The organism is Streptomyces sp. WI03-4A, assembly GCF_033792105.1.
GTDB classification, from domain to species: Bacteria; Actinomycetota; Actinomycetes; order Streptomycetales; family Streptomycetaceae; genus Streptomyces; species Streptomyces collinus_A.
In genome coordinates this window covers 54,879-112,159 of the sequence record NZ_JARAUO010000027.1, presented here as the reverse complement: position 1 = coordinate 112,159, position 57,281 = coordinate 54,879, and the positions used below count along the sequence as shown (strand labels likewise).

49 protein-coding genes and 3 pseudogenes (2 of these 52 cut by a window edge) are annotated in these 57,281 nt (G+C 72.8%); 15 read left to right on the top strand and 37 right to left on the bottom strand.

Translation table 11 applies throughout. The features are described from left to right. Positions 1–758 carry the 3' portion of a 3-oxoacyl-ACP synthase III family protein gene (locus PV343_RS25365; protein WP_319149262.1) on the top strand. It extends 262 nt beyond the left edge of the window, so only the last 758 of its 1,020 coding nucleotides appear in the window; its start codon lies beyond the left edge, outside the window; the stop codon is at positions 756–758. Positions 759–761: 3 nt separating this feature from the next. After that, positions 762–1,781 carry a histidinol-phosphate transaminase gene (locus tag PV343_RS25360; RefSeq protein WP_319149261.1) on the top strand — a complete coding sequence of 340 codons (1,020 nt, stop codon included), beginning with the start codon at positions 762–764 and terminating at the stop codon, positions 1,779–1,781. 72 nt (positions 1,782–1,853) lie between these two features. Here the strand turns inward: PV343_RS25360 and PV343_RS25355 are convergent, their stop codons facing one another. Genes PV343_RS25355 through PV343_RS25335 form a run of 5 tightly spaced genes read right to left on the bottom strand, consistent with a single transcriptional unit; the run spans position 1,854 to position 4,705 of the window. Next, positions 1,854–2,186 carry a DUF3140 domain-containing protein gene (locus tag PV343_RS25355; RefSeq protein WP_319149260.1) on the bottom strand — a complete coding sequence of 111 codons (333 nt, stop codon included), beginning with the start codon at positions 2,184–2,186 and terminating at the stop codon, positions 1,854–1,856. Between the two features lie 9 nt (positions 2,187–2,195). Next, the gene (locus PV343_RS25350; RefSeq protein WP_319149259.1) at positions 2,196–2,429 is read right to left on the bottom strand and encodes a DUF2945 domain-containing protein; all 234 of its coding nucleotides are present in this window, start codon (positions 2,427–2,429) and stop codon (positions 2,196–2,198) included. Between the two features lie 54 nt (positions 2,430–2,483). After that, on the bottom strand, positions 2,484–3,155 hold the full coding sequence (locus PV343_RS25345) for a lysoplasmalogenase family protein (protein ID WP_319149258.1): 672 nt from the start codon (positions 3,153–3,155) through the stop codon (positions 2,484–2,486). Position 3,156: 1 nt separating this feature from the next. Next, a complete protein-coding gene (locus PV343_RS25340; protein WP_319149257.1) occupies positions 3,157–3,990 on the bottom strand; it encodes a sterol desaturase family protein in 834 nt (277 codons plus the stop codon). 1 nt (position 3,991) lies between these two features. Next, positions 3,992–4,705, bottom strand: coding sequence for a FadR/GntR family transcriptional regulator (locus tag PV343_RS25335; protein ID WP_319149256.1), 714 nt, complete (start codon positions 4,703–4,705; stop codon positions 3,992–3,994). A gap of 151 nt (positions 4,706–4,856) precedes the next feature. Here PV343_RS25335 and PV343_RS25330 point away from each other — a divergent pair, with 151 nt between their 5' ends. Next, positions 4,857–7,037, top strand: coding sequence for a SpoIIE family protein phosphatase (locus PV343_RS25330; protein ID WP_319149255.1), 2,181 nt, complete (start codon positions 4,857–4,859; stop codon positions 7,035–7,037). A gap of 99 nt (positions 7,038–7,136) precedes the next feature. Here the strand turns inward: PV343_RS25330 and PV343_RS25325 are convergent, their stop codons facing one another. From PV343_RS25325 to PV343_RS25310, 4 genes are all read right to left on the bottom strand, one after another. Continuing rightward, on the bottom strand, positions 7,137–8,942 hold the full coding sequence (locus PV343_RS25325; RefSeq protein ID WP_319149254.1) for an asparagine synthase-related protein: 1,806 nt from the start codon (positions 8,940–8,942) through the stop codon (positions 7,137–7,139). A 1-nt stretch (position 8,943) separates the two neighbouring features. Next, positions 8,944–9,567 carry a lasso peptide biosynthesis B2 protein gene (locus PV343_RS25320; protein WP_319149253.1) on the bottom strand — a complete coding sequence of 208 codons (624 nt, stop codon included), beginning with the start codon at positions 9,565–9,567 and terminating at the stop codon, positions 8,944–8,946. Between the two features lie 284 nt (positions 9,568–9,851). Next, positions 9,852–11,384: a glycerol kinase GlpK gene (gene glpK / locus PV343_RS25315; protein ID WP_319149252.1), complete on the bottom strand. Its 1,533-nt coding sequence runs from the start codon at positions 11,382–11,384 to the stop codon at positions 9,852–9,854. A 48-nt stretch (positions 11,385–11,432) separates the two neighbouring features. Further along, on the bottom strand, positions 11,433–12,200 hold the full coding sequence (locus PV343_RS25310; RefSeq protein WP_319149251.1) for an IclR family transcriptional regulator: 768 nt from the start codon (positions 12,198–12,200) through the stop codon (positions 11,433–11,435). A gap of 201 nt (positions 12,201–12,401) precedes the next feature. On the opposite strand from PV343_RS25310, the gene PV343_RS25305 reads away from it, so the two are divergent. Further along, positions 12,402–12,827, top strand: a complete 426-nt coding sequence (locus PV343_RS25305; RefSeq protein ID WP_319149250.1) for an ATP-binding protein — start codon at positions 12,402–12,404, stop codon at positions 12,825–12,827. Between the two features lie 1,191 nt (positions 12,828–14,018). Here PV343_RS25305 and PV343_RS25300 read toward each other — a convergent pair. From PV343_RS25300 to PV343_RS25225, 16 genes and pseudogenes are all read right to left on the bottom strand, one after another. Then, positions 14,019–15,317: a PP2C family protein-serine/threonine phosphatase gene (locus PV343_RS25300; RefSeq protein WP_415923513.1), complete on the bottom strand. Its 1,299-nt coding sequence runs from the start codon at positions 15,315–15,317 to the stop codon at positions 14,019–14,021. Positions 15,318–15,415: 98 nt separating this feature from the next. Further along, a complete protein-coding gene (locus tag PV343_RS25295) occupies positions 15,416–16,174 on the bottom strand; it encodes an IclR family transcriptional regulator (RefSeq protein ID WP_319149249.1) in 759 nt (252 codons plus the stop codon). Positions 16,175–16,250: 76 nt separating this feature from the next. Further along, the gene (locus PV343_RS25290) at positions 16,251–16,565 is read right to left on the bottom strand and encodes a hypothetical protein (RefSeq protein WP_319149248.1); all 315 of its coding nucleotides are present in this window, start codon (positions 16,563–16,565) and stop codon (positions 16,251–16,253) included. A 76-nt stretch (positions 16,566–16,641) separates the two neighbouring features. Beyond that, positions 16,642–17,220: a DUF6817 domain-containing protein gene (locus tag PV343_RS25285; protein WP_319149247.1), complete on the bottom strand. Its 579-nt coding sequence runs from the start codon at positions 17,218–17,220 to the stop codon at positions 16,642–16,644. A gap of 19 nt (positions 17,221–17,239) precedes the next feature. Next, on the bottom strand, positions 17,240–18,433 hold the full coding sequence (locus tag PV343_RS25280) for a sensor histidine kinase (RefSeq protein WP_319149246.1): 1,194 nt from the start codon (positions 18,431–18,433) through the stop codon (positions 17,240–17,242). Next, on the bottom strand, positions 18,430–20,346 hold the full coding sequence (locus tag PV343_RS25275; protein ID WP_319149245.1) for a cation acetate symporter: 1,917 nt from the start codon (positions 20,344–20,346) through the stop codon (positions 18,430–18,432). The genes PV343_RS25280 and PV343_RS25275 overlap by 4 nt, the downstream gene beginning before the upstream one ends. After that, the gene (locus tag PV343_RS25270) at positions 20,343–20,714 is read right to left on the bottom strand and encodes a hypothetical protein (RefSeq protein ID WP_319149244.1); all 372 of its coding nucleotides are present in this window, start codon (positions 20,712–20,714) and stop codon (positions 20,343–20,345) included. Before PV343_RS25270 ends, PV343_RS25275 begins: the two co-directional genes overlap by 4 nt. A 120-nt stretch (positions 20,715–20,834) precedes the next feature. Beyond that, a complete protein-coding gene (locus tag PV343_RS25265) occupies positions 20,835–21,593 on the bottom strand; it encodes a LytR/AlgR family response regulator transcription factor (RefSeq protein WP_319149243.1) in 759 nt (252 codons plus the stop codon). A 93-nt stretch (positions 21,594–21,686) separates the two neighbouring features. Then, positions 21,687–24,065, bottom strand: a complete 2,379-nt coding sequence (locus PV343_RS25260) for a glycoside hydrolase family 65 protein (RefSeq protein WP_319149242.1) — start codon at positions 24,063–24,065, stop codon at positions 21,687–21,689. 43 nt (positions 24,066–24,108) lie between these two features. Beyond that, positions 24,109–26,493 (bottom strand): xanthine dehydrogenase family protein molybdopterin-binding subunit, encoded by a 2,385-nt coding sequence (locus PV343_RS25255; RefSeq protein WP_319149241.1) that lies wholly within the window; start codon positions 26,491–26,493, stop codon positions 24,109–24,111. Positions 26,494–26,555: 62 nt separating this feature from the next. Further along, the gene (locus PV343_RS25250; protein WP_319149240.1) at positions 26,556–27,551 is read right to left on the bottom strand and encodes an FAD binding domain-containing protein; all 996 of its coding nucleotides are present in this window, start codon (positions 27,549–27,551) and stop codon (positions 26,556–26,558) included. Then, positions 27,548–28,087 (bottom strand): (2Fe-2S)-binding protein, encoded by a 540-nt coding sequence (locus PV343_RS25245; RefSeq protein WP_319149239.1) that lies wholly within the window; start codon positions 28,085–28,087, stop codon positions 27,548–27,550. The genes PV343_RS25250 and PV343_RS25245 overlap by 4 nt, the downstream gene beginning before the upstream one ends. 73 nt (positions 28,088–28,160) lie before the next feature. Next, a complete protein-coding gene (locus PV343_RS25240) occupies positions 28,161–29,021 on the bottom strand; it encodes a hypothetical protein (protein WP_319149238.1) in 861 nt (286 codons plus the stop codon). A gap of 142 nt (positions 29,022–29,163) precedes the next feature. Beyond that, positions 29,164–29,460 (bottom strand): annotated as a pseudogene (locus PV343_RS25235) (coagulation factor 5/8 type domain-containing protein); the annotation flags it as partial. A gap of 27 nt (positions 29,461–29,487) precedes the next feature. Next, on the bottom strand, positions 29,488–29,778 hold the full coding sequence (locus PV343_RS25230; RefSeq protein WP_319149237.1) for an RICIN domain-containing protein: 291 nt from the start codon (positions 29,776–29,778) through the stop codon (positions 29,488–29,490). A 195-nt stretch (positions 29,779–29,973) separates the two neighbouring features. Next, the gene (locus PV343_RS25225) at positions 29,974–31,857 is read right to left on the bottom strand and encodes an ABC transporter ATP-binding protein (RefSeq protein ID WP_319149236.1); all 1,884 of its coding nucleotides are present in this window, start codon (positions 31,855–31,857) and stop codon (positions 29,974–29,976) included. Positions 31,858–32,103: 246 nt separating this feature from the next. Here PV343_RS25225 and PV343_RS25220 point away from each other — a divergent pair, with 246 nt between their 5' ends. The 4 genes from PV343_RS25220 to PV343_RS25205 all read left to right on the top strand — a co-directional run bounded on the left by PV343_RS25220 (position 32,104) and on the right by PV343_RS25205 (position 35,714). Further along, on the top strand, positions 32,104–33,069 hold the full coding sequence (locus PV343_RS25220) for a lysylphosphatidylglycerol synthase transmembrane domain-containing protein (RefSeq protein ID WP_319149270.1): 966 nt from the start codon (positions 32,104–32,106) through the stop codon (positions 33,067–33,069). A gap of 45 nt (positions 33,070–33,114) precedes the next feature. Continuing rightward, complete coding sequence (locus PV343_RS25215) at positions 33,115–33,879, top strand: crotonase/enoyl-CoA hydratase family protein (protein WP_319149235.1); 765 nt, start codon at positions 33,115–33,117, stop codon at positions 33,877–33,879. A 188-nt stretch (positions 33,880–34,067) separates the two neighbouring features. Beyond that, entirely contained in the window at positions 34,068–35,138 is a 1,071-nt protein-coding gene (locus PV343_RS25210; RefSeq protein WP_319149234.1) for a mechanosensitive ion channel family protein, read from the top strand. 147 nt (positions 35,139–35,285) lie between these two features. After that, positions 35,286–35,714 (top strand): DUF4186 domain-containing protein, encoded by a 429-nt coding sequence (locus tag PV343_RS25205; RefSeq protein WP_319149232.1) that lies wholly within the window; start codon positions 35,286–35,288, stop codon positions 35,712–35,714. Here PV343_RS25205 and PV343_RS25200 read toward each other — a convergent pair whose 3' ends face one another. Then, a complete protein-coding gene (locus tag PV343_RS25200) occupies positions 35,715–37,280 on the bottom strand; it encodes a M1 family metallopeptidase (protein ID WP_319149231.1) in 1,566 nt (521 codons plus the stop codon). Positions 37,281–37,478: 198 nt separating this feature from the next. Between PV343_RS25200 and PV343_RS25195 the strand changes: the two genes are divergently transcribed. The 3 genes and pseudogenes from PV343_RS25195 to PV343_RS25185 form a co-directional block, all read left to right on the top strand. Then, positions 37,479–39,698 carry an NADP-dependent isocitrate dehydrogenase gene (locus PV343_RS25195; RefSeq protein WP_319149230.1) on the top strand — a complete coding sequence of 740 codons (2,220 nt, stop codon included), beginning with the start codon at positions 37,479–37,481 and terminating at the stop codon, positions 39,696–39,698. A 217-nt stretch (positions 39,699–39,915) separates the two neighbouring features. Further along, complete coding sequence (locus PV343_RS25190; RefSeq protein ID WP_319149229.1) at positions 39,916–40,707, top strand: N-formylglutamate amidohydrolase; 792 nt, start codon at positions 39,916–39,918, stop codon at positions 40,705–40,707. Between the two features lie 13 nt (positions 40,708–40,720). Beyond that, positions 40,721–41,122: pseudogene (locus PV343_RS25185) on the top strand (IS30 family transposase); the annotation flags it as partial. A 232-nt stretch (positions 41,123–41,354) separates the two neighbouring features. On the opposite strand, the gene PV343_RS25180 reads toward PV343_RS25185, so the two are convergent. The 3 genes from PV343_RS25180 to PV343_RS25170 form a co-directional block, all read right to left on the bottom strand. Continuing rightward, complete coding sequence (locus tag PV343_RS25180) at positions 41,355–43,313, bottom strand: glycoside hydrolase family 15 protein (RefSeq protein ID WP_319149228.1); 1,959 nt, start codon at positions 43,311–43,313, stop codon at positions 41,355–41,357. Positions 43,314–43,472: 159 nt separating this feature from the next. Beyond that, positions 43,473–44,426 carry an alpha/beta hydrolase gene (locus PV343_RS25175; protein WP_319149227.1) on the bottom strand — a complete coding sequence of 318 codons (954 nt, stop codon included), beginning with the start codon at positions 44,424–44,426 and terminating at the stop codon, positions 43,473–43,475. A gap of 577 nt (positions 44,427–45,003) precedes the next feature. Continuing rightward, positions 45,004–46,341 carry a PLP-dependent aminotransferase family protein gene (locus PV343_RS25170; RefSeq protein WP_319149226.1) on the bottom strand — a complete coding sequence of 446 codons (1,338 nt, stop codon included), beginning with the start codon at positions 46,339–46,341 and terminating at the stop codon, positions 45,004–45,006. 89 nt (positions 46,342–46,430) lie between these two features. Between PV343_RS25170 and PV343_RS25165 the strand changes: the two genes are divergently transcribed. Together PV343_RS25165 and PV343_RS40445 are read left to right on the top strand one after the other, a co-directional pair. Next, a complete protein-coding gene (locus PV343_RS25165) occupies positions 46,431–47,054 on the top strand; it encodes a DJ-1/PfpI family protein (protein WP_319149225.1) in 624 nt (207 codons plus the stop codon). Between the two features lie 103 nt (positions 47,055–47,157). Then, positions 47,158–47,529 carry a hypothetical protein gene (locus tag PV343_RS40445; protein ID WP_401697035.1) on the top strand — a complete coding sequence of 124 codons (372 nt, stop codon included), beginning with the start codon at positions 47,158–47,160 and terminating at the stop codon, positions 47,527–47,529. 40 nt (positions 47,530–47,569) lie between these two features. On the opposite strand, the gene PV343_RS25160 is transcribed toward PV343_RS40445, so the two are convergent. The 4 genes from PV343_RS25160 to PV343_RS25145 all read right to left on the bottom strand — a co-directional run bounded on the left by PV343_RS25160 (position 47,570) and on the right by PV343_RS25145 (position 52,241). Further along, positions 47,570–48,793: a cytochrome P450 gene (locus PV343_RS25160; RefSeq protein ID WP_093475986.1), complete on the bottom strand. Its 1,224-nt coding sequence runs from the start codon at positions 48,791–48,793 to the stop codon at positions 47,570–47,572. A 39-nt stretch (positions 48,794–48,832) separates the two neighbouring features. Next, on the bottom strand, positions 48,833–50,227 hold the full coding sequence (locus PV343_RS25155; RefSeq protein WP_319149224.1) for an NAD(P)/FAD-dependent oxidoreductase: 1,395 nt from the start codon (positions 50,225–50,227) through the stop codon (positions 48,833–48,835). After that, on the bottom strand, positions 50,217–50,444 hold the full coding sequence (locus PV343_RS25150; RefSeq protein ID WP_319149223.1) for a ferredoxin: 228 nt from the start codon (positions 50,442–50,444) through the stop codon (positions 50,217–50,219). The genes PV343_RS25155 and PV343_RS25150 overlap by 11 nt, the downstream gene beginning before the upstream one ends. A gap of 960 nt (positions 50,445–51,404) precedes the next feature. Then, positions 51,405–52,241 (bottom strand): enoyl-CoA hydratase/isomerase family protein, encoded by an 837-nt coding sequence (locus tag PV343_RS25145; RefSeq protein ID WP_319149222.1) that lies wholly within the window; start codon positions 52,239–52,241, stop codon positions 51,405–51,407. Positions 52,242–52,877: 636 nt separating this feature from the next. Between PV343_RS25145 and PV343_RS25140 the strand changes: the two are divergent. Further along, positions 52,878–53,219 (top strand): annotated as a pseudogene (locus PV343_RS25140) (transposase); the annotation flags it as partial. A gap of 7 nt (positions 53,220–53,226) precedes the next feature. Here the strand turns inward: PV343_RS25140 and PV343_RS25135 are convergent. Then, positions 53,227–54,026 (bottom strand): IS5 family transposase gene (locus tag PV343_RS25135; RefSeq protein ID WP_319149269.1). Its coding sequence is split into 2 segments (ribosomal slippage): positions 53,227–53,678 and positions 53,678–54,026, totalling 801 coding nucleotides; the frame shifts between segments, so codons are not numbered across the junction. Between the two features lie 321 nt (positions 54,027–54,347). On the opposite strand from PV343_RS25135, the gene PV343_RS25130 reads away from it, so the two are divergent. Beyond that, on the top strand, positions 54,348–55,628 hold the full coding sequence (locus tag PV343_RS25130) for a cytochrome P450 (protein ID WP_319149221.1): 1,281 nt from the start codon (positions 54,348–54,350) through the stop codon (positions 55,626–55,628). 7 nt (positions 55,629–55,635) lie between these two features. On the opposite strand, the gene PV343_RS25125 is transcribed toward PV343_RS25130, so the two are convergent. From PV343_RS25125 to PV343_RS25115, 3 genes are all read right to left on the bottom strand, one after another. Continuing rightward, entirely contained in the window at positions 55,636–56,055 is a 420-nt protein-coding gene (locus PV343_RS25125; protein ID WP_106960723.1) for a hypothetical protein, read from the bottom strand. A gap of 194 nt (positions 56,056–56,249) precedes the next feature. Further along, a complete protein-coding gene (locus tag PV343_RS25120) occupies positions 56,250–56,888 on the bottom strand; it encodes an RNA polymerase sigma factor (RefSeq protein WP_193384517.1) in 639 nt (212 codons plus the stop codon). Continuing rightward, positions 56,885–57,281: the end of a S8/S53 family peptidase gene (locus PV343_RS25115; protein WP_319149220.1), read on the bottom strand. The gene runs 1,031 nt beyond the window's last position; only the last 397 of its 1,428 coding nucleotides appear in the window; its start codon lies off the right edge, out of view; it ends in the stop codon at positions 56,885–56,887. Before PV343_RS25115 ends, PV343_RS25120 begins: the two co-directional genes overlap by 4 nt.

The window sequence follows — 57,281 nt, the reverse complement described above, 5'->3', positions numbered from 1 at the left end:
ACCTGCCGTTCGTGGGCGCCGGGACCGAGGTGGCGCGCCGGCTGGGCCTGAATCCGGAGTGGCTCGTCGACGTGGCCAACGCGGGTTGCGCGTCGTTCGTCCACATGCTGAAGCTGGCCCGGCAGATCCTCACCACCACCGACGCGCGAACCGCGCTGATCTGCAACGCGCAGAGCGCCGCAGGGCAGTGGTTCACCCAGTCCGAGGTGCGCAGGCTGGCGCAGGCCGCGATCCCGGGCGACGGGTGCGGTGTCGGGTACGTGACGACGTCGGCCGGGTCGCCGGTGCTGGACGTGGAGACCCGGCACATCGGGGCGTACGCGGGCGACATGACCGTGGCGGTCGACGACGGCCGCAAGTACTGGGAGCCGGGAGAGTCCCAGCTGCGGATCGGGTTCACCGACGCGAGCGTCGCCAAGGTCCTGGCGCGGGGGAACCGCCTGGTCCCCGAGGTGGTCACGGACCTGTGCGGGCGGCTCGGCGTGCCGACCTCCGACATCGACGTCCTCATCACCAACCAGCCCAACCGCACCTTCCTGCGGAACTGGCGGGAGGCGCTGCAACTGCCGCCGGAACGGCACCTGAACACCTTCGACGCGTACGGGAACCTGTTCGGCGCGGCGATACCGATCACCCTGGAGCGCGCCCTCGCCTCCGGGCGGGTGGCGGACGGCGACCTGGTGGTGCTGGGCGGCTTCGCGCACGCGGGCGACTTCGCCGGTGCCGTCGCCGTGCGCTGGCACGGCGGACGGGGCTGAGGCATGGAGGTCCCGGTGCCGCACCGGCTCGCCCTGAACGAGAGTCCGTATCCCCCGCTGCCGTCGGTGCGGGAGGCGATGCGACGGGCCGTCGACCGGGCCCACCGCTACCCGCCGTTCCACCCCGACGAGCTCACCGAGCGGATCGCCGCGTGGTGCGGGGTGGCTCCCGACCGTGTCGCGGTCGGCAGCGGATCGGTCGGCGTGGCCCTGCAGTTGCTCCAGGCGGTGGTCCGGCCGGGCGACACGGTGGTGTACGGCTGGCGCTCGTTCGACGCCTACCCGCTCCTGGCCGGCATGGCAGGTGCCCGGCCGGTCCCCGTTCCCCTGACAGCGGACGGGCACCAGGACCTCCGGGCCCTGCTCGCGGCGCTCGGCCCCCGCACCCGGGTCGTTGTGCTGTGCAATCCGCACAACCCCACCGGCAGCCTGGTCACCGCCGGCGCGCTGTCGGCGTTCCTGCGCCGCGTCCCGCCGCACGTCACGGTGCTCCTCGACGAGGCGTACGTGGAGTTCGCCCGCCACCCCGACCTGCCGGACTCGCTCGCGCTCCTGGACACGCACCCCAACCTGCTGGTGCTGCGCACCTTTTCGAAGGCCTACGGTCTCGCCGCGCTGCGGGTCGGCTACGGACTCGGCGCGGCCGGATTGGTGGCGCGGGTCCGGGGGCGCCAACTGCCGTTCGGGGTCAACGCGGTGGCGACGGCCGCGGTGCTGGCCTCGCTGCGGGCCGAGGACGAGCTGCGCCTGCGCGTGGACGCGGTCGTGGCCGAACGCGAACGGCTCCTGCGCGAACTCGCCTCGCTCGGCTGGGACATCGGCCCCAGCCACGCCAACTCCGTCTGGCTGGCGGCGCCCGACCCGGTCGACGAGGCCGCCGCGGCCCTCACCGGAGCGGGTGTCCAGGTGCGCCACTACCCCGGCGAGGGCCTGCGGCTCACCGTCGGCGACCGCGAGGCCAACGACGCGGTGCTGGGCGCGCTGGCGGGAGCGCGGGCACGGCTGAGCGGGGCGCGCCCGTGAGGCGGGCCGCCGTCGGGACGGGCGGTTCGAGGCGGACCCCCGTCGGGGCGGAAGGATCGGGGCCGGTACCGGTCAGGACAGCGGGTCGTGACCCCAGTTCATCAGGGAGTACCGCCAGCGGGTGTCCCGTACGTCGCCGGACGGGCGCTGGGCGAGGTGGCGGTGGATGTAGCCGACCACCTTGCGCATGTGCCGGTAGTCGTCGTCGGAGAGGTCGCTCTTCCTCGCCCGGAGGATCTGTGTGATCCGGCGGCCGGAGGCGTGTCCCGTGGACTCGCCTCCGGCCTTGTGGTCCCCGGCGTCGCGGGAGTCGTCGGACTCCAGCCACTTGTCTAGTTCGGCCGGTGTCATGTTCACCAGCTCACGGAACTCGTCCCAGGTCTCCTCGCGTTCGGTGTCGTCCACGCCGCCGGCTCACTTCTTCTTCTTCTTGAGCGCGGACGGCTTGTGCACCGCGGAGCCGCCGGACTTGTCGCTGCGGACCTGGTACTGCGGGTCCTCGGGCGAGGCGTCCACCGTGCGGCCCGCCGCCTCGGTGCGCTTGGTGATCTTCTTCTCCACCGTGCCCTCGGCCTGACCGCCGTGACTCCTCCAGGTCACGTCGTCGCCCTTCCTGAGCTTCTTGTCCTCACCACGGTCCTTGGCCATGCGGACGCTCCTTCGCCGGGAAGCGGGCTGTCTCTCCAGCGTGCGGGCGTCCGGTCAGGTTCGCAGCTCAAGGGCGGACGGCACCGGTGCGGCGCCGTCCGCCGGGCCCGGCTCCGCCGCGGCGACGGCGGTGGTGATCAGGGCGAGGGCCAGGGTGTACGTGACCATGACCAGCACGCCCTGCCCGGGGAAGTCGATGCCCGCGGCTCCCAGTCCGACGAGCAGGTCGGAGCCGAGGAAGACGAGGCCGCCCCAGGCCGCCCGCGGCCCCCGCACGCGTGCGGTGAGCGCCATGGTGACCAGGGCCAGCGCGTACCCGGCCACCGCGACGCCGAGGAACAGCCCGAGCGCGGGCGCGAGGACGGCGACCGCCGCGGCCCAGCCGACGCCGTGGACGGCGCACAGCAGGCGGCGGGAGCGCAGATGCCGGAGGGCGCCCGCCCGCACGAACGCCGCCGTCCAGCACAGCTGCGCGCCCAGGAAGAACCCGAGCCCGACGGCGAAGGCCGCCCGGCCCGGCAGCATCAGGGCCACGTCACCGGCGGCGGCGAGACCGAGGCCGGCCAGGACCCGGGCGTGCCGGGTGCCGGTCAGCCGCCACAGGTGGACGGCGAGCACGGGCGCGAGGAGGGGTTTGGCGACCCACTCCAGGGCCGGCAGGCCGGCCGCGACCCCGGCGATGTCGAGGGCGGCGAGCGCGGCGAAGGCCAGGATCAGCCGCGGCATCTCACGCCTCCGTCCGGGGTGCCCAGCCGGGCGGCCCGAAGAGGTAGCCGGCCCGGTCGCGCCAGCGCGTCGCCGCGCGGACGTCGCGCCAGGCGGCCGCGAACTCGTGGAAGGCCACCCGCACCGGGTTGTAGGTGTCGATGTTCTTCGTCAGGCCGTACACCACACGCTCGCCCTCCGGTTCGAACGTGCCGAACAGCCGGTCCCAGACGATGAGGATCCCGCCGTAGTTGCGGTCCAGGTACGCGTTGTTCGAGCCGTGGTGGACGCGGTGGTGGGAGGGCGTGTTGAAGAACCACTCCACCGGCCGCCACAGCCGCTCCACCCGCTCGGTGTGCAGGAAGAACTGGTAGACGAGGCTGAACGCCTGCTGGAGCAGGATCATCCAGGGCGGCAGGCCGAGCAGCGCCAGGGGCAGCCAGAACGGCAGGCCCGTCATCGGGGTCCAGCTCTGGCGCAGGGCGGTCGAGAGGTTGAAGCGGACGCTGGAGTGGTGGACCACGTGGCTGGCCCACAGCACCCGTACCCGGTGGTGGGCCCGGTGGAAGGCGTAGTACGCCAGGTCGTCGCCGAAGAACAGCAGGACCCAGGTCCAGGCGGAGGACGGCGACAGGTGCCAGGGGGCGACGGTGTAGAGGGCCGCGTACAGGAGGATCGTCACCGCCTTCCACGGCACGGCGACGACCTGGCTGCCCGCTCCCATGGACATGCTGGTGACGGTGTCGCGCAGTTCGTATCCGCGTTCGTCGTCGTCCGGCAGGAAGCGGTAGGACAGCGCCTCCACGACGACGAGGAGCACGAACGCGGGTATCGCGTAGACTACGGCCGGGATCATGTCAGCGCACCGCCTTCCGGCGCGTGGCGGGCACGCTGCGGGACAGCAGCTCGCGGGCCAGCCGCTCGGCCGCCGCGGCCTCGCGGGCCGCGATGTGCGCCGCGAGCCGCTGGTGGGCGGCGACGTCGAGGAGTTCCGCGGTCCGCAGGTCGTCCGGCACGTCGGCGACCGGGAGCGTGCCGCCCACCAGGCTGTTGAAGGCCAGCAGGTAGGCGATGTTCCCGGAGCCCTCCACGATCAGCCGCCACCAGGCGACGTCCGCCTCGCCCAGCTCGGTCAGGTCCGGGCCGGTACGGGCGTAGCGGCCCGCGGCCTCGACGATCTCGCCCGCGGCCGCCTCGGAGCAGCGCAGCGCGCACAGCCGGGCCGCGTCGGCCCCGATGCAGGCGCGCATCTCCAGGGCGTCCCGGGCGAGGTCCGCCACCGAGGGCCCGGCGTCGGCCGCGGCGATCCCCACGGCGAGGTCGAGCCCGGCGGTGTGCCGCCAGTCCAGGACGAGGGTGCGGCCGCCGTGGCTGACCTCCACCAGCCGCGCCTGCTGGAGCCGTTTGACGGCCTCCCGGACGGCGTGCCGGTTCACCCCGAACCCGGCCGCCAGGTCCCGCTCGGCGGTAAGGGCGGCGCCGGCCGGCAGCTCCCCGCCCAGGATCCTGTCGCGCAGCACGGCGAAGAGCTGGTCGGAGACCGCCTCCCGCCGGATGTGTCCCTGAGTCATGGCGATCAGGGTGGCGGCGCCGTGCGCACTGGTCAACTGGTTGGACCAGCTTTTCTCGACGGCGTCTCCCCCGGATTCTCCGCGCGGCGCCGACCGTCACCGCGTAGGGCACGGACGACGATTCCGGCACAGTGCCCCGTAAACTCCACATATGGACACCGACACCGATGTGTTCCTCCGGCGCCTGGCTCACGAGCTGCGGCCGCGGGCGGACCAGTCGGTCGAGGTGATGCTGCGGAGCATGCGGGACGAGCTCCCCGAGCTGTGGCAGTGCGAGGACATCGCCGCCCTGGCGGCGCGGGAGACCGCCGGGCACGTGGCCACCTTCCTGGACGTCCTCGAACACGGCCTGGACGCGTGCCCCGTCCGGGCGCCGTCCGAGGCCCTGGAGATCGGTCGCCGGTTCGCGCGCAGAGGGGTGCCCGTCACCAAGCTGCTGCGCGCCTTCCGGCTGGGCCACCTGAGCCTGCTCCGGCTGATCCAGTCCGCAGCGGGCCGGCTCACCGGCGATCCGGAGCTCGTCAACGAGGCGACGCTCAGGCTCCTGGAGACCGGCTTCGCCTACGTCGACCGCGGTTCGGAGGAGGTCGTCGCCGCCTACCAGGAAGAACGCGACCACCGGCTGCAACGGCGGCTCCTGGTGACCCACGAGGCGAGCAGGCGGATCGGGACCACCCTGGACACCGCCCGCACCGCGGAGGAGCTGGCGGAGGTCGGCACCGACGAGTTCGCCGACCTCGTGGTGGTCGACCTCCTGGAGGCCGTGCTGCACGAGAACGGCGCGTCTCCCCCGGCCGACGCACCGCTGCTGCGCCGGATCGCCCAGCGGTCCGTCCTCGACGACTCCGCCGTCCCGGCGTCCGCCACGGGCCACACGCACACCTACCCCGAGGGCACGGATCCGGCGCGCGTCCTGGCCACCGGGCGGCCCCTGCTCGGCAGCGCCGCCTCCACCGACGGGCACGCGGGTCCGGCGCCGTCCCGGAACGGGGCACACGGCCCGGACGCCGCCAGCCTCCACTCGATGCTGCTGGTGCCGCTGCGGGCCCGCGGGCGCCCGCTCGGTCTCGCCCAGTTCTTCCGCCGGCGGACCGGTGTCCCCTTCGACGACGACGACCTCATGCTCGCCCAGGAGATCGCGTCCACGGCGGCGGTGTACATCGACAACGCCCGCCGCTACAGCCAGGAGCGGTTCACCGCGCTCACCCTCCAGCGCAGCCTGCTGCCGCAGCGGGCGGTGGACCACTCGGCCGTGGAGACCGCCTCCCGCTACCTGCCCTCGGGGTCCCGCGCGGGCGTGGGCGGCGACTGGTACGACGTGGTGCCGCTGTCCGGCGCCCGGGTCGCGCTGGTCGTGGGCGACGTCGTCGGGCGCGGCCTGCACGCCTCCGCCACGATGGGCCGGCTGCGCACCGCCGTCCGCGCCTTCGCGGACATCGATCTGATGCCCGACGAGCTGCTGACGCACCTGGACGACGTGATCATCCGCCTCCAGCGCGAGGAGGAGCTGGACGGGGTGGAGACGGCCACGTGCCTGTACGCGGTCTACGACCCGGTCTCCCGGACCTGCTCCCTGGCCAGCGCCGGACACGTGTCGCCCGCCGTGGTCACCCCCGCGGCCGCGGACGGTGACTCCCCGGCCCGCCGGTCGGTGCATTTCCCGGACATCCCCATCGGCCCGCCCCTGGGCCTGGGCGGGCTCCCCTTCGAGACCTGCCAGCTCGAACTGCCCGAGGGCAGCCTGCTGGCCCTGCACACCGACGGCCTCATCGAGAGCCGCACCCGTGACGTGGACGCCGCGCGCGACCTGCTGGGCGCCGTCCTGGCCCGGGCCCCGGAGTCACTGGACGAGACCTGCGACCGGCTGCTGTCCGCACTGCTGCCGAGCCGCCCGTCCGACGACGTCGCCCTGCTGGTCGCCCGCACCCGGGCACTCGACCCCTGTCACGTCTCGACGCTGGACCTGCCGTGCGACCCGGCGGCCGTCGCGGGGGCCCGCGTCCACGCGTCGGAGCGACTGGCCGCCTGGGGCCTGGAGGAGCCGGCGTTCGCCACGGAACTCATGGTCAGCGAACTGGTGACGAACGCGGTCCGTTACGGCCGCGACCCCATCCAGCTGCGCATGATCCTTCAGGACACCCTGACCCTTGAGGTCTCCGACGGCAGCAGCACCGCTCCGCACCTGCGCCGGGCCCGGACCACCGACGAGGGCGGCCGCGGCCTGTTCCTGATCGCCCAGCTCGCCGAACGCTGGGGCACCCGGCACACCCGCGAGGGAAAGGTCATCTGGGCGGAACAGTCCCTGCCCGCCACGGCGGCCGCGGCCCGCTGAGCCGTTCTCCCCCGTACGGCCGCCCGTCGGACGGCGGCGTCAGGCCGGCGGCCGAGCGGGTCGACTGTGGCATTCGTCGTCCTCGTGCGCCGTGGGACCTCAGGGCAACCCTGCGGTGACCGGCAAGGATCCGGTGAACGTGGCCGGGTTCCGGTCCAGTTGCTCCAGCCACACCACCAGCGCGAGCGCCCTGTTCATACGGTCCCAGGCGTACGAGTCCCCGATGCCGAGCCCGGCCTCCCGCAGGGCGCGGCACAGGGCGGAGGTGTCGAACATCTCCTCGATCAGTGGATGCCGGGCGTGGTGGCAGAGGTCGAGGAGTGTGTCGCCGTGTCGGCGCAGGCCGCGGGCGTAGAGCTGGTTGAAGGGGATCTTGGCCGTGCGGGCCTGGATGCCGGGTGGGAGGAGGTCCGCCATGGCCTCGCGGAGCACCGCCTTCGGGCGGCCCGGCCGGAACGTGGCTGCCGGGGGGAGGTGGCGCATCGTGGCGACGACCTCCGGGTCGAGGAAGGGGTGGGAGAGGAAGAATCCGTCCTCCGGTGCCCGGTGCCAGGACAGCAGGTCGGGTGCGGCGGCGTAGTTGGCCGCGTCGTAGAGCGACTCTTCCGGCCTGCGCCCGAACACGAAGCGGCTCTCCGCGAGGCGGGCCCGGCCGTAGCCGTGGGTCCGCGCGAACACGGGCCGCAGCCAGCGGGGACGGCCGAAGTCGCCGAGGCCGCCGAGCACCGTCCCGCCGCGGCCGAGGGCCGAGAGCCGTTCGGCCGTCAGCGGCAGCGTGGGCCGTACGACGTAGGCGTGGACGATGTCCCGGACGCCCCGCTCGCCGCCGGCGGCCCAGGCACGTGCCTCTCGCGCCAGCAGCGGGAACCGTCCCGTGCGGGCCAGCCGGTGCAGGCGGAAGGGGTTGGCGTCGGCGATCGGATCGGCGCCGCACCCGGTCAGCAGGGCGTCGCAGCCCAGTTCCGCCGCGGCGGTGTGCAGCCTGGTCCAGAACGGGGCGCGGAAGGCGTGTGGTTGAGGCTCGTCGGAGTCACCCGCGTGGTGCCGGAAGTCGTCGAAGTCCGCCACGTCGTCGGCATCCACGATCAGCGGGCGGGCGTCCGGGGCGTGCCGGCGGATCTCGGTCAGCGCCTCGTCGAGGTAGGGCCCCTCCCCGGCCAGCTCGCCGCCGGCGAAACGGCCGGCGAGCAGCACCAGTTGCCCGGCGGCCGGCCGGCGGGCCGCGAGCAGCGCGACGCTGGTCGAGTCGGTGCCGCCGGAGACGTGGCACGCCGTCGTCGTCCCCATGCGGCGGTCGACGGCGTTCTCCAGCGCGAGACGCAGTTCCTTCGCGGCCCCGGCGGCGTCGGGGCCGTCCGCCGCCGGGGGCGTCCGCGCGGGGGCCGGCCGGCCGTGCGGCCGTGTCCGGCCGATCAGGTGCCCGGTGATCGCCAGCTCCACGACCTCACCGCCGAGGACCCGGTACACGTCGGTGAACGGGGTGAGGTCCGTGTGCGGTTGGGCCAGATTCCCGGTCAGGTACCGGCACACGTAGCGGCGTTCGAGCTCCGTGCCGCCGCCGAGGCCGCGTGCCGAGGTACCGACCGCGCTCACCCGGCCCCCGGACTCCCTGAAGAACAGGGGGATCCGCGCCTGTTCGTCGCGCAGCAGCACGACGCGGTCGCGGTACAGCAGGACGGCGGCGTAGTCACCGATCGGCGGCCGGGGAGCAGCCCGGTGCCGGCCGAAGTCCTCCAGGAGTCGCCGTGCACCGGCCACGCGGTCACGGTGCGAGCCGGCCCAGCCGACGACCACCGCCGCGCCCGCAGGGGCGGTGAGCGCCGTCACGAGTCCCTGCCGTGCCATGTCCGCCGCGGCCCGCAACCGCGGTGCGCCTCCGGCCCAGTCAAGGCGGAGCGCTTCCATGTCACCGTCCTCCGCTGCCGATCGAGAGCACGGGCGTGAAGGCGTGCCCGCGCGGGGCAGCGTCGGGGATGCTCAGGCCGCCGGAGGAGGTCCAGGCGTGCAGGGCGAACGGGTGCTCACGCACACCGACATGGAGCACGGCCCGCAGTCCGCGCCGCCGCAGCAGGATGAACGCCGTGACGGCCTCGGCCTTGCAGTCGTCGTCGACGAGCCAGCTCCGCCGACTGTGCGAGCGCACCGCGCGCTCGAGCCGGGCGACGTCCTGTTCGGTGGGAGGGTCCGTGCGGGCGTAGGCCGGGGCCGCCAGGGACAGGAGCCGCAGGACGCGGCCGAATCCCAGGGTGCGGATCAGCAGATGCGTGGCCCGCAGCCAGAGGCCGACCTCGGCGTACGAGTGCTCGGACCGACGGCCCGGCGCGCAGCCCGCGCGCCGGAGACCGGTGACGAGTTCGGCACGTTCGGCGGAGCTCTCGTCGGCGAACTTCCGCAGGTCAGCGGTGGTCAGGGCGAGAAACCTCGTCCGTCTCCAGTCCGCGATGAGGGCTCCGCCGGACATCCGGGTGACACGGCAGTGGGGTGACAGGATCCGCGTCATGGCTTCCAGGGCATCGTGGTCCTCGGCCACCGCGCGTCCTCCAGGTTCTGCCGATACAGGGTCAGGACTGGTATCCGTGCCCGTCGTAGTGGCTTCCGCTGAAGCCCCGGATCAGGCGGCCGTTGCCGAGAAGGACAAGACCGAGCGGCATACGGCGCCGCAGTAGTCGGAGAAACATCGCCCACCTCCTGTGAGCAGGCCGGGGGGATCAAGACCAGGCTACTCCGCGGCCCGTGACCCGCAACCGGACCCGCGACCGGATCGGCGGCCGTTCCGTGGCGGCTGCCCTGCGGCGCACCGCGGGTGACCGGCCGTCAGGCGTCCGGTGGCGGGTCGGCCGGGTGGGGTTGTCTCACCCAGCCGAGGGAGCGTTCCACGGCGCGCTGCCAGTTCTCGTACTCCGCCGCGCGGTGTGCGGGGTCCATGTCGGGCAGCCACTGGCCGGCACGGTGCCAGTTGCGGCGCAGGACCTCCAGATCGGGCCAGTAGCCCGCGGCGAGCCCGGCCGCGTAGGCGGCGCCCAGGGAGACCGTCTCGGCGACCATGGGGCGCACGACGGGCACGTCGAGCACGTCGGCGACGAATTGCATGAGCAGGTTGTCCGCCGTCATGCCGCCGTCCACCTTGAGTTCCCTGAGCGGCACGGAGGAGTCGGCGTTCATGGCGTCCACCACCTCGCGGGTCTGCCAGCCGGTGGCCTCCAGCACGGCTCGCGCCAGGTGCCCCTTGGTGATGTACGAGGTGAGGCCGACGATGACGCCGCGGGCGTCGCTGCGCCACCGGGGCGCGAACAGGCCCGAGAAGGCGGGGACGATGTAGCAGCCGCCGTTGTCCTCGACCGTCCGCGCCAGGGTCTCGATCTCCGGGGCGCTGCTGATCAGGCCCAGGCGGTCGCGGAACCACTGAACGAGCGCGCCGGTGACGGCGATGGAGCCCTCCAGCGCGTAGAACGGTTCCTGGTCCCCGATCCGGTACGCGACGGTGGTGAGCAGTCCGTGCCGGGAGCGTACGGGCTCGGTGCCGGTGTTGAGGAGCAGGAAGCTGCCGGTCCCGTAGGTGCACTTGGCCTCCCCCGGGGAGAAGCAGGTCTGGCCGAACAGGGCCGCCTGCTGGTCGCCGAGGGCTGCCGTGATGCCGACGCCGGGCAGCAGCGCGCGGGCGTCGCCGTACACCTCGGCGGACGACCTGATCTCGGGCAGCATGATCCGGGGCACGCCGAAGAAGGCCAGCAGGTCCTCGTCCCAGGTGAGCGTGCGGATGTTCATCAGCATGGTCCGGCCGGCGTTGGTGACGTCGGTGATGTGCAGGCCGCCGTCGGCGCCGCCGGTGAGGTTCCAGACCAGCCAGGTCTCCATCGTGCCGAACAGCACCTCGCCGTCCCTGGCCCGCTGTTCCAGGCCCTTGACGTGGTCGAAGAGCCAGCGGACGCGCAGTGCGGAGAAGTACGTCGACGGCGGCAGGCCGCACCGGTCCAGGAAGAAGTCCTCCCCCGGCCGCCGCGCCAGCTCCTCCACGAGCGGGGCCGTGCGGGTGTCCTGCCAGACGATCGCCCGGCCCAGCGGGGCCCCCGTCCGCCGGTCCCAGAGCACCGTCGTCTCCCGCTGGTTGGCGAGGCCGATGGCGGCGACCTGGCCCGGGTCGATGCCGGCGGCGGCCAGCGACTCGGGCACGACGCGCCTCAGGTTCTGCCAGATCTCCACGGCGTCGTGCTCGACCCAGCCGGGCCGGGGGAAGTGCTGCTGGTGCTCCCGCTGCGCGACCGACACCAGCCGCCCACGGTGGTCGAACAGGATGCAGCGGGTGGAATTGGTGCCCTGATCGATGGACATCACATGACGTTCGACCATGATCGGGTCTGCCTTCCGACGGATCGGGGCGGGTCGGGGTGCGGCCGTCTACCAGCGAGCGGCCCCCAGGTCTCTGGAGATCGCCCGCGCGGCCTCCCGGAGCAGGGTGATCAGGCCGGCGCGCGGGTGTCCCTGGCTGTCGCAGATCCGCTCGACGGGGCCGGACAGCCCGATGGCCCCCACGACGAGGCCGCCGTGCCCCCGGATCGGCGCGGCGAGGCCGGCCTCGCCCATGCTCATCTCCTGGATCTCGGCGGCCCAGCCGAGCTCCCGGACCTCGCCGAGCGCCCGGGTGAGCTGCTCGGGGGCGTCCAGGGTGTGCCGGGTGTACGGCTCGAGGCCCGCCTGCTGGGCCGACTCCAGGGTGGCGGTCCCGTAGGCCAGCAGCACCTTGCCCAGCGAGGAGGCGTGCAGCGGCAGCAGCGAGCCGACGTCCAAAGTCTGGAGCGTGTCGTCCGGCCGGAACACGTGGTGGACGACGAGCACCCGGTCCTCCAGCGGAGTCCCGAGGCGGACCGCTTCGCCGCTGCGGGCGGCCAGGGCGTCGGCCCAGTTCAGCGAGCGCGAGCGCAGTTCGTTGACGTCCAGGTAGCTGGTGCCCAGGTGCAGCAGGGCGGCTCCGAGCTGGTACTTGCCGGTGGCCGCGTCCTGCTCCACGAAGTCCACGTGCTGGAGGGTGCGCAGGATGCCGTGGGCGGTGCCCTTCGCCAGCCCGAGCGAGGCGGCCACCTCGCCGAGCCCGAGTCGGCGGGGTCCGCCGGCGAGCAGACGCAGGATCGCCGCCGCCCGCTCGATCGACTGGACTGGGCCGGCCATGATGCGAGCGTATTACCGCCGCGGACGATCCGCTCCGCGGGCAGGTCGGGGCCGCTTTAGCGGCGGGACGGCCCGGGGCGTTCGGTAATGCCGACCCACGTTCATTGACCCGCCCGGTTTGTCTCCCTACGGTTCATCGAGGCCGGGCACACGCGCTGCGGCACGAGCGCCGGGCCAACCGAGCACACCCGAGGAGTGAACATGGCGGCACAGCTGGACACGCTGCTTCCCGAGACCTGCGAGCAGGTGTGGATGACGCCTCCCGTTCCCGGCGCCGTCTCCGACGTACGCCGGGGTGTGGGCGCGGCACTCGCCGAGTGGGACGTGTCCCCGGAGATCGTCGAGGACTCCCTGCTCGTGGTGTCGGAACTGCTCACCAACGCGGTGATCCACGCCCTGCCGCCGGCCGTGCTGCGGCTGTCCTGGGTCCGGGGCGCGGGTGTCCGCACCCTGCACGTCGAGGTCACCGACGCCGGCCCCACCCTGCCCGCGGGCCACTCCCGTGTCGGCATCGACCCGGACGAGCACGGCCGGGGCGAGGAGATCGTCCACGCCCTGGCGACCCGCCACGGCATACGCGTCCACGCGGGCGGCTACACCCGCTGGGCGGACCTCGTGGCCGTCTGAGACACCCACCCCCGACCTACCGGTCCCCGCCGGCTACCGGTCCCCACCCGGCCCACCTGTCCCGCCGGACCTACTGCCGCCCCGGTCTCCGAGCCACGCCACGCGGCCCTGAGCGCTCGCGCCGGTCCCCGCATCCGGCTCACCAGCGCCACGGGCCGCGCCCCCGCGGCCCGGCTTGCGCGGCCCAGCACCCGGCTCACCACCGCCACACGGCCCGCGACCCCGCCACACGGCGTCGGCAGCCCAGCGCCGCCTCCCCGCCCCCACACGGCCCCGACCCCGACCTCCGGCTTCCACAGCCCAGCGGCCGGCCCACCACCGCCACACCGCCCGCCCCCCCGCCGCCAGCAGCCCAACGCCGGCCTGGCCACCCCCCACACGGCCCCCGGCCACGCCGCCCGGCTCCCGCGGCCCAGCGGCAGGCTTACCGACGCCACGCGGCCCACGCCCCCACGGCGCCAGCGGGCCCAGCGCCCGCCTCGCCACCCGCACACGGCCCCCGGCCACGCCCTCCGGCTTCCACAGCCCAGCGGCCGGCCCACCACCGTCACGCGGCCCGCGCCCCGCCGCACGGCGCCAGCAGCCCAACGCCGTCCTGGCCACCCCCACGCCGCCCGGCTCCCGCGGCCCAGCGGCCGGCCCACCACCGCGCCACGCGGCCCACGCCCCACGTCAGCAGCCCGGCGCCCGCCTCGCCGCCCCCACGCGGCCCCCGACCCGCCCTCCGACTTCCACAGCCCAGCGGCTGGCCCACCACCGTCACGCGGCCCGCGCCCCGCCGCACGGCGCCAGCAGCCCAGCGCCCGCCTCGCCGCCCCCACGCGGCCCCCGACCCGCCCTCCGGCTTCCACTGCCCAGCGGTCGGCTTTCCCCCATCACCCGGCCTTCAGAGCCTGGCTCGCTCCCCGTAGGGCTCGGCTCGCGCCCCCCGACGCCCAGTTTCCGCAGCCCCAGCGTCCGGCTGTCCCACCATCACCGGCCCTCGGAGCGCGGCTCACACCCCCGACGCCCGGCCGCGCCCAGTCTTCTGGCCCTCCCGCCTCCGGGCCCCCGGGGCCCGGCTTCCCGATGCTCGACGCGACCCGGCCTGCAATGCCGCCCGCACGCCCACCCTCCCCGCCCTCCGCCGTCGCTCGCACCGGCCACCAGTGCACGCCGCTGCGGGGCCAGCACGCCAGCCCCCAGCCCCCCTCATGCCGCGTCCGTGACCGGCTCGGGGGTCGTCGGCGTGGGCGGGGGGTCGGTCGGAGGTGGGACCTGGGTCGTTCCTCTGCGGAGCAGGAGGAGGGCCGCGTCGTCGTGGAGGCGGCCGCCGACGTGGGTCAGCAGTTCGTCGTGCAGGGCGGTGAGGGTGCGGGCCGGTTCCTCGCAGACATGGCGGGCCACGCCCTCCGCGAGCGGGTAGAACGCGCGGGAGTGATCGCGGGCCTCGGTGACGCCGTCCGTGTAGAGCAGCAGTTGGTCGCCGTCGGCGAAGGGCAGGCACTGCAGGCGGGGCGACTCGCCGGAGAGGGCGCGCAGGCCGAGCGGCGGCGCGGGGTGGGTGGGCTCCACCGGCGCGACCTCCCGGGACGCGGATATCAGCAGCGGCGGCGCGTGTCCGCAGTTGACGACCTCGAGACGGCCAGGACGCGGGTAACCGGCGACCACGGCGGTGACGAAGTCGTCGGGGCCGAGGTTGCGCGCGAGGCTCCGCTCGATGCGGCCGACCACCTCCAGGAGGTCGGGCTCGTCGTAGGCGGCCTCGCGGAAGACGCCGAGCACGAGGGCGGCGGTGCCGACGGCGGGCAGCCCCTTGCCGCGTACGTCGCCGACGATCAGCCGCACCCCGTACGGGGTGGACACCAGGGCGTAGAGGTCCCCGCCGATCCGCGCCTCCGCCGCCGCGGCGCTGTAGCGCACGGCCACCTGGAACGGGCCGACCGTCTCCGGGACGGGCTTGAGCAGGGCGTGCTGGGCGGCCTCCGCGACCGAGCGGACCGCGGCGAGGACTCGTTCCCGGCGCCCGCGCAGCCCGCTGGCCAGACCGCTGGCCGCGGTGACGGCCAGCAGGGCGGCCAGCACGGCGGCCAGCTCATGGCCGGGCACCTCGTCCCGCAGGCCCTGCGCCGCGCCCAGCACCCCGGCCAGCAGTCCGACGCAGAGCACCCCGCGCGGCCCGTTGGTGGTCGCCGCCAGCGCGGGTCCGGCCGCCAGCAGCGGCAGCCAGACCACCCCGGCACCTCCGACGACGCCGACGAGCACGACGACGGCCACGACCAGGACCGGGAGGACCGGCAGACCGGGCAGGACCGGCGCGACGGCGGCGAACTGCTCGGCGGCGCGGCGGCGCGCCGTCGCCCGGCGGGCCGACGCCCCGTGGATCGTCGCCCGGCGGGCCGCCGCCCGGTGGATCGCCGCCCGGCGGGCCGCCGGCAGGGGGCCGGTCCACCGGTGTCCGGACGACCGTGCCGGCCCGTGCTCGCTGCGATGGTGTCGGGCCTGGATCATCTCTCGTCCGCAGTCCTCACCTGTACGGGGCGCATGCCCGGAATGACCGTTTCACCTAGGAAACGGGCTGGGCCGGGCGCCCCACAAGGCGCGGAATTTCAGATAGTGAGCGACAGGCCCCTCGTCACCCGGTCCGCGGCCGGGAGCAGCCGGGCCCGGATGTCCTGGAGCCGGGCGTGGCGCTCCACCGGCAGCGAGACGCCGAGCGAGCCGATCATGTCCCCGCTGTACACGGGCACGGCGACGCACACCGTGCCGAGCGTGTACTCCTCGAGGTCGGTCACCGCCGGCGCCAGCGGGGAGTCCTCCAGCCTGCGGAGCAGTTCCGTGGCGCTGGTGACGGTCCGCGGGGTGAGGTCGGCCAGGTGATGCCGGGAGAGGTAGTCCCGGCGGGACTCCCGGTCCATCTCCCGCAGCACGCACTTGCCGAGCGCGGTGGCGTGTCCGGCGTCCTCGAAACCCACCCAGAGGTCGACCCTCGGCGTCCGGGGGCCGTCGACGATCTCGGCGACCCTGATCTCGCCCTCCTCGTAGAAGGTCAGGTAGGTGGCGGTGGCCAGTTCGTCCCTGAGGGCGGCGAGGGCCGGACGGATCCGGCTGAGCAGCGTCTGCGCCCGGCCGGAGGCGTGCAGCGACTTGAGCCGGTCGCCGAGGACGAAGCCGCCGTCGTCCAGCTTGCGGACGTATCCGTCGTGGACCAGGGTGCGCAGCAGGTGGTAGGCGGTGGCCAGGGGCAGGTTCGTCTCCCGTGCCAGCTGCTTCGCGGGCGCGCCGTTCTCGTGCGCGCTCACCGCCTCCAGCAGGCGGAAGGCCCGCTGCACGGAGGTGATCAGCGTGGGTCCGCCGTCCGCGCTCATACGAACAGCGTCCTCCGGGCACCCGGCACCGGCAAGGCAGGGGCCGTGCGCCTCCCTGTCAGACCCGGTGGCCCGGTCAGACCGGGTGGCCCCCGGCGGCCGGCCGGCGCTGGACGCTCGCCTCGTCCGCCGGGGTGATGCGGGCCGGGCCGTCGACGTCGGGGCCCTCGTCCTCGTTGAACCCGGTGTCCGTGATCCGGGCGGTCACCCACAGGGCCAGGTCCTGCGCGGCCTGCCCGGACAGCCCTCCGTGCTCCCACCCTTCGCGGGCCCGGCGGGCCGCGTCCGCGTCATGGCGCTCGGTCTCCCGCAGCCAGACGGGCACGAGCCGCTCGACCACCCGCCGGTCGGCCGGGGACGCGTCCCGCTGTGGCCGGTGTGCGGTGCTCATGGGGGCCGGGTTCCCGAGGGACGGCGGGTCGTACCGTCCCGCCCGCCCCTTCCCGCTACGGGCCCGGTCGGCCCGGTCATGGCGTGGAGGGCGCCAGGACCGTACGGCAGTCCTGCCACGCCTCGGCGCTCAGCAGGTGCCGGACGCGGGTGAACACGGTGAGGAGTCCGGGTCCCCACTGCTCGCGGAAGGCGGGGCCGAGGCGGGCGAGGTCGAGTTCGTTCGCGGCCGACAGCTCGGCGAAGTCACGCCGTGCCCGGGGCTCCGGGAGGTGGGGGGCGCCGGTGAAGCGGTCGTGGAAGGCGCCGTCGGGCCGGCCCAGGTCCGGGTAGGTGGCCCCACGGTCGCAGGAGGCGTACAGGTGGACGATCGCCTCGGCCTCGGGGCCGATCACCGCCACGAGGTCGGCACGGCGGTCCAGGGGCAGCAGTGCGGTGGGAAATCCGTCGGTGCCGTAGAACGCGTGGCAGAGACCGGCGAGCCGGAGGGCGGGCCGCGCGCCCCACGTCCCGAGCAGCTCCCGCACGCGCAGCAGGTGGGCGAGCAGCGTGCCGCCGGGGTGCGGGACGTCCTCGGCGCCGAGTTCGCGCAGCAGGGCGACGGCGCGGTCGGCGGCGGTGGCCTCGGTCTGCGGTGGCGGCGGGTGCGGGTTCACGGCTCGCGGGTCCTTCCTGTCACGGGACGATGCCGGGGCGGAACTTGGGAATCTGGACGGTGATCTTCGTGCCGGCGCCGACCCCGGTCTCGATGACGAGGCCATGATCGTCGCCGTACACCTGGCGCAGGCGCATGTCCACGTTGCTCAGGCCGATCCCCGCGGAGGGGTCGCCCCGGCCGCGCAGGAGGTCGCGCAGCCGCTGCGGCTCCATGCCGACGCCGTTGTCCTCGATGACGACCCGGGCCTCCGTCCCCTCGTCCTCCGCGACGATCGTGATGCGGCCACGGTCCACGGACTCCTCGAGGCCGTGCTTGAGGGCGTTCTCGACGAGGGGCTGCAGGCAGAGGAACGGGAGGGTGACCGGCAGTACCTCGGGGGCGATGCGCAGGGTGACCTCGAGGCGGCGGCCGAAGCGGGCGCGGGCGAGTTCGAGGTACTGCTCGATCGAGCGCAGCTCGTCGGCCAGGGTGGTGAAGTCGCCGCCCCGGCGGAAGGAGTAGCGGGTGAAGTCGGCGAATTCCAGGAGCAGTTCGCGGGCGCGCTCGGGGTCGGTGCGGACGAACGAGGCGATGCTCGCGAGCGAGTTGTAGACGAAGTGCGGGGAGATCTGGGCGCGCAGGGCACGTATCTCGGCCTCGATGACGCCGGAGCGGGCCCGGTCGAGTTCGGCGAGTTCCAGCTGTACGGAGACCCAGCGGGCCACCTCGGCGGCGGCGCGGACCATGACGGCGGACTCCTCGTCGCCGAACGCGGCGAGGGCGCCCGGGGCGCGGCCGTCGACGCCGAGTGGTGCGAGGACGCCCCAGCGGACCGGGCAGGTGTCGTTGCCGCAGGACAGCGCGAAGGTCTGGGCACGTCCGGTGCGCAGCACGTGGGCGAGGTGTGCCTCGGTCTCGGCGCGGTGGTGGTCGCCGACGCCGTCCCAGGCGAGCACGGACTCCTCGTCGGTCAGGGCGAGGGCGACCGTGCCGAGCAGGGGGCGCAGCCGCCGGGCCGCCTTGCGGGCGGTCTCGGGGGTGAGGCCGGCGCGCAGCGGCGGTGCGGCGAGCGAGGCGGTGTGCAGGGTGTGGAAGGTGGCCCGTTCGACCGGGGTGCCGGGACCCGCCGGGTTCTCGTGCTGCCGGCGGGCGCCCGCGTGACCGAGTGCGGCGCCGAGGGCGAACAGCGCGAGCGCGGCGAGCGCCAGCACGACGCACCCGAGCGCGCTCATGCGGCGGGCTCCGGGCCGGGATCGCGCGGGTCGGGGGCGTGCGGGCCGGGGTCGTCCGGGTCGGGGTCGGGGACGCCCCGTTCGGTTCCGTGCGGTTCGGGATCGTAGGGGTGCCGCGTGACCGCCCTCCTCCCGGAATCGCGCCGTTCGGTCTGCCGCCCCTCCTGCCTCCCCGCCTGCCTCCCCGCCTGCCTCCCGCCTCCCCCGCCCGTCGCCTCCGGCAGGTGCAGGCGGGCCATCGTGGCGGACGCGCTCGCGGGGGTGCGGACGCGGGTGGCCAGGGAGGTCAGGACCATCGCCGCGAAGCCGACCGGGACGGACCAGACGGCGGGCCAGGCCAGCAGGGTGTGCAGCAGGCCGGAGCGGGCGCCGCCGGCGATGGTCACCGTGACGGCGGTGAGCGCCGTGCCGCCGCCGAGGAGCAGCCCGGCGATCGCGCCGGGCGGGGTGAGTCCGCGCCACCAGATGCCGAGGACGAGCAGCGGGCAGAACGAGGAGGCGGACACGGCGAAGGCGAGGCCGACCGCGTCGGCCACGGGCAGGTGGCTGACGACGGTGTTGGCGGCGGTGGGCACCGCGATCGCCGGCAGGGTCGCGAGCCGGTGGTGCCGGATGCCGAGGGCCGGCAGCACGTCCTGGGCGAGCACGCCGGCCACCGACATGGTGAGCCCGGAGACGGTGGACAGGAACGCCGCGCAGGCGCCGCCGGCGACGAGCGCGCCGAGCAGGTCGCCGCCGACACCGCCGATCAGCCGCTGCGGCAGGACCAGGACCGCCGCGTCGGCGTCGCCGGTCAGCAGCAGGTCGGGCGCGTACAGCCGGCCGAGCACGCCGTAGAGCGGGATGAGCAGGTAGAAGGCGCCGAGCAGGCCGAGCACGGCGACGGTGGTGCGGCGGGCGGCGCGGCCGTCGGGGTTGGTGTAGAAGCGGACGACGACGTGCGGGAGGCCCATGGTGCCGAGGAAGGTGGCGAGGATCAGGCCGTAGGTGGCGTAGAGGCTGTGCTGTTCGCGGCCGGCCGCCAGCGGGTTCGCCCAGCCGGACGCGGCGGCCCGGCCGTCCCCGGCGGCGGGCAGCGGGACGCGGGCGCCGGGCGGGAAGCGCAGGGTGGTGGCGGGGCCGATCCGGTGCGGGCCCGGGTCGAGGGTGAGCGGGCCGCCGTGCAGGGCGCGTCCGTCGACGGTGCCGGTCGCCGTGATCCGCACCGGCTCCTGGACGGTGAGGCGCAGCGTGGCGTCGGTGCGCACCTCGGTGGAGCGCTGGAAGACGGGGCGTTCGTCCCAGGCCGGGGCCGGGGCGTGGTCCGCACGCCAGGCGAGCAGCAGGAACACGGCGGGCACCAGCAGCGCGGTGAGCTTCAGCCAGTACTGGAAGGCCTGGACGAAGGTGATGCTGCGCATGCCGCCGGAGGCCACGGCCACCGTCACCACGGCGGCCACGACCAGGCCGCCGAACCAGCCGGGCGCACCGGTGAGCAGCCTCAACGTCAGTCCGGCGCCGCGCAGTTGGGGCAGCAGGTAGAGCCAGCCGACGCCGACCACGAGGACGCTCGCGATCCGGCGGACGGCCCGGGACTCCAGGCGCGCCTCGGCGAAGTCCGGGAGGGTGTAGGCGCCGGAGCGGCGCAGCGGGGCGGCGACGAAGGCGAGGAGGACCAGGAAGCCGGCGGTGTAGCCGATGGGGAACCACAGCATGTCGGCGCCGTGCGCGAGGACGAGTCCGGCGACGCCGAGGAAGGACGCGGCGGAGAGGTACTCGCCGCTGACGGCGAACGCGTTGAGGCGGGGCGGGACACTGCGGGAGGCGACGTAGAAGTCGGTGGTGGTGCGCGAGACGCGCAGGCCCAGCGCGCCGACGAGCACCGTGGCCAGGACCACGGCCGACACACCGGCGACTGCGTACGTCTGGTTCAACGCCCGGTCACGTCGCCCTCGTTGCGCTCGGCGCGGCGGACGTACCAGATTCCGGCGGCCAGCAGGGCCGGGTAGGGGGCGACGCCCAGCACGAGCCAGACGGCGAGCGGGGCGTCCGGGCGGGTGCCGGTCCGGCCGAGCACCCGCAGGGTCAGGGGCAGCAGGCCGAGGGAAGCCGCGAGCAGGGCGGTCGCCGTGAGGGCCGCGCGCATCTGACGGCGCATCAGCCGCGCTACGGCGGAGTCGGAGGCCGGTGCGTGGCCGGTCCGCTCGGGCGGCCCCGCCGGGCGGGGCCGGGGGCGGGCGGCGCGGTCGGTGCGGGGCCGCGCGGTGACCACCTCTCTGCGTGGGACGGATTCCGCACCCATGACGCACTCCCCGACGCCGCGGTGATCACCTGTGTTGCCGCGAGTGTACGCAGCGTGCCTTCGGTGAGGTAGCCGAAGGACGAGGTTCGGCACCCGCCCGGCCCGGCGTGCGGGGCGGGTTCAGCGCGCGCCCTGGGCGTGGCGGGCCAGCAGGTCGCGCAGTTCCCGGGCGTTGCGCCGGCTGACGGCGAGGACCCGGTCGCCGATCCTGACGCTCAGGTTGCCGCCCTCCAGGCGGAGTTCCTCGATACGGCCGAGGGCCACCAGGCGGCTGCGGTGGATGCGCACGAAGCCGCGGGAGCGCCACTGCTCCTCCAGCGTGGACAGCGCGACCCGCACCAGGTGGCTGCCGCGCGGGGTGTGCAGCCGGGCGTAGTCGCCCTGGGCCTCGACGTAGCTGATGTCGGCGATGGGCACGAACCGGGTCACCCCGCCGAGTTCCACGGGTACCTGGTCGACGAGGCCGCCGGCCGGCCCCTGTCCGGCCCGGCTCAGTTCGGCGACGCGCCGTACGGCCTCCGCGAAGCGCTCCTTGCGCAGGGGCTTGAGGAGGTAGTCCACGGCCTTGAGGTCGAACGCGCGCAGGGCGAAGTCCTCGTGGGCGGTGACGAAGACGATCAGCGGCGGGACGGCGAACCCGCCCAGCAGGCCCGCCAGTTCGAGGCCGCTGAGGCCGGGCATGTTGATGTCGAGGAAGACGACGTCGACGGCCTCGGGCGCGTCCGGGCCGGCCCGCAGGGCCCGGTCGAGCAGGTGCAGCGCCTCGCGGGCGTCCAGGGCGGGCAGGACGGTGCCGATCCGCGGGTCCTCGCCCAGGAGGTACAGCAGTTCCTCCAGCGCGGGTTCCTCGTCGTCCACCGCGAGTGCGCGCAGCGCCACCGGGACCTCCTCGTCCTCGCCTCCGTACGGACACCGGCAGGCCGTGCCCGGCAGCATCCTCGGCCCCCGGGCCGCCGCCGTCGAGTCCCCGGCTCAGTCCGGCAGTCGCATCCGTACCCGCTCCCCCGGTCCGACGCGCACCACCCGGTCCGGGAGCCGGAAGTCGATGGGGGCGCGGCCGGAGCAGGGCGGCATGGTGGCCTCCAGAAGGCCGGACCCGAGGCGCAGTGCGACGCCCCAGTTGCCCCGGTAGCGCAACGAGAAGCCGTAGGAGGAGAGTTCCGGGAGGTGGACCGGGTCGAGCCAGAGCTTGCCGTCCCGGGTCTCCAGGCCGGTCAGGCAGCGCTGGACGAGGTCCAGGGTGCCGGCCATGGCGCCGAGGTGGATGCCCTCGCCGGTGGTGCCGCCCTGCACGTCGGCGATGTCGCCGCGCAGGGCCTCCTGGACGAAGCCCCAGGCGTCGGTGCGGCGGGCGCGGGCCAGGATCCAGCCGTGGACCAGGCCGCTGAGGGTGGAGCCGTGCGAGGTGCGGTGCAGGTAGTGGTCGACCGTCGCGGACCAGATGTCGTCGTCGAGTCGGTGCCCCAACCGGGTGAACAGGGAGCGCAGTTCGTCGGGTGCGAACAGGTAGCCGAGCATCAGCACGTCGGCCTGTTTGGAGGCCTTGTAGCGGTTGACGGTGTCGCCCTCCGCCTCCAGGATCCGGTCGAGGCGCCGGATGTCGCCGTACCGGGCGCGGTAGCCGTGCCAGTCCAGTTCGGCGAGGTCGCCGTAACCCTCGAACTGGCTGATCACCCCGTCGTGGAAGGGCACGTGCAGGGTGCGGGAGACCTCCTCCCAGCGGGCGGTCTCGTCGTCGTCCAGGCCGATGCCCTCGGTGAGTTCGCGGCGGCGCGGCTCGGGCAGGACGCGCAGCAGGTCCAGGGCGCGGGCGAGCACCCAGGCGGCGGTGACGTTGGTGTACGCGTTGTCGTCCAGGCCGGGCCGGTCCGCGTCGGGGTAGGCGTCGTGGTACTCGTCGGGGCCGACGACGCCGCGGATGCGGTGCCGGCCCAGGTGCTCGTCGTAGACGGTCGAGTCGGCCCAGAGACGGGCGATCAGCAGCAGCATCTCGGCGCCCTCGGTGTGCAGGAAGCCGGTGTCGCCGGTGGCCTCGCAGTACTGCCACACGTTGTAGGCGACCGCCGAGCCGACGTGCCGCTGCAGCCGCGTGTGATCGGGCAGCCAGCGCCCCGAGCGGGGGTTGAGGTGCAGGCGCTGGGTCTCCTCGCGGCCGTCGCTGCCGCTCTGCCACGGGTACAGGGCGCCGCGCAGGCCGGCCTCGCGGGCGGCGTGGCGGGCCGCGTCCAGCCGGCGGTAGCGGTAGTGGAGCAGGGCGCGCGAGACCTCGGGCAGATGGAGGTTGAGGTAGGGCAGCACGAACAGCTCGTCCCAGAAGACGTGTCCGCGGTACGCCTCACCGTGCAGTCCGCGCGCGGGCACGCCGACATCGAGGTCGGCGGTGTGCGGGGAGAGGGTCTGCAGCACGTGGAACCGGTGCAGGCGCAGGATGCGGCCCGGGTCGCCGGGGACGTCGAGTTCGGCCCGGCGCCAGAGCTGTTCCCAGGCCGTGGCGTGCGAGGCGAGCAGGTCGTCGAAACCGGGCGCGGAGGCGGCCCGGTCGACGGCGGCACGCAGCGGGTCGCTGAGGGCGGGGTCGTGGGAGGTGTGCAGGGCGACGGTCTTGTCGACGGTGACCGTGCGGCCCGGTGCCAGGGACAGCCGCAGGTGCTGGACGGCCCGGCGGGCCTCGTGGGCGTCGGTCACCGGGGCGCCGCCGGCGCAGAGCCGGGCGGCGACGCCGACGACGATGCCGGAGGTGCGGGTGCGGCAGCGCAGCCACATGGTGCCGCCGGGTGGGTCGCTGCCCGTCTCCACGTGGGTGAGGTGCCGGCCGTCCAGGTCCTGGTAGCGGGCCACGCCGGAGTTGGTGACGCCGCCGTCGAGCGCGGTCTCGACGGCGAGTTCGACGGTGCCGCCCTCGGCGGTGAGGTCGGTGCGCAGGGCGGCGAGGCAGGGGTCGGCCATGTGGACGAGGCGGAGCTGGCGGACGAGGAGGCTGACGCCGTCGCCGAGCGGGTAGCGGGTCCGGCGTTCCAGGACGCCCGGGTCCAGGTGGAGGGCGAGGTGGTGCTCGGCGGGCGGGACGGTGTCCGGGGTGAGCCAGTCCCCGGCGACGGGGCGCAAGCGCAGCGGCAGCCAGTTCGGGAGGTTGACCATGTCCTCGTTCTCGACCAGGCGCCCGGCGACCTCGGAGGTGAGCCGGTTGTAGCAGCCGGCCGCGTAGGTGCCGGGGTAGTGCACGGCGTCCGCGGCGCACTCGGGCAGCGCGCCGCGGGTGGCGAAACGGCCGTTGCCGACGGTGCACAGGGACTCGCGCAGGCGTTCCTCGGCGGGGTCGTAGCCGTCGTACTCCCACAGCAGTCCGGTCACCGCGCCGGTCCCCCTTCCCGCCTCTCGGGGCCTCGTGGGTGCGTCACCGCTCGGACAGCAGGCCGGTGAGGATCCGGTCCGGGGTGAGCGGCAGCTCGCGGAAGCGGATCCCGGTGGCGTGGTGGACGGCGTTGCCGAGGGCGGCCGCGGTGCCGACGATGCCGATCTCGCCGATGCCCTTGCTGCCCATGGGGTTGAGGTGGGGGTCGTCCTCCTCGATCCAGGCGGCCTCGATGTCGGGCACGTCGGCGTTGGCGGGCACGTGGTAGGAGGCGAGGTCGGCCTCCGGGAAGTCGCCGAAGGCGGTGTCCATGGTGCTGCCCTCGGTGAGCGCCATGCCCAGGCCCATGGTCATGGCGCCGACGAACTGGGAGCGCGCGGTGCGGGCGTTGAGGATGCGTCCGGCCGCGTAGACGCCGAGCAGCCGGCGGACCCGGATCTCACCGGTGACGGTGTCGACGGTCACCTCGGCGAAGTGGGCGCCGAAGGCGTGCCGGGAGTAGGGGCTGTCGGCGTCGGCCCGGCCCGCGGTGTCGGCGCGGGCCGTCAGGCCCTTGGCGGGCAGCGGGCCGCTGTGGCCGGCGAGGCGGGACGCGAGCCGGGTGCACGCCTCGTGCACGGCCCAGCCCCAGGAGGCGGTGCCGGAGGAGCCGCCCGCCAGCGGGGCCGGGGGCAGGTCGCTGCGGCCCACCTCGGTACGCACCCGGTCCAGCGGCGCGCCGAGCGCGTCGGCGGCGATCTGGGCCAGCACGGTACGGGCACCGGTGCCGATGTCGGCCGCGTTCAGCCGGACGACGAAGGTGCCGTCCGGAAGGGCCTGCGCGCTGGCGGTGGAGGCGCCGATCTGGAACGGGTAGGTCGCCGCGGCCACACCGGTGCCGAGGAGCAGCGGGCCCTCGGCACGGGCGGCCGGGCGCGGGTCGCGGGTCTCCCAGCCGAAGCGGCGGGCGCCCTCGCGCAGGCAGGCGACGACGTTCCGGCTGCTGAACGGCTGTCCGCCGGCGGGCTCGTGGTCCGGTTCGTTGCGGATCCGCAGCTCCACCGGGTCGATGCCGAGCGCGCCGGCGAGTTCGTCCATGGCGGATTCCAGCGCGTACATGCCGGGCGCCTCACCGGGGGCGCGCATCCAGGACGGGGTGGGCACGTCCAGCGGCACCACGCGGTGGGAGCTGCGCAGGTGCTCGGTGGCGTACATGACACGCGCGGGCAGCCCGGCGTACTCCACGTACTCCTTGACGCGGGAGGTCTGGGTGGTCACCTCGTGCAGCAGGGTGGTGAGGTGGCCGTCCGCCGTGGCGCCGAGCCGCAGCCGGTTCAGGGTGGGGGCGCGGTGGCCGACGACGGTCGGCATCTGGTGGCGGGGGTAGGCCAGGGTGACGGGCCGGCCGGTGCGGCGCGCGGCCATGGCGGCGAGGACGACGTCGGGCCGCGGGGTGCCCTTGGCGCCGAAGCCGCCGCCGACGTGCTCGCCGACGACCGTGATCCGGTCCTCGGGCAGTGCGAACAGCTCGGCGAGTACGGAGCGGACGGTCGTGCCGCCCTGGGTGGAGGTGTACACCGTGAGCCGGTCGCCGTCCCAGACGGCGGTGGTCGCGTGCGGCTCCATGGGGTGGTTGTGCAGGGGCGGGACCCGGTAGTCGACGTCCACGCGGACACCGGCCGCCGCGAACGCGCCCTCCGGGTCGCCGAGTTCGAACCGGCCCGGCTCTCCGCCGGCCTTCTCCGGCTCGTAGGCGTCCGGGTGGTCGGGGCGGAGCCGGACGTCGTGGTCCTCGGTGGCGTAGGTGACGCGGACCGCCCGGGCGGCGGCGCGGGCCGTCTCCAGGGTCTCGGCGACGACCAGGGCGACGCACCAGCCGCGGTGTGGCACCCGCGGGTTCTGCAGCACGGCGAGGGTGCCGTCGTCCGACGGGCCGAGGCGGGGCGCGTCACTCGGGGTGAGGACGGCGAGGACACCGGGCAGGACGAGGGCGGCCGTGGTGTCCACGCCGGTGACCCGGCCCCGGGCCACGGCGGCGGGCACCGGCCAGGCGTGGGCCCGGCCGGGCAGCGGGTACTCGGCCGCGTAGCGGGCGGCGCCGGTCACCTTCAGCAGCCCTTCGCGCCGTGCGGCGGGAGCGCCCAGCGCTCCGCTCGGGCCGCCGCCCGAGCCGGCAGCGGCGGTGCGGTCGTCGCCCGGGGGCGTGTCCGGGTGTGTGTCCGGGGGCGCGTCCCGTCGTACGCCCGGCTGTGTGTCAGCAGGCGTGCCCCGCCCGGCCGGACCTTCGGGGTCGTCCCGGGACGGCTCGGTGTACGACAGGCCGTCACCCTCGCCGGGGACGTCGGCCGGCAGCCCGGTGCGCGCCATCGGGTCGTCCCGCGGGTCCCTGGGGTGGTCCCCGGGCAGGCGGTGGCGGGGGTTCTCCTGGGGCGGGCCGATGGGGGGCATGGGGGCCTCCTTGGGCGGGCCGGACCCGGTCGACCGGGCCGGTGCGGTGCCGGGGCCTGGGGTCAGGCCGGTGCGGGTGCCGGGGCGAGGCGGTTGAGGACGTCCAGGGCGAGGTTGTGCGCGAGGGGCACCTTGTAGGCGTTGTCGCGCAGGGGTTCGGCGCGGTCGAGTTCGAGGTCGACGGCGCCCTCGAAGGCGGCCGGGGTGGCCGCGGCGCCCAGCAGGGCCGTCTCGGCGTGCCGGGCCCGCCACGGTTTGTGGGCGAGGCCGCCGAAGGCGAGCCCCACCCGGTCCACGACCCCGTCGACGACCCGGAGCACGACGGCCACGGAGGCCAGCGCGAAGGCGTACGACGCCCGGTCGCGGGCCTTGCGGTAGGCGGAGGGCACACCGGCGGCGGCCGCCGGGAGCAGCACCCCGGTGATCAGCTCGCCGGGGCGGATCTCGGTGTCGCGCTCGGGGTGCACGCCGGGCAGCCGGTGGAAGTCGGCGACCGGCATGGTGCGTCCGCCGTCGGGGCCGTAGAGCTCGACCCGGGCGTCGAGGGCGGTCAGTGCCACGGCCATGTCGGAGGGGTTGGTCGCGATGCAGTCCGGGGAGTGGCCGAGGACGGCGTGGTCGCGGTGGACGCCGTCGCGGGCGCCGCAGCCGCTGCCCGGCTCGCGTTTGTTGCAGGGCTTGTCCACGTCCTGGAAGTAGGCGCAGCGGGTGCGCTGGAGCAGGTTGCCGCCGGTCGTGGCCGCGTTGCGGAGCTGTCCCGAGGCGCCCGCGAGGAGTGCCTGGGAGAGCACGGGGTAGCGGTCGCGCACCAGGGGGTGGGCGGCGAGGTCGCTGTTGCGGACGGTGGCGCCTACGCGCAGGGCGCCGTCGGGCAGTTCCTCGACGGTGTCGAGGGGCAGCCGGCCGACGTCGACGAGGACGGTGGGCCGTTCCACGCCGAGTTTCATCAGGTCGACCAGGTTGGTGCCGCCGGCGAGGTAGCGGGCGCCCGGGTGGGCGGCGAACGCCTCGACGGCCTCCTGGACACTGCCGGGCCTGAGGTAGCCGAAGTCCTTCACCGGATCACGTCCTCCACTGCCTCGACGATGCGCGGGTAGGCGCCGCACCGGCACAGGTTGCCGCTGAGCCGCTCGCGGATCTCGGCCCGGTCGAGCGGCACGGGCCGGCCGGAGGGGGCGGCGGGGTCGGTGACGTGCGAGGGGTGGCCGGCCGCCGCCTCGGCGAGCATGCCGACGGCGGAGCAGATCTGGCCGGGGGTGCAGTAGCCGCACTGGAAGGCGTCCCGGTCGAGGAAGGCCCGTTGCAGCGGGTGCGGCTGCTCGCCGTCACCGGCGAGGCCCTCGACGGTGGTGACCTCGCTGCCGTCGAGGGTGACGGCGAGCAGCAGGCAGCTGTTGAGACGGCGTCCGTCGACCAGGACGGTGCAGGCACCGCACTGGCCGTGGTCGCAGCCCTTCTTGGACCCGGTGAGGTCGAGGTCCTCGCGGAGCAGGTCCAGCAGGACCCGCCGGTGGTCGACGAGCAGGGTGTGGGGTTTGCCGTTGACCCGGAGGGTGATCTCCGAGCGCGGGCCGGGCCGGTTGTCGCTGGTCATGGCAGTGAGGGCCTTCCGGACGGGCCTGGACGCCTGCAGTACCGCGTATCCAGACTGCCGCACCTCACACGTTTCAGCCCGCCTGGGTGGTCCCCGCGGACCCGGTCATCCGGCCGGTGACGTCCGCGGTGTCGCCGGCGGGCGGGGCGGTGACCTTCACGTCGGTGCCGAAGTCCGTCAGACGCACCTCGGTCGTGCTGGTGACCCGGGTGTTCCCGTGTCCCGGGGTGCGCTGCTTCAGGGGGTGCAGGGTCAGCCGGACGCGCTCCTGGCGCAGCCGGCCCTGTCCGTCCAGCCACACGTCGACCGGCAGCGGGCCGGTCCCGAGCTGCCGGCGCAGTTCCTGTTCCCGTCCGGCGTCGCCGCGGGCCAGGACGGAGACGGGGACCGCCACCCGGTAGTGGGTGGTGCGGGTGCCGTCGAGGGTCTGGTCGGCGACGCGGGTGACCTTCGCGCGGCCCGTGTCCTTGAGGTAGCGCACGGGCTCCATGGGGTCGGTGGGACGGCTGCGCCCGGCCGGGCCGGTGCGGCCGAGCCGGGCGAGGTCGATCTTCATCCAGGTCTTGCCGCCGGGTACGGCGCCACGCTGAGCCCCGGTGGGCTTCTGGTACACGGCGCCGTCGACGACCCGTTGCTCGACCGTGGTGCCCTGCGAGGTCAGGTCGAAGCGGCTGGCGCCGTCCTTGAGGTCGGCGACGCCGCTGCCGTGCCCGGTGAGTGCCTGTCCCTCGGCGACGACCTTGCTGGTGACCGTCATCCTTGCGGTGCCGGCGGCCAGGGTGGCGCGGTAGGCGTTCTGGACGGCGCGGGCGGGCGGGGTCGCCGCGCCCCGCACGTCCCCGGCCGGTCCGGAACCGTCCTCGCTGCCGCAGCCGGTGAGTGCGGCGGCGAGGACGAGCGCGGTGACGGCGCTCGCGGCTTGCGTCTTCGGCACGGTGGGGCTCCTCCCGGGTCGGGTCGCGGCTCGCGCGCGCGACCCGACCCGGTTTCCCCGCCCGCGGCCGGTCACGCCTCAGGTCGTGTCCGCAAGGTCCCGTCGTCCGCCCGTGGGGCAGGCGGGACTTCGCGGACACGGCCTAGGGGTAGCGGGCCGGATTCGCCACGTTGGTGGCCGAGTTGGAGGGTCCTCCGGTGTTGTTGACGACGTGGCCGATGATGCCGGTGCCACCCAGCGAGACGGTGACCATGCTGGTGAAGCGGACACCGGGGGTGTTCGGGGCCTCGATGGCGTGGGCGGCGGTGACGGCGGGGTTGACGTGGAAGTAGCAGTAGCTGCCCAGGCCGTAGGCCTCGTGCGTGGTGACGGAGTCGGCGACCTTGTAGGCGGCCCGGCCCTGGGTGGAGCCGTTGGTCCAGGCGGCCTGGTTCGGCGGCGCGCCAGATCCACAGGTGGTCGCCGATCACGTGGTCGCTGTTGACGACGATGCGACGACGTTCGGGCCGAGGTCGGGGTTGGCGGCGGACTGGGTCACCGGGACCACCTGGAAGCGCTGGGCGGCGGTGCCGTTGCAGTCGTAGAGCTGGACGGGGGTGCCGTCGGCGGAGTTCGCCCCGGCGACGTCGAGGCACTTGCCGGCGAGGCCGGTGCCGGTGGCGGCCTGGGCCGGGGAGGCGGTGAGCAGGCCGGTGGCGAGGGACGCGGTGAGCGACAGCGCGGCGAGCGAGGCGGCCGCGGGCAGGGGTCGGGCCATGTGCGGGGGTGGCCTTCCGTGTGGGGGGTGGCCGGACGCGGGTGCGCCCAACACCTGGGTGGGGCACGGGCGTCGAGTGCGTCCGGAGTCTTTGATTAAGGCGTGAAGTTAAAGGTACGGACCACTGGCGTCAAGGGGGTGGGCAGCCCCGCGCCGCCCACCCCCCGGTGTCCCGAACCGCCGTGCGGCCGCCCGTCAGACCGCCGGCACCTCGCCGTCCCGCTCGGCGAACTGCGTTCGGTGCAGCTCCGCGTACCGGCCGCCCGCCGCGAGGAGTTCCTCGTGCGTGCCCCGCTCCACGATCCGGCCGGCCTCCACGACGAGTATCTTGTCGGCGGCCCGGACGGTGGACAGCCGGTGCGCGATCACCACGGCGGTGCGGCCTTCCAGGGCCTCGGTCAGCGCCTCCTGCACCGCCGCCTCCGAGGTGTTGTCCAGGTGCGCGGTGGCCTCGTCGAGGATGACCACGCGCTGGCGGGCCAGCAGCAGCCGGGCGATGGTCATGCGCTGGCGTTCGCCGCCGGAGAGCCGGTAGCCGCGCTCGCCGACCACGGTGTCCAGACCGTCCGGCAGGGACCGTACGACCTCGGCGAGGCGGGCGCGGCCGAGCGCGTCCCACAGCTCCTCGTCGCCGGCCGCCGGGCGGGCCAGCAGCAGGTTGGCGCGGACGGTGTCGTGGAAGAGGTGGCCGTCCTGGGTGACCATGCCGAGGGTGGCGCGCAGCGAGACGGCGGTCAGGTCGCGGACGTCGACGCCGCCGATGCGGACGGCGCCCGCGTCGGCGTCGTACAGGCGCGGCAGGAGCTGGGCGATGGTGGACTTGCCGGCGCCCGAGGAGCCGACGAGGGCGACGGTCTCGCCGGGTTCGGCGCGGAAGGAGATGCCGTGCAGGACCTCGGCGCCACCCCGGCTGTCGAGGGTGGCGACCTCCTCCAGGGAGGCGAGGGAGACCTGGTCGGCCGACGGGTAGGCGAAGCGTACGTCGTCGAACTCGACCGCGACCGGGCCCTCGGGGACCGCCACGGCGTCCGGCTTCTCCTCGATCAGCGGCTTGAGGTCGAGCACCTCGAAGACCCGCTCGAAGCTGACCAGCGCGCTCATCACCTCGACCCGGGCCCCGGCGAGCGCGGTGAGCGGGGCGTAGAGCCGGGTCAGCAGCAGGGCGAGGGAGACCACGGCGCCCGCCTCAAGGGTGCCGTGCAGCGCGAACCAGCCGCCGAGGCCGTAGACGAGGGCCAGCGCGAGGGCCGAGACCAGGGTGAGGGAGGTGATGAACACCGACTGGGCGGTCGCGGTGCGCACCCCGATGTCACGGACCCGGCGGGCCCGGGCGGCGAACTCGGCCGACTCCTCCTCGGGGCGGCCGAACAGCTTGACCAGGGTGGCGCCGGGCGCGGAGAAGCGTTCGGTCATGCGGGTGCCCATGGCCGCGTTCAGCGCGGCCGCCTCCCGCTGCATGCGGGCCATCCGGCTGCCCATGCGCCGGGCGGGCAGCACGAACACCGGCAGCAGCACCAGCGCGAGCAGGGTGATCTGCCAGGACAGGGTGAGCATCACGGCGAGCGTGAGCAGCAGCGTGACCAGGTTGGTCACCACACCCGAGAGCGTGTTGGCGAACGCCCGCTGGGCGCCGATCACGTCGTTGTTGAGCCGGCTGACCAGCGCGCCCGTACGGGTACGTGTGAAGAACGCGACGGGCATGCGCTGCACATGATCGAACACGGCCGTGCGCAGATCCAGGATGAGGCCCTCCCCCAGCGTCGACGACAGACGCCGGCCGAGGACGCCGAGCCCCGCCTCGGCGAGCGCGACGAGCGCGATGAGCAACGAGAGCCGCACCACGGTCCGGGAGTCGTGGCCCGCCACGATCGCGTCGACGACGTGGCCGGCGAGCACCGGGGTGGCCACGGCGAGCAGCGCGGTCACCACCCCGAGCAGCACGAAGCGGACGATGCCCGCCCGGTGCGGACGGGCGAAGTCGGCGATGCGGCGCAGCGTGGCGCGGGCGAAGGGGCGGCGCTCCTGCTGCGCGTTCATCACGCTGTGCAGCTGCGTCCAGGCGGTGGTCTCCATGCTCATGGGAGAGAACGTACGACCTCAAGCAACCTTGAGGTCAAGGAACGCCCGGCTTCGCTCGGCCCAGGGGTGGCGCGGGCGCGGCCGGCACCTCACGGACCGGCGGCCGCCGCCGACCCGCTGCCGGTCCGTAAGGCGCCGTCCGCACCCGCGCCATGCGCCGTTGACGCGGCGCGGAGAGCCTTCCCCGGTGTGACAGCCCTCCGGCACCCCGGTGCGACAGCCCCGCGCCGTCGCGGTGCGACAGCCCTGCGAAGCCCCGGCGCGCCCCGGGGGCGCCTCCCCCGTCGGGTCCCCGTCCGCCGGGTGCTGTGCCTGGTGCCGCTCGTGCTCGTCGGCGTGGTCGCGGTACGGCACCGCTCGGTGCTGGCCGAGGGGTTCGGCCAGTTGCGCGCGGCGTCCTGGCCGTGGCTGCTGGCGGCGGCCGGCGCGACCTGTCTGACCTGGGTCGCGGCGGCGTTCACCCGGCAGGGCGCGGTGGTGCAGCCGCTGCCGAAGGGGCGGTTGCTGGCCACTCAGTTCGCGGCCGGCGCGGCCAACCACCTGCTGCCCACCGGCCTCGGCGCGGGGGCGGTGAATTTGCGCTTCATGACGGTGTGCGGGGTGCCGCTCGCCCGCTCCTCGGCCGCGCTCGCGCTGTACCTGCTGGCGGAATGCGTGGGCCGGCTCGGGCTGCTGGCGGTGCTGCTGGCCGTCTTCCCGGACGCGCTGCGGCTCGGCACCCTGCTGCCGGGCGGTTCGGCCGTCCCGCTGCTGCTCGGCGCCGCCGCGCTGACCACCGCGGCGGCGGTGGCGCTGTGCCGGGTACGGCGGCTGCGCCGGGCCGTCGCCGGCTTCCTGCGCGACGCCCTGGGCGAGGCACGCTCGGTGCACACGCGGCCGGCCCGCGCCCTGGCCCTGTGGGGTGGTTCGCTGGCCTTCCCGGCGCTCCAGGCGGCCGGTCTGGCCGCGGTCGGGCAGGCGCTGCGGCTGCCGGTGCCGCCCGCGCACATGGCGCTCGCGTACCTCGCGGCGACCGCCGCGGTGGCCCTGGTGCCGACGCCGGGCGGGCTCGGCTCGGTCGAGGCGGCGCTGATCGTGGCACTGGTCGCGGTGGGCGGCCCGGCCGCGGTGGCCACGGCGGTGGTGCTGGCCTACCGGGTGATCACCGTGTGGGTGCCGCTGCTGCCGGGGGCGCTGACCCTGGGGGCGCTGGTGCGGCTGAAGGTCATCTGAGGCACAGTGGCCGTCCGAGCCGCAGCCCGAGAAGGAGTGCCCGCCGTGCCGGTACGCGTGGAGCGCAAGGAGCACGTCACCACGGTCGTCCTGTCCCGCCCGGAGGTCCGCAACGCGGTCGACGGTCCGACCGCGGCGGAACTGGCCTCCGCCTTCCGGGAGTTCGAGGCCGACGACCAGGCCCGGGTGGCGGTGCTGTGGGGCGAGGGCGGCACGTTCTGCGCGGGGGCCGACCTGAAGGCGATGGGCGGCGAGCGGCGCAACCGGGTCGCCGAGGAGGGCGACGGGCCGATGGGGCCGACCCGGATGCGGCTGTCGAAGCCGGTGATCGCCGCCGTCGCCGGGCACGCCGTCGCGGGCGGCCTCGAACTGGCCCTGTGGTGCGATCTGCGGGTCGCCGAGGAGGACGCCGTGTTCGGCGTGTACTGCCGCCGCTGGGGCGTGCCGCTGATCGACGGGGGCACGGTACGGCTGCCCCGGCTGATCGGCACCGGCCGGGCGATGGACATGATCCTGACCGGCCGCCCGGTCCCGGCCCCCGAGGCGCACGCCATCGGCCTCGCCGACCGCCTCGTGCCCACCGGCGGCGCCCGCGCCGCGGCCGAGGAACTCGCGGCGGCCGTCGCCCGCTTCCCCCAGGCGTGCCTGCGCGGCGACCGCGCCTCCGTGCTGGAACAGGAGGGGCTGGACGAGGAGACGGCGATGCGGGGTGAACTGCGGCACGGTATGGCCGTGTTGGCGGAGGGTTTCGAAGGGGCGGCTCGGTTCGCCGGCGGCGCCGGTCGGCACGGGTCCTACCCGGACGTGTGAGGAACATCGTCCGCGGCGCCCCCGTCCGGGTGCGAACCGCCCTTCCGGATACGGCAGGATGAGCGTTCGCCCGCTCGCCGACGACGCCGGGGGCGGGCGTTCGCACATTCCGGACATCGAGCAGGTGACAACGTGACGACATCTCACTTCAGGACGGCCGCAGCGGTCTTGCGCCCCGGAGGTGACCGGTGAACCGCCCGCTGACCCTGGACGACCTCGTCCTCGCCGGCATCACCCTCGCCGCGGGCCTTGTGCTCGCCTTCCTGTCGCGCACCCTGCTGCGCTGGCTCGCCAAGCACGCCAAGCGGACCCGCTGGAGCGGCGACGACGTCATCGTGGACGCGCTGCGCTCGGTGGTCCCCTGGGCGGCGATCGCGGGCGGCGCGGCGGCGGCCGCGGTGGCACTGCCGCTGACCCGGACCGTCCGGCACCACGTCGACCAGTTCCTCCAGGTGTGGCTGATCCTCGTGGTGACCGTCTCGGCGGCCCGGGTGATCGCGGGTCTGGTCCGCTCGGTCACCCAGTCCCGCTCCGGCGTGGCCGGCTCGGCCACCATCTTCGTGAACATCACCCGGGTCCTGGTGCTCGCCATCGGCTTCCTGGTGGTGCTGCAGACGCTCGGCATCTCCATCGCGCCCCTGCTCACCGCCCTGGGCGTCGGCGGTCTCGCCGTGGCGCTGGCCCTCCAGGACACCCTCGCCAACCTGTTCGCGGGCGTCCACATCCTCGCCTCCAAGACCGTGCAGCCGGGCGACTACATCCGGCTGAGCAGCGGCGAGGAGGGCTATGTGGTGGACATCAACTGGCGCCAGACGACGGTGCGGCAGCTCTCCAACAACCTGGTGGTGGTCCCCAACGGCCAGCTCGCCAAGTCGAACATGACCAACTTCACCCGTCCCGAGCAGCAGTTGACGGTGCTGGTGCAGGTGGGCGTGAGCTACGACGCGGACCTCGACCAGGTCGAGCGGGTGACGGCGGAGGTGGTCACCGAGACCATGACCGAGATCACCGGCGCGGTCCCGGACCACGAACCCGCCATCCGCTTCCACACCTTCGGCGACTCCCGCATCGGCTTCACGGTGATCCTCGGCGTCGGCGAGTTCAGCGACCAGTACCGCGTCAAGCACGAGTTCATCAAGCGCCTCCACCGCCGCTACCGCGAGGAGGGCATCAGCATCCCGGCGCCGACCAGGACGGTGGCCCTGCAGCAGGGCGCGGTGGTGATACCGCAACAGCGGGCGGGGCAGGACCTGCCGTAGGGAGCGCGAGGGAGCGGGGGGCCGGACCGGCGGTAGGGGCCGTGGGGCCGGACTCGCCGGCACGGCCCCGGGGACCGGACCCGCCGTGAGGGCACCGGGGGCCGGGGCGCCTGTACCGTCGCAGACCGGACGTATCATCGGACCGTCATGACTGTTCCCCCGGACCCGTCCGGTCCCCTTCCCAGCGGCCAGGCCCTCGACCGGCGGCTCGACGACATCGCGCGCCACCGGCCCTTCGGGGCCCGGTTCCGCCTGCGCGGGCGGGATCTGGCCACCGCCGAGCTCAAGGGCGCGGCGACCGTGCGGTGGCACGCCTACGACCTGGTCGCCCGGCGGCTGGCCCCGGCCGCGCCGGCCAAGGACGGCAAGCAGACGCCGTACCGGGGGCACCCGGTGTTCGTCGCGCAGCACGCCACCGCCACGTGCTGCCGGGGATGCCTCCAGCGCTGGCACGGGATTCCCCGGGGCCGGGAGCTGAGCCGCGCGGAGCACGTGTACGTGGTGGACGTGATCTGCCGGTGGATCGAGCGCGAGGTGGCGGGCGGAGCCGGGCCCGGCTCCGCCCGCCACGGCTGATCAGAGCGTGGCCGAGTTGTCGTGCCGGTGGCCGCCGCGCTTGCTGTGCGGCGCCGCGAACGCCGAGGCGACCGGGGTCACCGTCCAGTCGGGGTGGCCGGGCATGCGCGGGGTCTTGGTGCCGTAGAGCCAGTCCCGCAGGAAGCCCGACTGGTCCTGGCCGGAGACCTCCGAGGCGACCGCGATGTAGTCGTCGGTGGACGCCGAGAAGTTGCGGAAGCGCTCCAGGAAGGCGCGCTCGACGGCGTTGAAGACCTGCTCGCCGACCTGCTGCCGGAAGGCGTACAGGGTGAGCACGCCGCCCAGGTAGCGCTGGCTGTCGAACAGGTTGACCGCGTTCGGCGAGGCCACCGGGCCGGAGTCGTGGCGCCACTGGTCGCCGCGGGCGTAGGTGTCCTTCATCCGGGCTTCCATGGTGGTCAGGCCCAGCGAGTCGGCCCAGCCGCGCTCGTAGCGGTACAGCAGCCCGTAGAAGTCGGCGTGGCCCTCGTTCAGCCACAGGTCGGACCAGCTCGCGGGGCTGACCAGGTTGCCGAAGTAGGAGTGGACCAGCTCGTGCATCATGTGCGAGCCGATCTTCTTCTCCTCCTGGAGCAGGAAGTTCGGCTTGTAGAGCGTGAGGGTCTGCGTCTCCAGGCCGGTGAAGTCGAAGGCGTTGGCGTCGTCGGAGTTGCACGGCAGCAGGCCGTACGTCTCGAACGGGAACGCGACGCCGAGGCGGTTCTCCAGCCAGCTCACCAGGTTGGGGGTGAGCGCGAGCGCCGGCTCGAGGGCGGCGGCCCGGGCGGACGGCACGACGTCGCGCAGCGGCAGGCCGTGCGGGCCCTGCCGGTCCTTGACCACGTAGTCGCCGACGGTGATCTGGACCAGTTCGGTGGCCATCGGCGACGCCGAGCGGTACGAGTACGTCGTGCGGCCGTCGGCCAGCGTCCTGGTGCCGGTGAGGTTGCCGTTCGCCACGCCGCGCAGCCCGCTGGGGACGGTGACGCGGAAGGTGAAGTCCGCCTTGTCCGAGGGGTGGTCGTTGCACGGGAAGACGGTGTGCGCCGAGTTCGGCTGCGGGCAGATCGCGAAGCCGTCCGGGGTGGGCACCCAGGCGGTGTGCGCGAGGCTGCGGCGCGGGTCGGCCGAGTAGGCGACGCACACCACCGCGGCGGCGTCCTCCGCCAGCTCGCGGGCGGGCGTGACGCGCAGCTTCTCGCCCGCCTGCTCGAAGACGGCGGCGGCGCCGTTGACGGTCACCGTGCGGATGTCCAGGCCCAGGGCGTCCAGCGAGAACCGGCTCAGCGGCCGGTCGGTGCGTATCCGCAGGGTCGCGGTCGCGTCGACCGTCCGGGCCGTCGCGTCGTACGCGAGGTCGAGCGCGTAGGACGAGACCCGGTAGCCCTTGTTGCCGAGGGTGGGGAAGACGGGGTCGCCGAGGGTCTCCGGACCCGGGCCCACCACCTTCCGCCTGGCCTTCCCCCCGCCGCCGGCGAGCGCCTGGGCCGGCGAGCCCACCGTCAGTGCCGCGGCCGTGCCGAGCAGTGCGGCCGCCGGGGCCGTCACTCTGGTGCGATATCTCATGGTCAGCTTTCGCTCGGGCGGCCGGGTGGTCGGGTCCGGCCGCCGGTCATATGTGCGATCGCTTGTCATGACCACGAGAGGGTCGTTTCGGTTGCATGATCTCGGCGCGTTTTCGACCGAGGGTCCCCTGTCGAGCGGACCCCCGTCACGAGATATCTTGATGTCGAGCAATGTTGCAGACGTGGAGCGGAGCACCCGGTGACTGACTCGACCATCATCTACACCTACACAGACGAGGCCCCGGCCCTGGCGACGCACTCGTTCCTGCCGGTGATCCAGGCGTACGCCTCGCAGGCCGGTGTGCCCGTCACGACCCGCGACATCTCGCTGGCCGGGCGCATCATCGCCGTCTTCCCGGAGTACCTGAACGAGGACCAGCGCATCCCGGACGCGCTGAGCGAGCTGGGCGAGCTGGCCAAGACGCCCGCCGCCAACATCATCAAGCTGCCGAACATCTCGGCGTCCATCCCGCAGCTCAAGGCCGCCGTCGCCGAGCTCCAGGGCAAGGGCTACGCGCTGCCGGACTACCCGGACGACCCGAAGACCGACGAGGAGCGCGAGATCCGCGCCCGCTACGACAAGATCAAGGGCTCCGCCGTCAACCCGGTGCTGCGCGAGGGCAACTCCGACCGCCGCGCCCCCGCCTCGGTCAAGAACTACGCCAAGACCCACCCGCACCGCATGGGCGCCTGGAGCTCCGACTCCAAGACCAATGTGGCCACCATGGGCGTGGACGACTTCCGCTCCACCGAGAAGTCCGTGGTGATCTCCGAGGCCGGCGCGCTGCGCATCGAGCTCAAGGGCGACGACGGCTCGACCACCGTGCTGCGCGAGTCCGTGCCGGTGCTCGAGGGCGAGGTCGTCGACGCCTCCGTGATGCGGGTCGCCGCGCTGCGCGAGTTCCTGACCGCGCAGGTCGCCCGCGCCAAGGAGGAGGGCGTCCTGTTCTCCGTGCACCTGAAGGCCACGATGATGAAGGTCTCCGACCCGATCGTCTTCGGCCACGTGGTGCGCGCCTTCTTCCCGAAGACGTTCGCGAAGTACGGCGAGACCTTCGCCGCCGCCGGCCTGACCCCGAACGACGGTCTGGGCGGCATCTTCAAGGGCGTCGAGTCCCTGCCGGAGGGCGCCGAGATCAAGGCCTCCTTCGACGCCGAGCTGGCCGAGGGCCCCGCGCTGGCCATGGTGGACTCCGACAAGGGCATCACCAACCTGCACGTGCCGTCCGACGTCATCGTCGACGCCTCGATGCCGGCCATGATCCGCACCTCCGGCCACATGTGGGGCCCGGACGGCCAGGAGGCCGACACCCTCGCGGTGCTGCCGGACTCGTCCTACGCGGGTGTCTACCAGGCCGTGATCGAGGACTGCCGCGCCCACGGCGCCTACGACCCGTCGACCATGGGCTCCGTCCCGAACGTCGGCCTCATGGCGCAGAAGGCCGAGGAGTACGGCAGCCACGACAAGACCTTCGAGATCCCGGTCACCGGCACCGTCCGCCTGGTCGACCAGGCCGGCAACGTCGTGATCGAGCAGACGGTCTCCGCCGGCGACATCTTCCGCGCCTGCCAGACCAAGGACGCCCCGATCAAGGACTGGGTGAAGCTCGCCGTCACCCGTGCCCGCGCGACCGGCGACCCGGCCGTGTTCTGGCTGGACGAGACCCGCGCGCACGACGCCAACCTGATCGGCAAGGTCAAGCAGTACCTGGCGGAGCACGACACCGAGGGCCTGGACATCCGCGTCCTCGCCCCGGTCGAGGCGACCAAGCTGTCGGTGGAGCGCATCCGCCGCGGCGAGAACACCATCTCGGTGACCGGCAACGTGCTGCGTGACTACCTGACCGACCTCTTCCCGATCCTGGAACTGGGCACCAGCGCCAAGATGCTGTCGGTCGTCCCGCTGATGGCGGGCGGCGGCCTGTTCGAGACGGGCGCCGGCGGCTCCGCGCCGAAGCACGTCCAGCAGCTGGTCAAGGAGAACTACCTGCGCTGGGACTCCCTCGGCGAGTTCTTCGCCCTGGTGCCGTCCTTCGAGCAGTACGCGACGGCCACCGGCAACACCCGCGCCAAGGTGCTGGCCGACACCCTCGACCGCGCCACGGCGACCTTCCTCAACGAGGACAAGTCCCCGACCCGTCGTGTCGGCGGCATCGACAACCGCGGCAGCCACTTCTACCTGTCCCTGTACTGGGCGCAGGAGCTGGCGGCGCAGACCGACGACGCCGACCTGGCCAAGGCGTTCGGCGCGTTCGCGGAGAACCTCGCCGCGAACGAGCAGACCATCGTCGACGAGCTGATCGCCGTCCAGGGCAAGCCGGCCGACATCGGCGGCTACTACCAGCCGGAGAAGGCGAAGGCGGACGCGGTCATGCGGCCGTCGACCACCTGGAACGAGGCCCTCGCCTCCCTGAGCTGACCCCCGCCGGGGCCTTGACGCCTCGCCCGTGATCGATCCCGCCCCGGTCGGAGTTGCCGACCGGGGCGGGGTCGTGTGTGGGGGCGAGCCGCGGGTAGCGGGGGCCGGGTGGCGGGGCGGGGACCGGGTGCGGCCGGGGTCCGTTGTCAGTGGCGTGTGGGACCTTGATCATGTCTTGTCGTCCCTCGCCCCTCACCCCCTCGCCCTGGAGCAGCCCGTGACCGAGTCCGCCGTGTCGTTCGAACTCCTGCCCGGGGACGACCGCTCCCCCGTACTGCTGCACGTGCCGCACTCGGCGCGGGCGATACCCGCGGACGTACGCGCGGGGATCGTGCTGGACGACGCCGGGCTCGAGCGGGAGCTGGACCACATCACCGACGCGCACACCGCCGAGATCGCGGAGCGGGCGGCCGCGCTGGCCGGCCTGCGGCCCTGGCGGTTCGTCAACCGGCTCTCGCGGCTGGTGGTCGACCCGGAGCGGTTCCCGGACGAGCGGGAGGAGATGCTCGCCGTCGGGATGGGGGCCGTGTACACGCGCACCACGCACCGGGACGAGCTGCGGGCGGCGGACACCGATCCCGGGCCGCTGGTCGAGCGGTACTTCCGGCCGTACGCCCGGGCCATGACGGAGGCGGTGGCCGGGCGGCTCGCCGCGACCGGGCGGGCCGTGGTGATCGACGTCCACTCCTACCCGACCCGGGCGCTGCCCTACGAGCTGCACGGGTCCGGGCCGCGGCCGCCCGTGTGCGTGGGCACGGACGCCTTCCACACCCCGCCGGACCTGCGGGAGGCGGCCCGTAAGGCGTTCTCCGCGTGCGGCGCGACCGGGCTGGACAGCCCGTTCAGCGGGACCTACGTGCCGCTGGAGTACTACGGCCGGGACCGGCGGGTGAGCGCGCTGATGGTGGAGATACGCCGGGACACCTACATGACGGAGCCCGGCGGCCCGGCCGGCCCCGGCCTGGACCAGCTCGCCACCGCCCTGGCCGAACTGGTGGCCGCCGTCTAAAAAGGGGCAATGGCGCTCACAGATCACCGATGCTCGGCCGATCGAGGAGCGGCCCCAGGCCGCGGAGGACCGCAGCGAGCCTGGGCACCTGGAAGGCGATCTGGTGATCGGCTCGGACAACAGCCAGGTCGCCACACTGGTCGACCGCAAGACGCGGTTCCTCACGGTCGTGAAACTCGCCAGCCGCCACACCAACGTGGTCGTTCCAGCTCTGGCCGAGACATACACCCGCATGGACTCCCGGCTACGCGGCACGCTGACCTGGGATCGCGGCATGGAACTGGCAGCGCACAAGCGTCTCCGCTGCACGAACACCTCGCAGCCCTGGCCCGCGGCGCAGCGGGAGCCGAGACCGTGGCCCCAGGAGCACTGCGATCCGTCTTTGACTCCTTCATCGCGCGCTCCGGCCTGCTGACCGAGATGTCCGAGGGCCCCGGCAATGCCACGATCGGCCGCGTCGTGGGCCTGAGCACCGCGACCGTGGATGCGGTCGAGGCCCTGACCACCACCATCGCCAACCGCCGTCGCCGCCACGGGGCAGCCTGGATTTCGCACTGCCGCCGGCCCGCCACCGAACGAGGCTGTCTGCCCCGGTCCGGCGGATGCAGCCACAGCTGATCGCTGGTCGGCGGTCCCGAACTGTGTGCTCACCTCCGGATGACATGGTCCGACGGATATGGGGTGCTCGGCGTGAGCGGTGGGCCTCCGGCCGCCATTGCCATCGGTTGAGCGTAGAGATAGGGAACAGGGACCGGAGAAGTCGGAGGGAAGCCCGGCCTGGCGGCATCGAGATGGGCGTCCAGACTCAGTGCGGCGGTAACGAGGGCGAGGTGGGTCAACGCTTGTGGGAAGTTGCCGAGTTGCTCACCGGTCAGTCCGATCTCTTCAGAATAGAGACCGAGATGGTTGGCGTAAGTCAGCATCTTCTCGAAGACGAGTCTGCCTTCCTTCAGATGGCCGGCACGAGCCAATGCTTCGACATACCAGAAAGTACACGCTGAGAAGGTGCCTTCGGAACCGAGCAGGCCGTCAGGAGAGGCAGCGGGGTCGTACCGGTACACGAGGCCGTCGGAGACAAGATCCTGCTTGATGGCCGTCAGTGTGGAGAGCCACCGTGCATCCTGCGGAGGGATGAATCCTACGGCGGGCATCCGCAAGAGCGCGGAGTCCAGAACGTCGCTGCCCAAGTACTGAGTGAACGCAGCGCGTCGCGGACTCCACCCTCGTTGCAGGATCTGCCAGTAGATCGCGTCGCGCTCCTTGGTCCACCGCTGCATCTCAGCGGGGCGGCCGCTCCGGGTGGCCATGCGGATGGCCCGATCCAGCGCGGTCCAGCTCATGAGCCGTCCATAAGTGAAGTCTTTGTCGCCGCCCCTCGTTTCCCAAATACCGGCTTCGCGACGGTCCCAGTTCTCACACACCCAGTCCACCGTGTCGATCAGTGCCTGCCAGATACGGCAGGTTGTTTGCAATCCCTGTTGGTCAGCAAAATGGAGGCACTCCAGTGCCGATCCGTAGATGTCGAGCTGCAGCTGGTCAGCTGCACCGTTGCCGACCCGCACCGGACCAGAGTGCCGATAGCCTGCCCAGTGCCCCAGGGTCTGCTCCTCCAGGTCGGAAGAGCCGTCGATGCGGTACATGACCTTCAGAGGGTGCTTGCCCGGCCCGGTGTATCCCTGAACGCGATCGCCCAGCCACTCGGTGAACGCCACGGCCTCCTCGGTGAATCCCAGCCCGAGCAAGGCGTGCAGGGACAAGGAGGCATCGCGCACCCACGCGTAGCGGTAGTCCCAATTGCGCTCGCCGCCGACCTGTTCCGGCAGGCTGGTGGTCGGAGCCGCGATCATGGCCCCGGACGGGGCGTACGTCATGAGCTTGAGCGTCATGGCCGAGCGGTTGACCGTCTCCCGCCACCGCCCGGTGTAGCGGCAATGAGCCAGCCATCCGTGCCAGAAGGCAATCGTGCCCTCCAGCAGCCGCTCGCATTCCTCAGGGGGAACCATGCGTGGCGGACCGTCAGCGAACGTCTCCAACACCAGGCCGCGGGTCATGCCGGCCCGCAGGCTGACGGTCATGACCGCGGCACCTCCGCGCGTCCTCCGGTCGCCTGCACACTCATCGTCGAGCGCATCCACCACATGTACGGTCGCCTCTGCACCTCGGCTGGCAAAATGCCAGCCGCCCATGGACGAGGTGACCTCGTGCGGTTGTCGTGCATAGTCGAACCGAGGAGCGACGACGATGTCGAACGAGATCTCACCGCGCGTGCACCGCAGCATGCGGACCAGCCGGTGCTTGTTCGTCGGATTGCGCGGCGAAGCGGGCGGCATGAAATCAACGACTGATCCGACGCCTTGCTCGGTCATGAATCTGGTGAGCAGCACACAGGTGTCCGGGTAGTAGAGCTGCTTCGTCGCGTATGTCCGCGCTTGGGGGGCGATCGTCCAGTGACCGCCGTTCTCGCTGTCGAGTAGTGCTCCGAAGACGCTTGGCGAGTCGAATCGCGGGCTGCAGAACCAGTCGATCGTCCCCTCGGTGGACACCAATGCGGCCGTCTGCAAGTCACCAATGAGTCCGTGGTCTTCAATCAGCGGGGGTTCGCTCATGGGGCCTCTTCCCATTGCGTCTGGCGCCGGCAGGGGCCTTGCCCCGGACGGCGGTACCTGCCCTACGCCGACGCACAACTCCTCCACGCAGCAGCACCAGCCCGGCCTACGCCCTGCTCACCGCCGGCGCCGACGCGCGCGGGGCTGCCACCCGACGCTTCAAGGGCGCAGTGCTTGTTGCAGTGCCTCGATGGCGAGTGTGCGGGCGACCGTTGTGGCCTTGGAGTCACGGAGGCTGTCGAGCATCAGGAAGTCGTGGACCATTCCCAGCACTCGGACCGCGGTGACGTCTACTCCCGCTGCGCGGAGCTTGGCCGCGTAGGCCTCGCCTTCGTCGCGCAGGACGTCGGCCTCGTCGGTGATGACCAACGCGGTGGGAAGACCGCGGAGCTGTTCGATGTCGGCTCGCAGCGGCGAGGCATAGATTTCGCTCCGCTGCTGGGGGTCCGTGGTGTAGGCGTCCCAGAACCACTTCATCCCGTCGCGAGTGAGGTAGTAGCCGTCGGCGAACTGCTGGTAGGACGGAGTGTCGAAGTCGGCGTCGGTGACGGGGTACAGCAGCACTTGGGCAGCCAGTTGGATATCTCCACGCTCCTTGGCCATCAGTGCGAGGACCGCCGACATGTTGCCGCCCACCGAGTCGCCGCAGACCGCTATCCGCGAGGCGTCGAGGTTCTGTTCCCCGCCGTTTTGGAGGATCCACTTCCCGACCGCGTAGTTCTGCTCGATCTGAGTCGGGTACTTCGCCTCGGGGGCCCTGTCGTAGACGGGGAAGACCACCGCGGCGTCCACTCCCACCGCCAGTTCGCGGATCAGCCGGTCATGCGTCTTCTCATCGCCGAACACCCATCCGGCGCCGTGTATGTACAGGATCACCGGGAGGGTTTTCATCGATCCTTGGGGGCGGATGATGCGTGTGCGGACGTCGCCGTACTGCCCCGCGTCGATGGTCACCCAATCCTCGTCGACCGCGGGCTTGGCCACCCCCTTCCCCTCCTGGAGGCCATCGAGGATCTCGCGGCCGTTCTCCGGCGGAACTTCGTAGATGCGTGGGTGCGGTGATGTGGCCTCCGTCAGCTCTCGGGCAGAGGGTTCCAAGACGGGGGTTGTCACAGATCGAGAATCGGGCACAACGCGCCTCCTGCCTCAGACGTAGCGGTATGTGCGGCTGCTCCCACCCTCTCCCATCGTCTCTCGGCAACGCACCGATGCAACCGCGGAACACGGCGTGAAGGCCACAACACATGGGGTTAGCCAGGCGGGCCCCAGTGCGAGTCGTCCATCCACGCCGACGGGCATGCCGCGTGGCCAGGAGGCCGGATCCGGTGCGCCGCTGCCGTTGCTTCGTGCTTCCTGCTGATCGGGCGCGCCGTTGCCTGTTTCCCGGCCTCCCAGTCCGGCTCCGGGACCGGATCGCCACCCGCACTGCGCTGCTCGCCGGCGGTGTCGACTCGTGCTCCGCATCCGGATCGAGTCCGCTCTTGGCGATCTGGGCTACACGCTGGTCCCTCCGCGTCTCTTGCGCCGACCCTATGACAGCGTGTCGCGGCTGGCCGAAGAAGAGTTCTGCCTCATCGGTTACGGCTCACACCCGGGCCGTGCAACATGGAGGACCCGCTACTCTGAGCGCATGTGACCCGCCGTCAGGTGTTGGCGCCTTGGATGACCTGCCCTCCGAGAGTGAAGAAGCTCAGGCGTAGGCGTCCTCGATGGCGACGCGGCGCACCGTGCGCAGCGTCGATCGGAGACTGTCCAGGTCGGTCGACCCGAGGGCGAGGCGGAGCGCCTGTGGTGTGTGTCTCGAGGTGGTGAACGGCTCTGCCGTGGTGACCGAGATGAGCTGGCGCGCGAGGGTGGCGGTGAGGCGGTCGGCGCGTGCGTCGTCGGGCAGTGGCAGCCAGGTGAAGTAGGACGAGGGGTGGCTGATGAGCGGGAGGCCCGCCAGCTCTTGTCTTGCGATTGCCTGGCGCGTCTTGGCGTCGTCCCGTTTCTGCGCTTCCAGACGGTTCACGGTGCCGTCGTCGAGCCAGCGGCAGGCGATGGCGGTGGTGAGGGCGGGAGTGTTCCAGGTGGTCGCGCGGATGGCGCGTTCGAGGGACGGAATGGTGACCGGTGGGGCGAGGACGAAGCCGACCCGCAGGCCGGTGGCGATGCTCTTGGACAGTCCTGAGACGTAGAGGGTGATGTCCGGTGCGGTTGCGGCCAGAGGCGGTGGAGGGTCTTCGGCCAGGTAGGCGTACGAGGCGTCTTCGATGATGAGCGGACCGTACTGTCGGGCGATCCTGATCAGGCGGGTGCGGTCGGTCGCCGACATGACCCAGCCCAGGGGGTTGTGGAGGGTTGGCATGGTGTAGATCGCACGGACCGGGCGGGTCGCGCACAGTTCCTCCAGGGCGTCGAGGTCCGGCCCGTCGGGGGTGGTGGGGATGGGCTCCAGGTCGAGGTGGAAGGAGTGCGCGAGCACCTTGAAACCGGGGTAGGTGAGTGCGTCGGCCGCGACGACATCGCCGGCGCTCAGCATGGCCATGACGGCGATGGCCAGGCCCTGCTGGGCGCCGTTCGTGATGAGGATCTGATCTGCGTCGGTGCTGATCGCCCGGCGTGTGAGGTGTCGTGCGATGGAGGCTCTGTCCTGGGGGCGCCCCCGGTGCGGCTGGTAGCGCAGCAGAGAGTCGAGATCGCCGGAGGTGGCCACCTCTCGCAGGGCCTGGCGCAGGAGGTCGGCCTGGCCGGGCAGCGAGGGGTAGTTGAAGTTGAGGTCGACCGCGTCCGTGGCGACGGCCTGCTGATCGATGCCCTGATCGGCGGGGACCGCGATGTCCCGCACGAACGTGCCACGGCCCTGTTCCCGGCTCACCAGGCCCATCGCCTCCAGTTCGGCGTACACCCGGGTCGCGGTCACCACGGCGATGCCCTCGCGGGCGGCGAGAGCGCGGTGGGTCGGCAGCCGCACCCCGGAGGCGAGCCGCCCGGTCCGGATGTCGGCCGCGAGCGTGTCGACCAGCTTCTTGTATCGCGAGGCTGCCATGCACCGAATTGTATCCATGACAATTCTTTGACTGTAATGCTCGCGGGTTCTTACCGTCGAGTCCTACTCATCCGGAAAGGACAGCCGTCGTGCACATCGCCATCCTCACCTTCGAGGGCTACAACGAGCTCGACTCCCTGATCGCGCTCGGTGTGCTCAACCGCATCAAGAGCGACGACTGGCGTGTCACGATCGCCACCCCCAGCCCCAAGGTGACGTCGATGAACGGGGTGGTCATCGAGCAGATGTCCACCCTTGAGGAGGCGTGCGCCGCCGACGCCGTCATCGTCGGCAGCGGCATCGCCACCCGCGAGGTCACCGAAGACCCGGCGATCATGAACATCCTGCGCGGCCTGGACCCCTCGCGGCAGCTCATCGCGGCGCAGTGCTCCGGCGCGCTCGTGCTGGCCAGGCTCGGCCTGCTGGGCGGCATCCCCGCCTGCACCGACCTGATCACCAAGCCGTGGGTCGTCGCCGCCGGCGTCGAGGTCCTCAACCAGCCCTTCTACGCCAAGGACAACATCGCCACGGCCGGCGGCTGCCTGGCCTCGCACTACCTCGCCGCCTGGATCATCACCCGCCTCCGCGGCCGGGACGCCGCCGAAGGCGCGCTGCACTACGTCGCCCCGGTCGGCGAGAAGGAGGAATACATCGAGCGCGCCTGGCGCAACATCACCCCGTACCTGCCCGCTCCTGCCCCGGCGCTCGCCTGACCCACCAGCCGCGAGCTGCGGCCGACCAGGAAGCCGCGCCTCCGGAAGCCCGGCCGGCCGCCGCGGCCCGCACCCCCGCCGGACTCTCGGGGAAGGACTGCGCATGAACCGGGACGAGGTAACGGCTGCGGTCGTTGCCGGCAGACTGGCCAAGGGCCTCACGCGGCAGCAGTTGGCCGACGCGATCGGCCGGCCGCTGGTGTGGACCACCGCGGCATTGTTCGGACAACACCCCCTTCCTGAGGACAGCGCACGTCGGGTCGCCGAACTGCTCGACCTGCCCGCGGAAGGCTGTGCCGGTGCTCTCCGCCGTTCCGTACCGCGGCGGGCTGCCCACCGCGGTACACGCCCAGTGACTGAGCCGCTTCAGCGGGGTTCATCGGGTCATTCCCCACATCAGGGGAAGAGGTGCTGGAGGAGGGCCGGTCGTCCGCCTTCCGGCACCACGGCCGTGCCGCCGGCACGGGAGTGGTGACCCGGCTCCTCCCGCACTGACCGCCTCCGCGGTGCCATGCTCAGGCGCTGAAGCTTTCGATGGCTACGGGCAGGTGGCGCGGGCCGCGCAGGACGGCGTTGGTGCGGTACGGCGGGGGATCCTCCAGTAGCCGGAAGTTCTTCACGCGGCGGAACAGTTCCGGCAGGGCGAGGCTTGCCTCGATCCGCGCGAGCGGGGCGCCGAAGCAGTAGTGGATTCCGGTATAGAAGCCCAGGTGCTCGTTGTCCTTGCGGTCGGGTACGAAGCGGTCGGGGTCCTCAAAACGGTTGGGGTCGCGGTTGGCCGCGGCGATCATGAGCCAAACGGGAGATCCCTTGGGGATCGTGACGCCGTCGATGTCGATGTCGGCCAGTGTGACGTTGATCGGGACGAACTGGACGGGCGGCTCGAAGCGCAGCACTTCCTCGACGAGGGGGACCGTCAGATTCGGCTCATTGCGGAAGCGCTCAAGGACGTCAGGGTGGCGCAGCAGGGTGAGGGTGGTGTTGGTGATCAGGTTGACGGTGGTCTCGTGGCCGGCGACCAGCAGCAGGATCGCGGTGGCCACGAGGTCCGCCGGTGTCATGCTGCCACCAGGACCGGTGTCGGGGGCGAGCGCGCTGAGGATGCCGGGTCCCGGGTGGCGGCGTTTGGTATCGATCAGGTCGGCCAGGTAGGCGCCCAACTCCTTGCGTGCACGCTGGTACTCCTCCGCGGCGAGGCCTCCGTGCTGAGGATCGATGCCGGAGGCCACGGCGTCGGCCCAGCCGTAGAAGCGCGGTTCGTCCTCGCGGGGCACGCCGAGCACCTTGCAGATGGCGGTGACGGGCAGCGGATAGGCGAAGTCCTCGACGATGTCGACCTCGTTCTTGCCATCGAAGGCGTCGAGCAGGGTGGTGACGACCGCGGCGAGTTCGCCGCGCAGGCCGTCGAGGAACCTGGGGCTGTGCGGGGGACCGAAGGGCCGGTTGGCGGTGGCGCGCAGCCGGTCGTGTTCGGGCGGGTCGGTGAGGATGAAGCTCGGCGGCAGGCCGGAGTCATCCTCTGAGTGGCCGGGGCCGGCGTAGCCGGGCGGGCGGTTGCGGGGGTCCTGGCTCAGCCGCGGGTCGTTGGCCAGGCTGCGCACCGCGTGGTAGCTGCTGACCAGGTAGGTGCCGTCGTCCTCCCGCAGCACCGGTGTCTTGCGCAGCTCCGCGTAGAGCGGGTACGGATCGGCTCGGCTGGCATAGTCGAGGATCTGCGCGGAGATGCTGCCGGACGTCATGGGTGCCTCCTGGACCATGGGACGGTGCGGGGCCGGTGATCACGCGTGCGACGGAACGAAGTTGACTCGCCGCTCACTGGGGGAGTGGCCCGTGAGCTTTACGGTGGGCGCGTGGGTGGGCAGGTGGGGGTCGGGGAAGTCGGGGTCGATGACGGGCAGGGTGCTGGTGCGGCGGTCAACCAGGCGATAGTCCGGGGGGAAGGGCGCTGCGGCGGCGATCTGCTCCTCGTAGAAACCCAGCCATCGCGCGCTGTCGAAGGACGCCGCGGCGATGACCCGGCCCCGGTAGCCGTACACGGCGACGAACCGTTCCTCTGCGAGCGTCCCCTGGGTGATGACCATCTGGTCGCCCATCGAGGGAATGCCCACGGACTTGATGTTGGTGGAGAACTGGGTGGACCAGAACATCGGCAACCATAGGTGCGGGCGGCGTTCAGGACCTGCGCAGATCATGTTGTGGGCCGCGATCTCCGCCTGCTCGACGGCGTTGCCCCAGTGCTCCAGCGACAGGAACTGGTAGTCGAACAGCGGGTGCGGGCTGCGTGCGACGTCCCCGGCGGCGTAGATGTCGTCGGTGACGATGCCGTTGACATCGAACACCCGGCAGCCGGCGTCGCACGCGATTCCCCGCGGTCCCGCGGCCACCCCCGATCCGGCCAGCCATTCGGTGTTCCGCAGGGCACCGAGCGAGACGACCGCCACCTGGACGTCGATCGCCGTGCCGTCGGACAGGTAAGCGCGGCTGAGCCGGCCGGATTCGTCCCCCTCCAGGGCGGTGACACTGACGCCGCAGCGCAGGTCGACCCCGTTCCTGCGCTGCATTCGGTCCGCGACCGCGCCTATCACACCCCCGAGCGCGCCCACCAAGGGCGCCGGGCCGCGTTCGGCGACCGTCACGTCGACGCCCAGCTCCCGGCAGGCGGAAGCGACTTCACAACCCGTGAAGCCGGCGCCGATCACCAGTACCCGCGCGGGGCCACCAGTCAGTCTCCGGTTCAGGCGTGCGGAGTCGTCACGGGCTCGCAGCACGAACACCCCGTCCAGATCGGCCTGTTCGGGATGGAACCAGGGGCGTGCCCTGGTTCCGGTAGCGATCAGCAGACGGTCGTAGCCGACGGTGCCTCCGTTCGCCAGGCGTACCTGCTTGGCGTTCCTGTCCAGTCTCTCGGCGGCGACACCCAGACGCCATGTGGCGTCGACGTCACGCCGCCGAGGGAGTTGCGTGTCCTCAGCCTGCGCCCGCCCCAGCAGCACCTGCTTGGACAGCGGCGGCCGATCGTAGGGCTCATACGGTTCGTCACCGATTACGGTCAGTGATCCGGTGAAGCCCTGCTCACGCAGTGTCTCCGCGGCACGCAGGCCCGCCAGGGACGCACCCACGACGACGATCCGGCCTTCCCGGCGCAGGGCCGCGACATCGGTGTCAGCCGACACGGGGTTGCACCCCCTTCGTCGGTTCGTCGGAGCAGTCGACGAGGATGGCCTGGACCGGGCAGGCGGCTACGGCCTGCTCCACCCGGTCGCGCAGCCCCTCGTCGAAGCGGGGCGAGAACAGCAGCCCCTCATCGCCGTGCAGGGCGAAGACCTCTGGGGCGAGAAAGACGCACTGCGCGTACGCCTGACACCGATTGAGATCAACGACAAGCCTCATCAGGAACCCGCTCCCTGCGCGGGCCGCCATGGCCAGAAGCCCACGGCCGCCTGCGCTGGCCAATACGGTGGGTTGGCGTGCCTCCCTCTCAGGATCAGCCCCTGCAGAGGTGCCTCGCAACGCGAGGTGACACGGTAGGGGCACCGACACGCCGGCCACGGCGTGGAACACTCGAGCCGGGCAAGCGGCGCGCGCTGCGCGGCCGCATCGGTCTTCCCTCGACTCCGGCCCACGCTTCGGCCCGCCCTGGGAGGACTACCTCGACCTCGTCGCCTCAGCCCGTAATCCGTCCAGGAATGCCGGGTGGACGTGTGGCACAACGGCCACGAACACCGCGACCCTGCGGGCTGCACCCTCATCTGCTGACGACGGCTTCGGACGCCCCACTACGGCTGACCGGTGTCATGCGGGCCAAGGCGCCACGGGCTGTTTCCATAGATGGTAATGTCCACGCCCCAGAGAGACGGGGATGATCGTGGGAGCAGAGCCGTCGAGTCCTCCGAACCGCTGGTTGCCCGCCTCGGGACCGGCCGAGCGCGTTGGCATCCGCCCCGGCCCTACGACGCTTTCGCACTGCGGCCCGGTCCCGGTCCGCGCGCGTGCCGATCGCGTCCGCACCGGCCGTCCACGGATCACCTACAGCACGGACAGCACCCACAGCACGGACAGCACGGGCGGACGCGGTCTACGACCCGCTCGCGCAGTCCTGCACCATAGCCTTGGCTGGCCCCCACCCGTGATCGCCCATCCCGATGGGAGCACCGACATCCCTCACCTGCCGAGCGGTCCTCCCCCGGGGCAGTACCGTAGGCCCCCTTCACGGCCGGCACGACCTCCCCGGCCGGCCCTTCTCGGTGAGAGGCCGTCAGCGCATCTGCGGCTGCTCGGCAGGGTATGACCGGCTCCGTCCTTGGCCAGCAATCGCCCGGGTCCAGAGATGGGTTAGCGCGGCTGGTGCCATCAACTGGGGAACTCCGCCACTGCCTTGCCGAGGTCGCGTTCCAGCTCACCGGGCGTCTGGAGGCCCCGGTTCGTGAGGTAGTCCAGGCGCTCACGGCTTTCGGGCATTGCAACCAGGCTGAGGAACGTGGCGGAGTCGGAGCGGACGTTCGCCGGGTGTGGCAGCGTGAGGTCATTGATCGCCCGCTTCGCGGCCTTCACCCCTGCGGGTGGGAATCCGGCGATGCGCTTGGCCAGGCGCTCGACGAAGCCGTCCAGTTCGGCGTCGGGCAGAGCTCGGTTGATCCAGCCGTAGCGCTCTGCGAGGTCGGCGTCGAAGTCGTCGGCGCCGGTGATGGCTTCGATGGCGCGTGTTCTGCCCAGTCGCCGGGTCAGGTGCTGGATTCCGCCGGCGCCGGGCAGGGCGCCGGTGCCGGACTCGAACTGCGCGAAGACGGCGTTCTCACGCGCGGCGAAAATCATGTCGCAGGCCAGGGCCAGTTCGTCGCCGCCGCCGCGGGCCCGGCCGCGCACCTTGGCGATGGTGATCACCGGGACGTGCGCCAGCTTGTACAGGAACATGCCGAGCGAGGCGTCACCAGGGCCGCCGGCCTTGGCGGCTTCTGCGGTGTACTGCGGGATCGCCGTGAGGTCCACGTGTGCCGAGAAGAATTCGGGTGAGGCGCTGTCGATGACGACGACCCGCACGTCGCCCGGGTCGGTGTACAGCGCGTCGACGAGTGAGACGAGGTCACGGACGAGGTCGACACCGATGAGGTTGAGGGGGCCGGAGTCGAGGGTGGCGAACAGGACACCGGCCTCCTCTCGGGTCCGGATCGACGAGTAGGCGAAGCTCATGATCTTTCCTTTGGTGGGGGTGTTGCGAGGCGGAGTTCTACTGGAACCACTTCAGGGCAGTACGGGGCATGTCTCGAACTGCCCTATTGCGGCTTGAAGCGCCTGCCTGCAAAGGCACGAGACGTACTGATCTGCATCGCCCCCTGCTTGGAACTCAGCAGCGTCCGCACCGGTGGTGCCCTGAGGCTCGGCGATGAGCATCAGCGGCGGGGGTGTGAGTGAACGTTCGTCGACACTGACTTCGGGCATCGAGTGCTTGTGTGACATTCGAGTGCCTGCCAGGCCTCTCGCAGAAGCGGTTACACCGACTGCCGTACCGATTTCACCCGATTGCTCTGGGTGAGCCGGCTCGTGGACCGGTCGTCCTCGTCCAGATAGTCCGAGCCGGGTCCGGGGGGCGAGCGGATAGGTCGGCGCGACGGTGGCGGGCAGTGTGGCGTCCGCGGATCGCACCGCCCCAGAACCTGCCGTTAACGGCCGGTGTGGCACAGACCCGCCGGTATCGATAGATGCGGGACGGCGTGCCCGTCGCTGCCCCCCGACCCCACGGTGACCGAGACCCTAACTGATCGTTTCAGAATGGGTTGAGCTGCGGGTCTGGTGCTCAGTGATCTTGGTTGGCAGGGTGTGTCCGGAGTGCGTGCTGATCTTGTTCCTGACGACTTGTGCGAGTGGGTGGCTTCGCTGCTGCCGCCCGCTCCCGAGCGGCGCCGCCGCCATCCGGGGCGATTGCGTGTTCCCGACCGAGCGGCACTCGCCGGCGTCCTATACATGCTGCGGACCGGTGTCGCCTGGCGTGACGTCCCCGCAGAGACTGTGGGCTGCTCCGGGGTGACGGCCTGGCGCCGGCTGCGGGACTGGACCGAGGCCGGCATCTGGCCCCGCCTGCACGCCGCCCTGCTGAACGAGCTGCGCCGCGCCGACCTGCTGGACCTGGACGACTGCGCCGTGGACGGCTCGCACATCCGGGCCCTAAGAAGTCATCTCATTTGGCGAGCCGGCGGTAGCAGATGAGGGTGCAGGCGAGGCTCGTGAAGGCGAGGAAGTGCTCGGCTTTGCGCTCGTAGCGACGGTGGAGGCGACGGCATCCAGCGAGCCATGCCATGGTGCGTTCGATGGTCCACCGGTGCCGGCCGAGCCGCTGTGGGGTCTCGACTCCTTTTCGGGCTATGCGGTGCCGGATGCCCCGCTGGGATAACCATCGCCGCAGGTGGGAGTAGTCGTATCCCTTGTCGGCGTGCAGTTTCTCGGGCTTGCGCCGTCGGGGGCCTCGCCGGGATCGGATCGGCGGTATGCCCTTCACGAGCGGGATCAGGGCCTGGCTGTCGTGAACGTCGGCGCCGGAGATGCCGACAGGCAGGGGCAGACCGGTCGGCTCGGTGATCAGGTGGATCTTTGAGCCGTACTTGCCCCGATCCACCGGATTCGGACCTGTCAGCTCCCCCTTTTCAGGGCCCGCATGTTCACCGAGTCGATCGCGCAGCGAGACCAGTCCAGGTCGCCGCGGGAGCCGAGTTCGTCGAGCACCAGGCGGTGCAGCTTGGCCCACACGCGGGCCTTCGTCCACTCGGTGAACCGCCGGTGAGCCGTCGCGCCGGACGGCCCGAACGAGGCGGCCGGCAACTGCTGCCACGTGCAACCCGACGTCGCCACGAACACGATCGCTGCCAGCACCTCACGGTCGCCGTGCCGACGCCGGCCACCACCCTGAGGTCGCGACGGCGCCTCCGGCACCACCCGCTGGAGCAGCTCCCACAACTCGTCCGGCACCAGCCGCTCAACGATCCTCGACACGACCAGCTGCTTACCCAGCCAAATGAGATGATCTCTAAGGTGCGCCGGCGCTCCGCGAAGGGAGGGGCCACGCCTCGGTGCCCCCACCGCGGTCACCGCCTGGCCACGGCCGCCGAGCGGGGCACGTCGGCCCGTACCCGCCGAGCGGGGCACCGAACCTGGGCGGCCGTGCAGGGCGCCGAGGCGAAGTCCCCCGCGGGGCACACCCGCCCGTGACCGCCGAGCGGGCCGCGGGCCATGGCCCCCCGTGCGGCCCTCCGGCTGGAGCACTCCGGCAGGACAGGCGCAGAGGCGCGTACGAGGGTGGTGCTCATGACCGAGGACACCAGCACGCTGACCGGACCGGCACCCTCGCCCGTGCGGGTGGCGGGCCCGGCCGAGGAGATCGTCCTCCCCGGCCACACCCCGCCGCCCGTGCGGGACTGGCCGCCGCCGGACCTGGACGGCACGGAGTTCGACCCGGTCCTCGCCGCTCTGATGCGCGAGGGCCCGCTGACCCGGATCCGGCTGCCGTTCGGCGAGGGCTGGGCCTGGCTGGCCACGCGGTACGAGGACGTCAGGCTGATCACCAACGATCCTCGCTTCAGCCGTACCGAGGTCACCCGTCGTCAGGTGACCCGGCTCGCCCCGAACTTCGCGCCCCGCCCCGGCTCGCTCGCCTGGGCCGACCAGCCCGAGCACAACCGGCTGCGCAAGCCGGTCGCCGGGGCCTTCACGGTGAGCGCGATGAAGCGGCTGCGACCCCGCGCGCAGGAGATCCTGGACGCCCTGGTCGACGGGGTCGTGGCGGACGGGCCGCCCGCGGACCTGGTGGAGCGGGTGCTGGAGCCGTTCCCGCTCACGGTCGTCAGCGAGGTGATGGGCGTGCCGCCCGCCGACCGCGCGCGGGTGCACGGCTGGACCCGGCAGATCACCTCCACGGCGGGCGGCGCCGAGGCCGCCGGCCGGGCGAAGACCGGTCTGTACGACTGGATCGGCACGATGGTCCGGGACCGGGCCCACAGCACCGGCGACGACGTGTACGCGCTGCTCGGCGCCGCCGTGGCGCGCGGGGAGATCAGCGAGGAGGAGGCCGTCGGGCTCGCCGGGCCGCTGCAGATCGGCGGGGAGGCCGTCACCCACAACTGCGGGCAGATGCTGTTCCTGCTGCTGACCCACCCGGACCTGATGGAGCGGATGCGGGACCGCCCGCTGGAGCGCGGTCCTGTGCTGGACGAGCTGCTGCGCCACATCCCGCACCGCAGCACCGTCGGCCTCGCGCGGATCGCGCTGGAGGACGTGGAAGTAGCCGGGCACCGGATCGCGGCGGGCGAGCCGGTGTACGTCTCCTACCTCGCCGCCAACCGCGATCCGGACGTCTTCCCCGACCCGGACCGCATCGACCCCGACCGCCCCGCGTGTCCGCACCTGGCCTTCGGCAACGGACCGCACCACTGCACGGGAGCCGTCCTCGCCCGGCTGCAGGCCGAGCTGCTGGTGGACACGGTGCTCGACCGGCTGCCGAAGCTGCGGCTCGCGGTGCCGGCCGAGGACGTGCGCTGGCGGCACAAGACGATGATCCGCGGACCGCTGACCCTGCCCGTCACCTGGTGACCGGGGCTCACGCCCGCAGCCACTCCGTGACGATCACCTCGCCGCCGGCCCGCAGCCGGAGCGCGAACGGGCCGGTCGGCGCGTGGTCGCTGGTGAAACGCCCCAGGGTGTCGACCGGGACCGGCCGGACCGTCTGCGGCCCGCCCAGCACCTCGATGCGCGCCGACTGCGGCGGCAGCACCTGGCCGATCAGGCCCTCCTCGGTCACCTCCACGTCCACCGAAAGGCCGCCCGCCCGGAAGGTCAGCATCCGCGGGGCGTCCGGCACTCCCCTGACCGGCAGGGCGTCCACGAGCGAATCGAAGGTCAGCTCGGCGATCCGGGCGTCGAGGTCGTGCAACGCGTAGGCCTCAAGCGCCAGTTGGCGCAGCTCGACCGGGACCGGGTCCAGCTCGGCGGCCGCCCGGCGCAGTTCCGCCTCCAGCAGGTCGCCGTCGAACCCGTCCTCACCGGGGACCTGATCGCGATCCCCGCCGGGGCCTTGGCCGAGGCCCGCGTCGATGCCCTGGCCGGGGCCCGCGTCGATGCCCGGCTCGAAGCCCTCGTCGAATTTCTCGCCGAAGCCGCCGCCGGCACCCTCGCCGAAGCCCTCGTCGGGCCGTCCGTTGCCGTCCATGCCGCTCACACCGTCCCCCGTGCGTCCATCCGGGCCCGCAGCCGGCGCAGACAGCGCTGGCGCAGCGGCCCGATACTGCCGACGGCGATGCCGAGCGCGGCCGAGACCTCCAGATAGCTGGGCGGGGGCGAGGCGATCAGCACGCGCAGCAACTGCCTGCACCGCTCACCGAGTTCCTCGAACTCCTGCCACAGCCGGCGGACCCGTTCCGCCTGGTCGGCCTCCTCCTCGGCATCGATCAGCGACTGTTCCGGCGTGCGCTCCTCGCTGGCACGGTCGAGCACCAGCGGATCGTCGGTCAGCGTCAGCCGGGTCAGTCCCTTGAGCACCTTCAGGCACTCGTGCCGGGCCGTACTGGCCAGCCAGGCACCCGCCTTGTCGGGCTCGCGCAGCCGGCCCAGGTGCTGGGCGAAGCGGAACCACACGGTCTGGTAGACCTCGTGCCCGTCGGCGTCCGACAGCCGGTGCGCGCGCACGACCGACCACACCAGCGGACTCATGCCTTCCACCAGCGCCTTCCAGGCCGCGGCGTCGCCGTCGACGGCGGACCGGACCAGCGCGCCGACCTCTGTTCGGTCCACGGCTCCACCCCTCGTGTACGGCACGTCATCGTACGCCGTGGAGAGGAGGGTTCCGGACCTCATGCGGACCGCGCCGGCATCGCGACGGGAACCGGGCGCCAGGTGGGCGGCCGGAGCGCCGGGACGTGCGCCCCGCGCACATCGGCGTACTCGGTGAGCGAGGCGAGGAGTTGCCTGCGCGCCGCGCGCGGATCGCGCTCCTTGTGCGCCGTCATGTGGGCGGCCACCAGGGCGGCGGCCGCCGGGGTGGCGAAGGAGGTGCCGCTCCACTGCGCGAGGCCGTCGAACATCACCTGGTCGGGCTTGGCCGTGCCGCTCTCGCCGGTGTCGCTCAGCACGCCCGTGTGGCGCGGGAACCGGCAGGTGCAGGCGTAGCCGAGACCGAACCGGCAGGCGTCGTAAGTGGAATGCTGGTAGACGTACGGCACCGGCGCGTCGAAGCCGGTGAGGGCGCTG

Bases quoted from the DNA above. Each gene is read 5' to 3' on its own strand.
- PV343_RS25345 (WP_319149258.1), bottom strand. From the start codon at position 3,155: ATGCCGCGGCTGATCCTGGCCTTCGCCGCGCTCGCCGCCCTCGACATC.
- PV343_RS25150 (WP_319149223.1), bottom strand. From the start codon at position 50,444: ATGAGGCTTGTCGTTGATCTCAATCGGTGTCAGGCGTACGCGCAGTGC.
- PV343_RS25290 (WP_319149248.1), bottom strand. From the start codon at position 16,565: ATGAGCACCGCACACCGGCCACAGCGGGACGCGTCCCCGGCCGACCGG.
- PV343_RS25145 (WP_319149222.1), bottom strand. From the start codon at position 52,241: ATGAGCTTCGCCTACTCGTCGATCCGGACCCGAGAGGAGGCCGGTGTC.
- PV343_RS25170 (WP_319149226.1), bottom strand. From the start codon at position 46,341: ATGGCAGCCTCGCGATACAAGAAGCTGGTCGACACGCTCGCGGCCGAC.
- PV343_RS25180 (WP_319149228.1), bottom strand. From the start codon at position 43,313: ATGAGCGAACCCCCGCTGATTGAAGACCACGGACTCATTGGTGACTTG.
- PV343_RS25330 (WP_319149255.1), top strand. From the start codon at position 4,857: ATGGACACCGACACCGATGTGTTCCTCCGGCGCCTGGCTCACGAGCTG.
- PV343_RS25130 (WP_319149221.1), top strand. From the start codon at position 54,348: ATGACCGAGGACACCAGCACGCTGACCGGACCGGCACCCTCGCCCGTG.
- PV343_RS25225 (WP_319149236.1), bottom strand. From the start codon at position 31,857: ATGAGCATGGAGACCACCGCCTGGACGCAGCTGCACAGCGTGATGAAC.
- PV343_RS25335 (WP_319149256.1), bottom strand. From the start codon at position 4,705: ATGACTCAGGGACACATCCGGCGGGAGGCGGTCTCCGACCAGCTCTTC.
- PV343_RS25245 (WP_319149239.1), bottom strand. From the start codon at position 28,087: ATGACCAGCGACAACCGGCCCGGCCCGCGCTCGGAGATCACCCTCCGG.
- glpK (WP_319149252.1), bottom strand. From the start codon at position 11,384: ATGGTCGAACGTCATGTGATGTCCATCGATCAGGGCACCAATTCCACC.
- PV343_RS25305 (WP_319149250.1), top strand. From the start codon at position 12,402: ATGGCGGCACAGCTGGACACGCTGCTTCCCGAGACCTGCGAGCAGGTG.
- PV343_RS25230 (WP_319149237.1), bottom strand. From the start codon at position 29,778: ATGGCCCGACCCCTGCCCGCGGCCGCCTCGCTCGCCGCGCTGTCGCTC.
- PV343_RS25200 (WP_319149231.1), bottom strand. From the start codon at position 37,280: ATGAGATATCGCACCAGAGTGACGGCCCCGGCGGCCGCACTGCTCGGC.
- PV343_RS40445 (WP_401697035.1), top strand. From the start codon at position 47,158: ATGAACCGGGACGAGGTAACGGCTGCGGTCGTTGCCGGCAGACTGGCC.
- PV343_RS25270 (WP_319149244.1), bottom strand. From the start codon at position 20,714: ATGGGTGCGGAATCCGTCCCACGCAGAGAGGTGGTCACCGCGCGGCCC.
- PV343_RS25350 (WP_319149259.1), bottom strand. From the start codon at position 2,429: ATGGCCAAGGACCGTGGTGAGGACAAGAAGCTCAGGAAGGGCGACGAC.
- PV343_RS25295 (WP_319149249.1), bottom strand. From the start codon at position 16,174: ATGAGCGCGGACGGCGGACCCACGCTGATCACCTCCGTGCAGCGGGCC.
- PV343_RS25120 (WP_193384517.1), bottom strand. From the start codon at position 56,888: ATGAGGTCCGGAACCCTCCTCTCCACGGCGTACGATGACGTGCCGTAC.
- PV343_RS25340 (WP_319149257.1), bottom strand. From the start codon at position 3,990: ATGATCCCGGCCGTAGTCTACGCGATACCCGCGTTCGTGCTCCTCGTC.
- PV343_RS25205 (WP_319149232.1), top strand. From the start codon at position 35,286: ATGACTGTTCCCCCGGACCCGTCCGGTCCCCTTCCCAGCGGCCAGGCC.
- PV343_RS25300 (WP_415923513.1), bottom strand. From the start codon at position 15,317: ATGATCCAGGCCCGACACCATCGCAGCGAGCACGGGCCGGCACGGTCG.
- PV343_RS25160 (WP_093475986.1), bottom strand. From the start codon at position 48,793: ATGACGTCCGGCAGCATCTCCGCGCAGATCCTCGACTATGCCAGCCGA.
- PV343_RS25310 (WP_319149251.1), bottom strand. From the start codon at position 12,200: ATGGCCGGCCCAGTCCAGTCGATCGAGCGGGCGGCGGCGATCCTGCGT.
- PV343_RS25360 (WP_319149261.1), top strand. From the start codon at position 762: ATGGAGGTCCCGGTGCCGCACCGGCTCGCCCTGAACGAGAGTCCGTAT.
- PV343_RS25280 (WP_319149246.1), bottom strand. From the start codon at position 18,433: ATGAGCGCGCTCGGGTGCGTCGTGCTGGCGCTCGCCGCGCTCGCGCTG.
- PV343_RS25325 (WP_319149254.1), bottom strand. From the start codon at position 8,942: ATGGAAGCGCTCCGCCTTGACTGGGCCGGAGGCGCACCGCGGTTGCGG.
- PV343_RS25255 (WP_319149241.1), bottom strand. From the start codon at position 26,493: ATGCCCCCCATCGGCCCGCCCCAGGAGAACCCCCGCCACCGCCTGCCC.